This window comes from Staphylococcus sp. NWU MK-U1 (assembly GCF_033283505.1).
Lineage (GTDB): Bacteria > Bacillota > Bacilli > Staphylococcales > Staphylococcaceae > Staphylococcus > Staphylococcus haemolyticus.
This window is the reverse complement of record NZ_JAVSMG010000006.1, coordinates 1-57,671: the sequence shown is the minus strand read 5'-3', so window position 1 is coordinate 57,671 and position 57,671 is coordinate 1. Positions and strand designations below refer to the sequence as shown.

Annotated in this window: 53 protein-coding genes and 1 pseudogene (1 of these 54 running past the window's edge); 37 read left to right on the top strand and 17 right to left on the bottom strand. The window is 32.9% G+C overall.

The genetic code is table 11. From position 1 onward, the window contains the following. A protein-coding gene (locus SBL16_RS09305) for an osmoprotectant ABC transporter substrate-binding protein (protein ID WP_037535696.1) crosses the window boundary here: on the top strand, positions 1 to 549 show its 3' portion. The gene continues 399 nt to the left of window position 1, outside the view; 549 of the gene's 948 nt are visible here — the last part of the coding sequence; its start codon lies beyond the left edge, outside the window; it ends in the stop codon at positions 547 to 549. Next, positions 549 to 1,235: an ABC transporter permease gene (locus SBL16_RS09300; protein WP_037550177.1), complete on the top strand. Its 687-nt coding sequence runs from the start codon at positions 549 to 551 to the stop codon at positions 1,233 to 1,235. The genes SBL16_RS09305 and SBL16_RS09300 overlap by 1 nt, the downstream gene beginning before the upstream one ends. 59 nt (positions 1,236 to 1,294) lie before the next feature. Here the strand turns inward: SBL16_RS09300 and lrgB are convergent, their stop codons facing one another. Together lrgB and lrgA are read right to left on the bottom strand one after the other, a co-directional pair. After that, positions 1,295 to 1,996, bottom strand: coding sequence for an antiholin-like protein LrgB (lrgB, locus tag SBL16_RS09295; RefSeq protein WP_011274935.1), 702 nt, complete (start codon positions 1,994 to 1,996; stop codon positions 1,295 to 1,297). After that, on the bottom strand, positions 1,996 to 2,451 hold the full coding sequence (gene lrgA, locus SBL16_RS09290; RefSeq protein WP_107611530.1) for an antiholin-like murein hydrolase modulator LrgA: 456 nt from the start codon (positions 2,449 to 2,451) through the stop codon (positions 1,996 to 1,998). The genes lrgB and lrgA overlap by 1 nt, the downstream gene beginning before the upstream one ends. Before the next feature lie 42 nt (positions 2,452 to 2,493). Here lrgA and SBL16_RS09285 point away from each other — a divergent pair, with 42 nt between their 5' ends. Continuing rightward, on the top strand, positions 2,494 to 2,619 hold the full coding sequence (locus SBL16_RS09285; RefSeq protein WP_317953817.1) for a hypothetical protein: 126 nt from the start codon (positions 2,494 to 2,496) through the stop codon (positions 2,617 to 2,619). Positions 2,620 to 2,725: 106 nt separating this feature from the next. On the opposite strand, the gene SBL16_RS09280 is transcribed toward SBL16_RS09285, so the two are convergent. Further along, entirely contained in the window at positions 2,726 to 3,496 is a 771-nt protein-coding gene (locus SBL16_RS09280) for a response regulator transcription factor LytR (RefSeq protein WP_107611531.1), read from the bottom strand. Beyond that, a pseudogene (locus SBL16_RS09275) lies at positions 3,497 to 5,251 on the bottom strand (LytS/YhcK type 5TM receptor domain-containing protein). It abuts the gene before it with no gap. Positions 5,252 to 5,685: 434 nt separating this feature from the next. Between SBL16_RS09275 and SBL16_RS09270 the strand changes: the two are divergent. The 4 genes from SBL16_RS09270 to SBL16_RS09255 all read left to right on the top strand — a co-directional run bounded on the left by SBL16_RS09270 (position 5,686) and on the right by SBL16_RS09255 (position 9,864). Continuing rightward, complete coding sequence (locus SBL16_RS09270) at positions 5,686 to 7,080, top strand: MFS transporter (protein WP_107611532.1); 1,395 nt, start codon at positions 5,686 to 5,688, stop codon at positions 7,078 to 7,080. 186 nt (positions 7,081 to 7,266) lie between these two features. Then, complete coding sequence (locus tag SBL16_RS09265; RefSeq protein WP_317953814.1) at positions 7,267 to 8,199, top strand: 2-dehydropantoate 2-reductase; 933 nt, start codon at positions 7,267 to 7,269, stop codon at positions 8,197 to 8,199. 284 nt (positions 8,200 to 8,483) lie between these two features. Continuing rightward, the gene (locus tag SBL16_RS09260; RefSeq protein ID WP_107611534.1) at positions 8,484 to 8,957 is read left to right on the top strand and encodes a DUF1440 domain-containing protein; all 474 of its coding nucleotides are present in this window, start codon (positions 8,484 to 8,486) and stop codon (positions 8,955 to 8,957) included. A 55-nt stretch (positions 8,958 to 9,012) separates the two neighbouring features. After that, a complete protein-coding gene (locus SBL16_RS09255; RefSeq protein ID WP_107613780.1) occupies positions 9,013 to 9,864 on the top strand; it encodes an NAD-dependent epimerase/dehydratase family protein in 852 nt (283 codons plus the stop codon). Positions 9,865 to 10,127: 263 nt separating this feature from the next. Here SBL16_RS09255 and yidC read toward each other — a convergent pair whose 3' ends face one another. Further along, positions 10,128 to 10,961 carry a membrane protein insertase YidC gene (gene yidC, locus SBL16_RS09250; protein ID WP_037535712.1) on the bottom strand — a complete coding sequence of 278 codons (834 nt, stop codon included), beginning with the start codon at positions 10,959 to 10,961 and terminating at the stop codon, positions 10,128 to 10,130. Positions 10,962 to 11,059: 98 nt separating this feature from the next. Beyond that, positions 11,060 to 12,553 (bottom strand): serine hydrolase domain-containing protein, encoded by a 1,494-nt coding sequence (locus tag SBL16_RS09245; RefSeq protein ID WP_317953811.1) that lies wholly within the window; start codon positions 12,551 to 12,553, stop codon positions 11,060 to 11,062. A gap of 278 nt (positions 12,554 to 12,831) precedes the next feature. Between SBL16_RS09245 and SBL16_RS09240 the strand changes: the two genes are divergently transcribed. Further along, positions 12,832 to 14,658, top strand: a complete 1,827-nt coding sequence (locus SBL16_RS09240; RefSeq protein WP_317953810.1) for an APC family permease — start codon at positions 12,832 to 12,834, stop codon at positions 14,656 to 14,658. A 60-nt stretch (positions 14,659 to 14,718) separates the two neighbouring features. On the opposite strand, the gene SBL16_RS09235 is transcribed toward SBL16_RS09240, so the two are convergent. Both SBL16_RS09235 and SBL16_RS09230 read right to left on the bottom strand, forming a co-directional pair. Next, a complete protein-coding gene (locus SBL16_RS09235) occupies positions 14,719 to 16,926 on the bottom strand; it encodes a cation:proton antiporter (RefSeq protein ID WP_317953809.1) in 2,208 nt (735 codons plus the stop codon). Between the two features lie 339 nt (positions 16,927 to 17,265). Then, a complete protein-coding gene (locus SBL16_RS09230; RefSeq protein WP_317953808.1) occupies positions 17,266 to 18,666 on the bottom strand; it encodes an amino acid permease in 1,401 nt (466 codons plus the stop codon). Positions 18,667 to 18,979: 313 nt separating this feature from the next. On the opposite strand from SBL16_RS09230, the gene SBL16_RS09225 reads away from it, so the two are divergent. Continuing rightward, positions 18,980 to 19,798: a metallophosphoesterase gene (locus tag SBL16_RS09225; RefSeq protein ID WP_107611537.1), complete on the top strand. Its 819-nt coding sequence runs from the start codon at positions 18,980 to 18,982 to the stop codon at positions 19,796 to 19,798. Between the two features lie 57 nt (positions 19,799 to 19,855). Here SBL16_RS09225 and SBL16_RS09220 read toward each other — a convergent pair whose 3' ends face one another. Then, on the bottom strand, positions 19,856 to 20,479 hold the full coding sequence (locus tag SBL16_RS09220; protein WP_107611538.1) for a C39 family peptidase: 624 nt from the start codon (positions 20,477 to 20,479) through the stop codon (positions 19,856 to 19,858). Between the two features lie 140 nt (positions 20,480 to 20,619). Here SBL16_RS09220 and SBL16_RS09215 point away from each other — a divergent pair, with 140 nt between their 5' ends. Next, a complete protein-coding gene (locus SBL16_RS09215) occupies positions 20,620 to 21,102 on the top strand; it encodes a GyrI-like domain-containing protein (RefSeq protein WP_107611539.1) in 483 nt (160 codons plus the stop codon). A 111-nt stretch (positions 21,103 to 21,213) separates the two neighbouring features. Here SBL16_RS09215 and SBL16_RS09210 read toward each other — a convergent pair whose 3' ends face one another. The 5 genes from SBL16_RS09210 to SBL16_RS09190 form a co-directional block, all read right to left on the bottom strand. Then, a complete protein-coding gene (locus SBL16_RS09210; protein ID WP_233641583.1) occupies positions 21,214 to 21,969 on the bottom strand; it encodes a class I SAM-dependent methyltransferase in 756 nt (251 codons plus the stop codon). 20 nt (positions 21,970 to 21,989) lie between these two features. After that, entirely contained in the window at positions 21,990 to 22,658 is a 669-nt protein-coding gene (gene scdA, locus SBL16_RS09205) for an iron-sulfur cluster repair di-iron protein ScdA (protein WP_037535730.1), read from the bottom strand. A gap of 273 nt (positions 22,659 to 22,931) precedes the next feature. Then, positions 22,932 to 24,131 carry a multidrug effflux MFS transporter gene (locus SBL16_RS09200; protein ID WP_053018404.1) on the bottom strand — a complete coding sequence of 400 codons (1,200 nt, stop codon included), beginning with the start codon at positions 24,129 to 24,131 and terminating at the stop codon, positions 22,932 to 22,934. A 160-nt stretch (positions 24,132 to 24,291) separates the two neighbouring features. After that, positions 24,292 to 25,092 (bottom strand): hypothetical protein, encoded by an 801-nt coding sequence (locus SBL16_RS09195; RefSeq protein ID WP_053018403.1) that lies wholly within the window; start codon positions 25,090 to 25,092, stop codon positions 24,292 to 24,294. 17 nt (positions 25,093 to 25,109) lie between these two features. Next, on the bottom strand, positions 25,110 to 26,255 hold the full coding sequence (locus SBL16_RS09190; protein WP_317953807.1) for a glycerate kinase: 1,146 nt from the start codon (positions 26,253 to 26,255) through the stop codon (positions 25,110 to 25,112). 146 nt (positions 26,256 to 26,401) lie between these two features. Between SBL16_RS09190 and SBL16_RS09185 the strand changes: the two genes are divergently transcribed. The 3 genes from SBL16_RS09185 (at position 26,402) to SBL16_RS09175 (ending at position 29,368) form a co-directional block, all read left to right on the top strand. Continuing rightward, on the top strand, positions 26,402 to 27,874 hold the full coding sequence (locus SBL16_RS09185) for a hypothetical protein (protein ID WP_107611542.1): 1,473 nt from the start codon (positions 26,402 to 26,404) through the stop codon (positions 27,872 to 27,874). 30 nt (positions 27,875 to 27,904) lie between these two features. Next, positions 27,905 to 28,285 (top strand): GtrA family protein, encoded by a 381-nt coding sequence (locus tag SBL16_RS09180; protein WP_011274958.1) that lies wholly within the window; start codon positions 27,905 to 27,907, stop codon positions 28,283 to 28,285. Positions 28,286 to 28,501: 216 nt separating this feature from the next. After that, positions 28,502 to 29,368: a cation diffusion facilitator family transporter gene (locus tag SBL16_RS09175; protein WP_107612280.1), complete on the top strand. Its 867-nt coding sequence runs from the start codon at positions 28,502 to 28,504 to the stop codon at positions 29,366 to 29,368. 152 nt (positions 29,369 to 29,520) lie between these two features. Here the strand turns inward: SBL16_RS09175 and SBL16_RS09170 are convergent, their stop codons facing one another. Continuing rightward, the gene (locus SBL16_RS09170) at positions 29,521 to 30,099 is read right to left on the bottom strand and encodes a hypothetical protein (protein WP_107612279.1); all 579 of its coding nucleotides are present in this window, start codon (positions 30,097 to 30,099) and stop codon (positions 29,521 to 29,523) included. Between the two features lie 430 nt (positions 30,100 to 30,529). Here SBL16_RS09170 and SBL16_RS09165 point away from each other — a divergent pair, with 430 nt between their 5' ends. After that, positions 30,530 to 31,216 (top strand): 2,3-diphosphoglycerate-dependent phosphoglycerate mutase, encoded by a 687-nt coding sequence (locus SBL16_RS09165; RefSeq protein WP_011274961.1) that lies wholly within the window; start codon positions 30,530 to 30,532, stop codon positions 31,214 to 31,216. Between the two features lie 210 nt (positions 31,217 to 31,426). Here the strand turns inward: SBL16_RS09165 and SBL16_RS09160 are convergent, their stop codons facing one another. Beyond that, positions 31,427 to 31,540, bottom strand: coding sequence for a putative metal homeostasis protein (locus SBL16_RS09160; protein ID WP_107609856.1), 114 nt, complete (start codon positions 31,538 to 31,540; stop codon positions 31,427 to 31,429). Between the two features lie 167 nt (positions 31,541 to 31,707). Between SBL16_RS09160 and SBL16_RS09155 the strand changes: the two genes are divergently transcribed. The 4 genes from SBL16_RS09155 (at position 31,708) to SBL16_RS09140 (ending at position 35,639) form a co-directional block, all read left to right on the top strand. Then, positions 31,708 to 33,159 (top strand): MDR family MFS transporter, encoded by a 1,452-nt coding sequence (locus tag SBL16_RS09155; protein WP_119472313.1) that lies wholly within the window; start codon positions 31,708 to 31,710, stop codon positions 33,157 to 33,159. A gap of 251 nt (positions 33,160 to 33,410) precedes the next feature. Continuing rightward, positions 33,411 to 34,211, top strand: coding sequence for a transporter substrate-binding domain-containing protein (locus SBL16_RS09150; protein WP_011274964.1), 801 nt, complete (start codon positions 33,411 to 33,413; stop codon positions 34,209 to 34,211). Next, on the top strand, positions 34,192 to 34,911 hold the full coding sequence (locus SBL16_RS09145) for an amino acid ABC transporter permease (RefSeq protein WP_029376620.1): 720 nt from the start codon (positions 34,192 to 34,194) through the stop codon (positions 34,909 to 34,911). The genes SBL16_RS09150 and SBL16_RS09145 overlap by 20 nt, the downstream gene beginning before the upstream one ends. After that, complete coding sequence (locus SBL16_RS09140) at positions 34,908 to 35,639, top strand: amino acid ABC transporter ATP-binding protein (RefSeq protein ID WP_107612277.1); 732 nt, start codon at positions 34,908 to 34,910, stop codon at positions 35,637 to 35,639. The genes SBL16_RS09145 and SBL16_RS09140 overlap by 4 nt, the downstream gene beginning before the upstream one ends. A 64-nt stretch (positions 35,640 to 35,703) precedes the next feature. Here SBL16_RS09140 and SBL16_RS09135 read toward each other — a convergent pair whose 3' ends face one another. Further along, positions 35,704 to 36,948: an aminoacyltransferase gene (locus SBL16_RS09135; protein WP_107612276.1), complete on the bottom strand. Its 1,245-nt coding sequence runs from the start codon at positions 36,946 to 36,948 to the stop codon at positions 35,704 to 35,706. 254 nt (positions 36,949 to 37,202) lie between these two features. On the opposite strand from SBL16_RS09135, the gene SBL16_RS09130 reads away from it, so the two are divergent. The 19 genes from SBL16_RS09130 (at position 37,203) to SBL16_RS09040 (ending at position 57,584) form a co-directional block, all read left to right on the top strand. Next, positions 37,203 to 37,562 (top strand): DUF4467 domain-containing protein, encoded by a 360-nt coding sequence (locus SBL16_RS09130; protein ID WP_037535751.1) that lies wholly within the window; start codon positions 37,203 to 37,205, stop codon positions 37,560 to 37,562. Between the two features lie 23 nt (positions 37,563 to 37,585). Continuing rightward, positions 37,586 to 38,182, top strand: coding sequence for a DsbA family protein (locus SBL16_RS09125; RefSeq protein WP_107612275.1), 597 nt, complete (start codon positions 37,586 to 37,588; stop codon positions 38,180 to 38,182). A 290-nt stretch (positions 38,183 to 38,472) separates the two neighbouring features. Continuing rightward, positions 38,473 to 40,023 (top strand): zinc ABC transporter substrate-binding lipoprotein AdcA, encoded by a 1,551-nt coding sequence (gene adcA / locus SBL16_RS09120; protein ID WP_107612274.1) that lies wholly within the window; start codon positions 38,473 to 38,475, stop codon positions 40,021 to 40,023. Positions 40,024 to 40,160: 137 nt separating this feature from the next. Next, positions 40,161 to 40,676, top strand: coding sequence for a YceI family protein (locus SBL16_RS09115; protein ID WP_053016552.1), 516 nt, complete (start codon positions 40,161 to 40,163; stop codon positions 40,674 to 40,676). Between the two features lie 158 nt (positions 40,677 to 40,834). Further along, on the top strand, positions 40,835 to 41,314 hold the full coding sequence (locus SBL16_RS09110) for an SRPBCC family protein (protein WP_053016554.1): 480 nt from the start codon (positions 40,835 to 40,837) through the stop codon (positions 41,312 to 41,314). 59 nt (positions 41,315 to 41,373) lie between these two features. Then, positions 41,374 to 41,556 (top strand): hypothetical protein, encoded by a 183-nt coding sequence (locus tag SBL16_RS09105; protein WP_011274973.1) that lies wholly within the window; start codon positions 41,374 to 41,376, stop codon positions 41,554 to 41,556. 143 nt (positions 41,557 to 41,699) lie between these two features. Then, positions 41,700 to 42,521, top strand: a complete 822-nt coding sequence (locus SBL16_RS09100; protein ID WP_053018394.1) for a formate/nitrite transporter family protein — start codon at positions 41,700 to 41,702, stop codon at positions 42,519 to 42,521. A gap of 193 nt (positions 42,522 to 42,714) precedes the next feature. Continuing rightward, positions 42,715 to 43,431, top strand: coding sequence for a sirohydrochlorin chelatase (locus SBL16_RS09095; RefSeq protein ID WP_182477424.1), 717 nt, complete (start codon positions 42,715 to 42,717; stop codon positions 43,429 to 43,431). 235 nt (positions 43,432 to 43,666) lie between these two features. Further along, a complete protein-coding gene (gene nirB, locus SBL16_RS09090) occupies positions 43,667 to 46,078 on the top strand; it encodes a nitrite reductase large subunit NirB (RefSeq protein WP_107612272.1) in 2,412 nt (803 codons plus the stop codon). Positions 46,079 to 46,081: 3 nt separating this feature from the next. Beyond that, positions 46,082 to 46,396, top strand: a complete 315-nt coding sequence (gene nirD / locus SBL16_RS09085; protein ID WP_011274977.1) for a nitrite reductase small subunit NirD — start codon at positions 46,082 to 46,084, stop codon at positions 46,394 to 46,396. Beyond that, a complete protein-coding gene (cobA, locus tag SBL16_RS09080) occupies positions 46,387 to 47,331 on the top strand; it encodes a uroporphyrinogen-III C-methyltransferase (RefSeq protein ID WP_107612271.1) in 945 nt (314 codons plus the stop codon). The genes nirD and cobA overlap by 10 nt, the downstream gene beginning before the upstream one ends. Positions 47,332 to 47,537: 206 nt before the next feature. After that, complete coding sequence (locus SBL16_RS09075) at positions 47,538 to 51,221, top strand: nitrate reductase subunit alpha (RefSeq protein ID WP_142813484.1); 3,684 nt, start codon at positions 47,538 to 47,540, stop codon at positions 51,219 to 51,221. Then, a complete protein-coding gene (gene narH / locus SBL16_RS09070; protein ID WP_317953795.1) occupies positions 51,211 to 52,764 on the top strand; it encodes a nitrate reductase subunit beta in 1,554 nt (517 codons plus the stop codon). The genes SBL16_RS09075 and narH overlap by 11 nt, the downstream gene beginning before the upstream one ends. Beyond that, positions 52,757 to 53,332, top strand: a complete 576-nt coding sequence (narJ, locus tag SBL16_RS09065; RefSeq protein ID WP_011274981.1) for a nitrate reductase molybdenum cofactor assembly chaperone — start codon at positions 52,757 to 52,759, stop codon at positions 53,330 to 53,332. The genes narH and narJ overlap by 8 nt, the downstream gene beginning before the upstream one ends. Continuing rightward, positions 53,325 to 54,008 (top strand): respiratory nitrate reductase subunit gamma, encoded by a 684-nt coding sequence (gene narI / locus SBL16_RS09060; RefSeq protein ID WP_011274982.1) that lies wholly within the window; start codon positions 53,325 to 53,327, stop codon positions 54,006 to 54,008. The genes narJ and narI overlap by 8 nt, the downstream gene beginning before the upstream one ends. Before the next feature lie 20 nt (positions 54,009 to 54,028). Beyond that, positions 54,029 to 54,478: a nitrate respiration regulation accessory nitrate sensor NreA gene (gene nreA, locus SBL16_RS09055; RefSeq protein WP_107612268.1), complete on the top strand. Its 450-nt coding sequence runs from the start codon at positions 54,029 to 54,031 to the stop codon at positions 54,476 to 54,478. A gap of 9 nt (positions 54,479 to 54,487) precedes the next feature. Continuing rightward, positions 54,488 to 55,522 (top strand): nitrate respiration regulation sensor histidine kinase NreB, encoded by a 1,035-nt coding sequence (gene nreB / locus SBL16_RS09050; RefSeq protein WP_107612267.1) that lies wholly within the window; start codon positions 54,488 to 54,490, stop codon positions 55,520 to 55,522. A gap of 21 nt (positions 55,523 to 55,543) precedes the next feature. Beyond that, on the top strand, positions 55,544 to 56,197 hold the full coding sequence (gene nreC, locus SBL16_RS09045; protein WP_053016568.1) for a nitrate respiration regulation response regulator NreC: 654 nt from the start codon (positions 55,544 to 55,546) through the stop codon (positions 56,195 to 56,197). 229 nt (positions 56,198 to 56,426) lie between these two features. Then, complete coding sequence (locus tag SBL16_RS09040; RefSeq protein ID WP_317953787.1) at positions 56,427 to 57,584, top strand: nitrate/nitrite transporter; 1,158 nt, start codon at positions 56,427 to 56,429, stop codon at positions 57,582 to 57,584. Positions 57,585 to 57,671 lie beyond the last annotated feature (87 nt).

Genomic DNA, 57,671 nt, shown 5'->3' with positions numbered 1-57,671 from the left:
TTTGGGTTTGAAAATACGTATGCTTTCATGGTTACTAAAGAAGTAGCTGAGAAATATCATTTAGAAAAAGTTTCAGATTTAAAAAAATATAAAGATGAATTACGTTTAGGTATGGATACACAATGGATGAACCGTGCTGGTGATGGATATCCAGCTTTCCAAAAAGACTATGGGTTTAAATTTGCGAGTGCACGTCCAATGCAAATTGGTTTGGTGTATGATGCTTTAAAAAATAAAAAATTAGATGTTGCTGTTGGTTATTCAACAGATGGACGTATCGCTGCTTACGATTTGAAAATCTTAAAAGATGATCGTAAATTCTTCCCACCATATGATGGAAGTCCATTAGCCACTGAAAAACTAATCAAAGATCACCCTGAAATTGATAAAGCATTGAAAAAATTACAGGGACAAATTAGTACTAAAGAAATGCAGAAATTAAATTATGAAGCGGATGGAAAAGGTAAAGAACCTGCCGTTATTGCAGAAGAGTATTTGAAGAAACATAATTATTTTGAAGATGACAGTAAGAAAGGTGGTCAAAAATAATGAAAGGTAACTTGTTAAGCTCACTTTATGAATACTATACCTTGAACTTTGGCTATCTGATGGAACTCTTTTTCAAACATTTATTAATGTCTATTTATGGTGTGTTATTCGCTTGTATTATTGGCATTCCGATAGGGATATTAATTTCAAGATATACGAAGTTATCATGGCCTATTATTACTATCGCGAATATTATCCAGACAGTTCCAGCTATCGCGATGTTAGCAATACTTATGTTAGCGCTTGGGTTAGGGCCTAATACTGTAGTGTTTGCAGTATTCTTATATGCGTTACTTCCAATTATTAAGAATACGTATACTGGCATTACCGAAGTAGACTACAATATTAAAGATGCAGGCAAGGGTATGGGTATGACTAAGAATCAAGTCATGCGTATGATTGAATTGCCATTGTCATTATCAGTGATTATTGGTGGTATCCGTATTGCTCTAGTTGTAGCGATTGGTATCGTGGCAATTGGATCATTTATTGGAGCTTCTACACTAGGGGATATTATTATACGTGGTACAAACTCTACTGATGGTACGGTTTATATACTTGCTGGTGCCATTCCAATTGCGTTAATTGCGATTATTATAGATTTAGGATTACGCTTCTTAGAAAAGAAACTCGATCCAACAAGTAATAGTAAGAAACGAGACAATAAAGTTCAAAGCATCAATTAATGGTTGCAAACCGAAGAGAACCTGAGCACAACATTGTGTTCAGGTTCTTTTTAAAATGTTTAGAATAAAATTGAAGCTAATGGTGGAACAATGGCAACGATAATTACGCCAACGATAACAACGGCGATACTACCCATTGACTCTTCAGTTTCACCAAGTTCTTTGGCTGCAGCTACGCCAAGTGTGTGTCCACTTGTACCTAGTGCTAAACCACGAGCGATTGGATTTGAAATTTTAAACCACTTAACAATTTTAGTACCTAATGCAGAAATAACAACGGCATTTAGAATAACGGCTAATGACGTTAACTCTTTGACGCCGCCAATACCTTGTGATACTGGAAGGGCGATCGCAGTTGTAGCAGCTTGTGGTAGCATTGAAGCACCAATTTGATCGCCTAATTGGAATACAATAGCTACTAAGTAAATTAAGATAAGTGCGATTAACGTTCCAATAGCGATACCCCCAAAAATTTGTAGCCAATATTTTTTAAGTACATCACGTTTTTTATATAAAGGGATGGCGAAACTAATTGTTGCTGGCTCTAAGAAGAAGTTAATAATGTCTCCACCTATTTTGTAATTTTCATAACTAATACCTGTTACTTTTAAAAATACGATCCCCGCAACCATTGCTACGAAAAGTGGTGCTAGTAAGAAGAAACCGTTCGTTTTTTTATAGAAATATTGTGCAATGACAAATGGTATTAATGAGACTAATATACCAAAATACGGTGTTGTAATTCCTAAATGATCTACCATTAGTTACCCTCCCCAAGTTTAGTTTGTTTATTTTGCTCTTTAGATGGGAATAATTTTTTTGTTACGAATAATTGTGAAACAAATCCTACACAGATAAGTAGTAATAACGTTGAAATAATAATTAATAGCAATATTAAAATTGGATGTTGGCTTAATATTGGTAAAGAATTGATAACCGAAATTCCGGCCGGTACGAATAAGAAACTAATATTATTCGTTAATGCTGTGCCGACACCTTCAACTTGACCTAATTTGACAACACCAGTGCATAATAGGATGAATAGTAATACGAGTCCTATTACTGACGCTGGCATAGGAAATGGTATGAAACTTTCAATAATTTTAGATATAAATAGTACGATAGCAATCGTTAATGCTTGCTGAAAGAAATTATACGTTTTTGCTAACTTATGATTTCCTTGATGAGCATTACTTTGTGATTGTTCATTTGCCATATTTTAACGCTCCCTTTCTCTTTCCCTTACAGATAGAATATTATGGAAACGTTTACTATTGTGGATTTTGGCAGTGACTTACAAAAATTAGAACGTGAGTTGCAATATATTCAAGTTGAAAATCAAATAGACAAAATAATATCAAATGGTACGACGTTTTTTCTATAAATAAAAAGTATTTAACCTAAACTCGCATAACGAAAATGTTATTAGCAAGTGGTTAAATACTCATTAATGAAATTATTTAATATATATAAGTTAATTATTCGTTCGTTTATGCAAGGCCAATTTCATGTTTAAATGCTTTCATAAATGAACGACTGACTTGAAATTTGTCTCCAGAAGTCATGGTTACTTGATAAGTATAATTGAACCAATGTTCAACGCTATCGATATGCGTTTTATTAATAATAGTCGCACGATGGATTTTAATAAATGTGTTATTCGATAATTTCTTTTCATAATAATTAAGTGGTTCAGTTGTTTGGTATGTGCGATTGATAGTATTTATCGTTGTTATCCCATTGTTGACTGAAACTGCCGTGATGTCGTCTTTTTGGATCACATAGATACGTTCATTCATTTCAATTGGCAGTACGGTTTGGTCTCCATTATCATGACGTTTATCTCGTTGCATTGATAGAGAAGATGATTCACTTGTTGTATTATCTATCTCATTGCTATTAGATAGTTGATGCTTAACTTTATTTACTGCTTGCTCTATACGCTCAAGTTCAAAAGGCTTGAGTATATAATCAATTGCATCAAGTTCAAAGGCTTTAACTGCAAATGTATCGTGTGCAGTTGCAAAAATAATAAGTGGTGGCTGTTTCATTTTCTTTATCTTTTGTGCTAAATCTATACCACTTTCATCCATAAGATTGATATCTAAAAAGACTAAATCATATGTTTCTGATAAAAGTTTTTCTAACGTTTCTTCAATGTTTTCAGCCTCATCAATAACGTTAAATCCTGAGATCTCATTTAATAAGTAATGAAGCTCATTTCGAGCTAATGGTTCATCATCAACGATTAACGTCTTCACCTAAATATCCTCCTTTATTGTATGTGATGGTATATGACAACTTACCGTCGTTCCTAATTCTGTTGATTCAAAATGTAAAGCGGCCTTAGTGCCGTAAAGTCCAATTAACCGTCTGTTTAAATTTTCTAAGGCACTACCAGTTCCTGTCTCTGAATCAACACTCATTTGTCCGATCAATGGTAACTTATCATCATCAATTCCACTTCCATTATCACGAACGGTTAGTGTTAATTCTTCGTTGTCATGATGTGCAGTCACATCAATAATATTATCTTTACGACGATGTTTAAAGGCGTGTTTAATAGCATTCTCAACTAGGATTTGAATGACGAAAGGTGGGATGAGCACATGTTTACAAGATGAATCAATATGATATTCAATTGTGAATCGATCAGGGAAGCGTGCTTGTTCTAATGCTAAGTAGGCCTCAACTTGTTGCAACTCTTTCTCCAAAGTAATGGTGTTATTTCGAGCACCTTGCAGATTTGATCTAAAGAATTGGCTTAACTGTAATAATAACTTTCTCGCCTTTTCACTATCAATACGTACGAGGGCTGAAATGGTATTAATCGCATTAAAGAAGAAGTGCGGATTAACTTGTGCTTGTAATGATTTGATTTCAGCATCTTTTAAAAGTTTACTTTGCATTTCGGCCTGACCCAATTCTAATTGACTTGAGAAGATATCTGCTAAGCCACGAGCGAGTTGTTTCGTTGATGTCGTATTATCATATTCATTTGTAAAATAAAATTTTAATGTGCCAGCTACTTCTTGATTAATCATTAAAGGGATGACGATTGCAGATGTTAAAGTACAATTTGGATTGTTGCATCCGATTTCTTCTTTAGAGTGTGCTTCTTTTAATTGACCAGTTTTTATAACATCTTTTGATAAATCAGTAATGATCGCTTTTTTTGCAACATGATGGTCACTTGCAGCACCTACATGCGTTAAAATATCTGTTCTGTTTGTGATAGCAACTGCCGATACGTTCATCAATTTCAGAATGATTTCAGCAACGGAACGTGCAGACTGTTCAGTTAAACCTGATCTAAAATACGGCAACGTTTTATTCGCTATTTCGAAAACATCATGCGTTTGAATTGCACGGGTTTGCTCTTCTTGTTTTAATGTTGAAAGTATTATAGATAAGAAGATAGCTGTCCCAATACTGTTGATTAAAATCATAGGTATGGCAATGAATTGAACAAGCGACCATGCAGACGCTGTATCGTTGGCAAAGATGAGAATGCATGCCATTTGAATTGCTTCATTAAGTGCACCAATAATGGCACCCATTAAAACGGTTGGGTAAGTATAGCAACGCATTGTACGATAACCATAAAACCCTGATATGAGTGCGATGAAAATAGATGAAATGAGATAGGTGTATGCATTTGCACCGCCAATATAAAGGCGTGACAACCCTGATACAATGCCTACTATAATTGCGACGAAAGGTCCGCCAATTAAACCAGACATCCCTATTGTTAATACACGTGTATTTGCCATAGATGCATCGTCATTTAGGTGGTAATAAATGTTGCTAGATACAATATGTCCATTTTCAATTTCAATTCCAGTGAAATTTGAAGTTATAGCAAATAAAGCGAACAAAATTGTTAATTGTCATTGAGAACGCAATTTTTCGCGCTCTCCCATCATCGTTTTAAAGTGATTAATATTCATTAACATATAGGCGATAATAATGATTAACCCTACACGTTCAAGCAATAATATAAATAAATTAAACATAGTAAGCACCTATTCATTGTAGTTTCAGTTAAAATAAATATCCTTTCTACAATTATAATATGGATAATTTTAACTTAATAGTTTAAAATTAAAACTTATAATTTGTAGGTATCTAATTATTGATTTATTGCACTTTTGAGTATGTTGTTAAAAATATTTATTGAAAAAGTTAGAGTATTTTATTAAGTCATTTCTTCTTAATTATGATAAGGTTTTCAATGTAAACTAATTTCTTAAGTGAGTGTTGTATCAAACATAAGTTAACGTCAAATAATGTAAGTCATGATGCACATGTTAATAAATTATAGAAATAGGGAACTTATTAATTAAAGTCATAGACATAAAATGTATGACACTCATTATGGTTGCTTCATTATGACTTATATCAACTTGAGTAGATTAGTTTTAGGGTAATTTAGGAGGAATTTTTCGAGATGGAGTCTTCAAAACAATTTAGGGGAGATAATAAATTACTAATTGGTATTATAATCGGGGTACTTACGTTCTGGTTATTTGCACAATCATTAGTGAACGTTGTTCCAACGTTACAGTCTTCATTTAACACAGACATGGGTACGATTAATATTGCCATTAGTTTAACTGCATTGTTCTCTGGACTATTTATTGTAGGGGCAGGAGATATTGCAGACAAATTAGGTCGAGTAAAAATGACATATATCGGCTTAGCATTAAATATTATTGGATCATTATGTTTAATCATCGCACCTGTCGCATGGTTGTTATTAGTAGGTCGTGCGTTACAAGGTTTATCAGGTGCATTAATTATGCCGTCTACACTTGCAATAATAAATGAATATTACATAGGAAAAGAAAGACAACGCGCTGTCAGTTACTGGTCTATAGGTTCTTGGGGCGGTAGTGGTATTTGTTCATTATTTGGTGGTTTCATGGCCTCAACGATCGGATGGCAGTGGATTTTTATTGTTTCAATTGCACTCTCAATTTTAGTCTTTTTCTTAATTAAACACACACCCGAGACTAAAGTTGAACCGAATGAGAATGAAACTAAAACTAAATTTGACGTTACTGGTTTAATACTACTAGTTATTACGCTATTGAGTGTTAACGTGATGGTTACGCAAGCTGCAGATCGTGGACTGTTCTCACCAATGATTTTATCACTTGGTGCTGTATTCTTAGTTGCTGGTATCCTGTTTATTATTAGAGAATTAAAAGCAGAGAACCCGTTAGTTGATTTTCATATTTTCAAAAATAAGGGTTACAGCGGTGCGACATTATCAAACTTTATGTTAAATGGTGTTGCCGGTGGTACACTTATTGTTGTTAATACGTATTATCAAAGTCAATTAGGCTTTAGTTCACTACAAGCAGGTTTAATTTCAATTACGTACCTTGTAGCTGTGCTATTCATGATTCGTGTTGGTGAAAAATTATTACAAAAACTTGGTGCTAAAAAACCATTATTAGTAGGTAGTGGTTTTGCATTCTTAGGATTATTACTATTATCTTTAACATTCTTACCAAATGTTGCTTATATTATTTCAAGTATTATAGGTTACTTATTATTTGGTATCGGTTTAGGTACATATGCCACACCTTCTACTGATACAGCGGTTGCGGAAGCGCCTGACGACAAAGTAGGGGTAGCATCTGGATTGTATAAAATGGCATCATCTTTAGGTAATGCCTTTGGTGTTGCAATGTCTAGTACCATTTATGGTTTTGGCGCATCATTTATGAATTTACAACTAGGTGGCGCTGCTGGTGTATTATTCAATGCTGGAATTGCTTTAACCGCATTCATAGTTATCTTGATTTTAGTTCCTAAGAAATTAAGAACAAATTAATATAGTTAATAGTTTTTAAAAGAGTAGGATATCGAATTCAATTAGAGTTCGATATCTTTTTTAATAAATTAAAGAACAATTTATATTTAATTATCTTAAAATTGTGAATATTCCGTTTACAATATTGACTCTACAAATTTAAAGTAGTATTTTAAAAACATCATTAGAAAAAAGGGGTCGTAACTTATGAAAATAGCAATTGCGGGTTCTGGCGCGATAGGAAGCGGATTTGGTGCGATGTTATACCTTCAAGGGTATGATGTAACGTTAATTGATGGATGGGAGCCACAAGCGAAAGCAGTTAAACAAGAAGGTTTACATATAGACATCAATGGTGAAAATCATCATCTTAACATGACGATGTATCAACATAACGAGATTCCACAAGATGCTCAATTTGATGTTATCTTTTTATTCACTAAAGCGATGCAGTTACAAGATATGCTAGAACATATTAAAGCACACATTCATGACAATACAATTATGGTTTGTACTATGAATGGTTTGAAGCACGAACGTTTAATTCAACATTATGTTGATGAATCACGAATTGTGCGCGGTGTTACTACATGGACTGCAGGATTAGAATCTCCTGGACATACACATTTAATGGGGGCAGGTCCGGTTGAAATTGGTGCACTTGTACCTGAAGGTCAAGCTAATGTTGATGTCGTGTATGAACTGTTAGATCAATCTGGTCTTAATCCACATAAAAGTGAGCAATTGCAACAATCAATTTGGAAGAAAATTTGTGTGAATGGTACTGCTAATGCACTTTGTACGATTTTAGAATGTCGTTTATCAAATTTGAATGAGAGTGATTATGCGAAACAGCTTATTTATAAGATTACACAGGAAATTGTACAAGTAGCAACGGTGGATGGCGTACATTTAAATGGAGATGAAGTTTACAATTATCTCATCGATTTAAATGAAAAGGTAGGCCCACATTATCCATCAATGTATCAAGATTTGATTAACAATAATCGACTTACAGAAATTGATTATATTAATGGAGCAGTTGCTCAATTAGGTAAAGAACATCATATAGATGCTCCAGTTAACCAATTTGTAGCGAATATGGTACATGCGAAAGAACAACAACGACATGCAAAATAATGTCCACTTAGAAGGTGTGAAGGGCATGTTTTCAACTAACATGCTAATACTAAGTATGTTAGTTGTGACTTAAGATTGAAATATGAAATCGACTTAATATATAGAAGGCTTGGAGTGAGATGTTGAATTCAAATTGAATTCGGTCTCGCTCTATTTTGAGTCGAATAATTATATCTTTGTGACTAAAAATGATACGCTAAATCCTTAATTTAATATGAATGATTTTAAATTTTTCATAAAAGGGTAGAAGAAAGTTAAGTGAATTTGAAGGAGCTGTTATTAGAATGAATCGTTCAACGAAACGTGTCATCATTACGAGTATTGTAGGTGGATTGCTAAGTGGTGCGGTTAAGATTGGTTGGGAAGCTATCGTTCCGCCTAGAACACCTGAACGTGAGAAAGAAACCCCTCCAATGACATTATTGAATCAGGTGGGATTACCAGATTCAATCAAAAAAGCAACCTATCACTATAATGGTAATGATATTCCAATAACGGTTATGGGTATTCATTATGGCTTCTCTGTAGCAAATGCTTTTGCATATGGCTTATTAGCTGAAAAATTCCCAAAAATCACTGCCTTGAAAGGATCATTATTTGGCGTTGCTATTCATATTGCATTTCATGAATATCTATTGCCAAAGTTGAAATTGACACCTCAGGTTAAAGACTTACCTTATGAAGAACGACTTTCAGAGTTATTCGGTCATATCGTTTGGATGAATACTATTGATATGATTAGAGATTCAAGTAAGTAGGTTAGATTGAGATATTCATTTTCAGAAAAAGAGAAATAGAAAGGTGAGTACAATAATGACTAAAATATTTATTACAGGCGCAACAGGATTAATCGGAACACGATTAACACAACGTTTGATTGAAGAAGGACACGAGGTTGCCGGATTTACTACATCTGAGAAAGGTAAAGAGAAATTAGAAGGACTAAACGCTAAAGCGTATATTGGCGATATCTTAAAAGCGGATACTATTGATGCAGCAATTGGTGACTTTCGTCCTGAAATTATCATTAATCAAATTACAGATTTAAAAAATGTTGATATGGCAGCAAACACAAAAGTGCGTATAGAGGGCGGTAAAAACCTAACTGATGCGGCACTTAAATATGATGTTAAAAAAGTAGTAGCTCAAAGTATTGGTTTCATGTATGAACCAGGAGAAGGACTTGCTACTGAAGAAACACCATTAGATAATCATTCAGATGGTGACAGAAAAATTACGGTAGATGGCGTGGTTGGACTTGAAAAAGAAACCGCTCGTATGGACCAATATGTTGTGTTACGTTTCGGTTGGTTATATGGACCAGGTACTTGGTATGGTAAAGACGGTATGATTTATAATCAATTTAAAGATGGAGAAGTAACATTATCAGATGGTGTCACATCATTCATTCATTTAGATGATGCTGTTGAAGTATCTATTCAAGCGATGAACTTTGATACTGGTATTTATAATGTTGCAGATGATGAGCCAGTAAAAGGATCAGACTTTGCAGCATGGTATTCAAAAGAAGTTGGTGTGGATCCTAAAGTCACTATCCAACCCGCACAACCATTTGAACGTGGCATTACCAATGACAAGTTTAAAGAACAAGGTGGTACACTAATCTACAACACATGGAAAGATGGTATGCATCCTTTAAAATAAGATTGTAGAAAAGAAATAAAGAGGCTGGGATATTATTCCTAGAGAAATAGCTAGTAAATGAGTCTTAAAAACTTCATTTGCTAGCTTCTTTATTTATAATACTTCGAATTATTGGCTCACTTTCTTAGGAGTTAGTCTCAGCCTGTAGTCTTCAGCTTGTCCTGTTCCCTTAAGAGTCTCGCCAAAATACTTAGTATTTTTTATTCTTATCCAAGAATTTAATATCCCAGTCTCTTTTTAGTATGTTTTGCTCATTTTTTGAGTTAGTCATTGTGATTTGTAGACTTACTTCTACGCTGTTCTTCAATTTGTTGACGTAACTGATCTCCAGCAGCTTTGCCTACTTTTGCATAATGGCTATGTGCAAAATGCATTTGAATAATTAAAAACGTTGCACTTATCGCCCAGTATAAACTTAAGGCTGAAGCAGATTGTAATGATGCATAAATAATAAATAATGGAGATAATACCATCATGACATAGTATGTGCGTCTTTCTTCTTTTGGATAATGCATTGCATTGACCAAAGGTTGAATGAAGTAAAGTAAAGCTGCTATAAATGTCATGATTAAATCCGTATGCATTAAATTGAACCATAAAAAGTGAGGGTGCTCGATAATACCACCACTCGTTGGATATTTAATACAAGCGTATAAACCTAATAAAATAGGAATTTGGATTAATATTGGCAAAGTACCAACTAGGCTTTTGAATGGATTAATACCATAGTCGTTGTACTTTTTCATTAATAACTTATTAGCTGCAGTACGTTCTTCTTGTGTATCAGCATTCTTTAGTTTATCTTGTAGTTTCTCAATTTCCGGTTTAACTACCTGAGTTTTACCTCTCATAATGTGAATGTTTTTCACTTGGATAAACATTAGTGGCATTAGTACAAGACGTATGATAAGTACAATGACAATAATAGCTAATCCATAATTCTCATGGAATGTTCGACCTAAGAAGTGAAGTAACATATCCATTGGCTTAACAAATATAGTATAAAAGAACCCATGTTGATCTTCTTTATGAGAATAGTCACATCCACCCAATAATATGACAACACTCATTATGAATAAGGACCATTTTTTTCTCATTTATAATCTCCTATGTGCTTGAGGTCTTTAATAATCTTAGTCTTTAATATGTTTAGCTTAACATATTCGCATGATAAGCGTAGCGGTTAATCTCAATTTTATAACTTTGATTTATTTGTAACTGTAATAATTTTTAAAAGAGCCAAACCAAAAAGACTCGTTAATAAAGTGATGAAACCTAGTATAGTGACTTTAGCGGGTGCCGGTAACCAAGTCATAATAAATTGCCAATCAGAGCCATTTAGTAACAATGAAGGCAATAGATGTAGAAGGCCTAAAATTAAAATAAAGCCGATTGAAAGTATGAGTATTTGATATTTCGTGTTTTTATGTTGAACGCTTAATAGGATCGGTTGATGTCTGGTGATATGGCGATATAAGTAAATCAAAGTTATAGCAACCATGATCCAAATCACGATTGAACCTATAATAATCATAGTTTGATATTGGTTGATGTAGTATTGTACTGTATCAATATGCTGTCCTTGACTTAATTGCGTATTTAAATGTTTGGCAAGCGTTGGAACATGATTAGAATAAGCATTTGCGAGAACAACTATGCCATAGTCTTTCTTAGGATTCAAAATAATATAAGAAGAATAGTTCTCAAGCGTACCCGGATGATAGATAAGTGTTTCTTGATTATCTTTAGTGACAAACCAGCCTGTTGCATATTGAGAATCATCATCGTCATTTGTTTTAATTTTAGGTTTGTGTGTAGCTTCAACTAAAGATTTTAAATGTTTTGGGGGATGAAGTTGAAATTTTATCCAAGGTTCTAAGTCGTGTGTGCTAGCCATTAAATAGGCTGATGGGTTATCACCGATATTAAACTTTGGATTATCTGAGTATGCTTTATTATGTTGAATATCATACCCCTGAGCATCATCTCTGCCCTTTTTATTACTCTCTTTAGTAGAAATATGTTTCATATTTAAAGGTTTGAATATATGTTCACTCATATAAGATGAATAGGGAGAATGAGATACATTCTGAACAATTAAACCTAAAATATCGTAATTCATATTAGCATATTCGAACTGTTCTCCTGGTCGATGGTTCAGTGAACGACCATTAATACTGTTAACAATTCCATCTAGACTATCCGTCTTTTTTGTAATTTTATCATTGTTAGTGATATCTCCTGGAATACCACTAGTTTGAGTTATTAATTGATTAATAGTAATATCTACTTTTTTTCCTTTATATTTCATATGAAAGCTAGGTATGTATTTACTTATAGGGTCATTTAATTTGATTTTCCCTTCATTGACGAGTTGCATAATGGCATATCCCGTCATTGCTTTGGAATTAGAAGCAATTTCAAAGCGTGTATTGGAGGTTACTTTTTGTTTATTTTTAATGTTTGCATAGCCATAACCTTTATTTAGCAACATTTTATTATCTTTAATAATTAATACAGAGACGCCTGGAATGTGACCATCATTCATTTCGTTTTTAACTATGCTGTCCAAATAATTTTGAGAAGTAGGGCTCATCATTGAATAGTTGGGTTGCAATTTAATCATGATTGAACAAATAAATAAGATAATAACCAATAAGACTCCACTGAAAAGAAATGTCTTTTTCATTTTTAATCCTCTAATCATAAGATTTAAGTAGTGAACAATTTACACTGTTAACGACAATAGTATAGCAAGTTTTTTCATAAATTGCTCTTGTGTTTCTTTTGTGTTGCTATCTATTGATTTAAATTATTAATAATAGAAATTTTACAAATAAATATAACTGTAAAATGTAACTTTAATGGTAATAAATTACATTGAAATAGTGGGGGCATCTATACTTTTTATCAAAATGGGAGTATATTTTATCCATTGAATTTGAATATAAAGAGGTAAAGAGTATTATGTTCACTCAATTTAAAAGACTTTTAATTGGTAAACCTAAAAGAAATCGTGATTTGAAAAATGAAAAAATCAGTAATTTCAAGGCTTTAGCAATACTTTCTTCGGATGCATTGTCATCAGTAGCCTATGGTCCGGAGCAAATTTTGATTACACTCGCAGTCGTTGGTGCTATGGCGTCATGGTACACGTTACCAATTGCATGTGCAGTATTAGTACTGTTAGCAGCTTTAATCTTGTCATACCGCCAAGTCATTTATGCTTATCCTAAGGGTGGCGGGGCTTATATGGTTTCTAAGACTAACTTAGGAGAAAAATGGGGACTAGTAGCTGGTGGTTCATTACTTGTTGATTATATTTTAACTGTAGCGGTAAGTATCGCTTCTGGTGCAGATGCGTTTGTAGCTGCATTTCCGTCACTATATCATCACAAAGTATTGATTGCATGTTTACTAGTACTATTTATTTTAATAATGAATTTACGTGGATTGACAGAATCTGCTACAGTATTGTCTTATCCAGTGTATTTATTTATTATCGGGTTAATCATCATGATTATTGTGGGAGTATGGAAAGTTGCAACTGGCCAAGCTGAACCACATATGCACGCAACAGTGGGAACAGCTGTGCCTGGTGTTACGCTATTCCTACTATTAAAAGCATTCTCGTCTGGGGCATCATCTTTAACAGGCGTCGAAGCTATATCTAATGCGGTAACAAATTTCAAAGATCCTGGTCCGAAGAATGCTGTTAAAACATTAGTTACAATGGGTGGCATTCTTGCATTTCTATTAGTAGGCATTGTAGGTTTAGCCTATTGGTACGGAGTAATACCTGAGACTGAAACGACCGTATTGTCTCAATTAGCAATGAATATTCTAGGACACAATGCTGGTTATTATTTTGTTCAAGCCACAACAGTAATGATTTTAGTTTTAGCAGCAAATACAGGTTTTACCGCATTTCCAATGCTTGCCGCTAGCATGGCAAAAGATAAATATATGCCTCGTATGTTTAGTGTTCGAGGAGATCGCTTAGGTTATTCGAACTCTATCATTACTTTAGGTGTTGGGACTATCTTGCTTATTATCATTTTTGATGGTAAAACTGAGAACTTAATTCCACTCTATGCTGTAGGTGTATTTATTCCGTTCACATTAGCACAATATGGCATGGTACTTAAATGGATTAGAGGCAGAGAGAAAGGGTGGTCACGTAAATTGATTGCCAACGCGATAGGTGGAACAATTACATTTATCGTATTTATGATCTTCTTGATCACTAAGTTTAGCCATGTATGGCCTATATTGATATTTTTACCTTTGATTGTGATTGTATTCCTACGTATCAAAGGTCATTATAAAGATATTGCTAAACAGTTGAAATCGACAGCGATGGTGCAAGATATGCCAATCGTTGATAAAAATTTAGCGATTGTTCCTGTAAGTACGATTACATCAGCCATTGATAAATCAGTGTATTATGCTCAAATGATTGCTGATGATGTTATAGCAGTACATGTTTCCTTTGGTGATGAAGCGGATAAATGCTTTGCTGAAAAATGGCAACTTCATTATCCAGATGTGCGTTTAGTCATCTTACATTCTGAATATCGTAGTGTCATCAGACCAATTTCAAGATTTATTGATAAGATCAATAAAAAAGCGAATGATAAAAATTATGTCATTACAGTTGTTGTGCCTCAGTTTATTACAAAAAAATCTTGGCATAATTTCTTACACAATCAAACGAGTATTAGATTAAAAATGCACTTGTTCTATCAAAAGAATGTTATTTTAGCAACTGTACCATTTAAATTACACAAATAAACTTATAGAAAAGCCCATAGATAATGCAAGGTTACATTATCTATGGGCTTTAGTTGATTTTTAGTGAGCGTTGCTTACTTCATGTGCTAGAACGATTTCATTGTAATTGATGTTTTCTCGTAATTGGGTTGCAACTTCATTAGTTACTTTATTTCGTGAAATTAATTCATCTAAAATAGTACGTTGGATGTATAATGCTTCCAATTTTACATCTTGTTGTTGCTGTGTAGTAAGTTCATATACTTCTTTGTTTTGATTTCTTTGTTGCTTTCTATTCTTATTGTGACGAATCGTACGAGATAGGTTGTGATATTGGTTAATAATTAAACTCACTTCTAAGACATTTGAACTATTTTGTTCTTGACGCATTTTCATAATAATATTGTGATTAACAACACGCATTAATTGTTGCACTTTGTTAAAACTATTTGCAAATTCTTCTCTTTGTGTCTTTTTATCGTCTTTTACTTTTTGACGTTCAGCTTTATATTCTTCACGCTTAGCTTTAATGTCCATTTTATTTTGTTCTGATGTAGCATGATGTTCTTCTTTTAATAATGCACGGTTTTCTTTATGAATGCGATGTGCCTCTTTTCGTGATTCTTTACGAGCTTTAAATCGTAAGCCGATCAATTTAAAGAAACGACTTATTTTTCTTAGAATAGACATTTCACGATAAGATTGACTGAATTCCATAATATTGCGATAGTCTGTTAAATCCTTCTTAGTAATTCTTTCGTTTTCGATTAATCGCTCTAGTGTTCTTGTTTCTTCTTCTTCAGCTATTTCTTGAAGGCGACGTAATTCCTTCGTATTTTTATTGTCAGGTTCCATATTGATTAAGAATGATAACTCATTAAAATATTGATTTAATATTGGTCGATAATCCATACTTTTTTCTTCAGAGTTTTTCTTTTTAAAAGTATCAAGTACATGTTGAACCATGAATATTTTAGCTGATTGATAGGACATACCTTTAAATTCTGAGACCTTTTCAGATGGTGTGATAAATGGTAGAACAACTTGAGCGAGAATTAAGCTAGTTAATACCATAAATGAAGCGATGAATAATAGATCATTACGATATATAAACTCTTGGTTACCATCCATCATATATGGAAGTGTTAATGCCATTGATAAGGAAATGGTACCGTGTATCCCACACATCGTCATAATAAAGGCATAGTGATTACGCTTCGGTGGTCCAGCATCTTCTTCATCATCTAAATAGGATTGAACGTTGTTTGGATAATAAAAATCTTTAAATAATAAGTACACCCAAACAAACCTAAATACATAAATTGCTAGCGCAATTAATAGAGCGGTTGTAATTAAAAATACAATGTTTTGTGGTTCGTCATGAATAATTTCCATAACTACTTCGGGAACGATATATCCTAATACAACAAATACAAAGCCATTTAATGCATAACTTAGTGTATTCCATATTTGGTTATAGTTCATTTGTAATTCCGTTTGGGCACGAATTAAACGGTCGCGTTCTAAACCATGGATTAAACCAGCGACAACTACGGCAATAATTCCTGATGCGTGAAGCTCTTCGCCAATAAAATAAACGGCGAAAGGAGTAAGTAATTGAATGAATGTTAACGTATTACTATCTTTCATGCCTTTATTGGCAGTTAAATAAACTCTTAAAGTTACGACTAGTGCGCCAACAATGATACCAATTAACACACCTAAAATAGTTGAAATAATAAATTGGCCAATTGCATCAAACGCTGAAAAACTACCCGTTACAAGTGCAGTAACTGCAATTTTAAATGAAATGATACCTGCGGCGTCATTAAGTAACGATTCACCTTCAAGAATTGACATTGACCCTTTAGGTAATATCTTACCTTTAGTAATTGCGGAAACTGCGACTGCATCAGTAGGGCACAGAATTGCAGCAATTGCAAATGCGGCTGGCATTGGTAAATCAGCCCAAATCCAGTGAATAAAGAAACCTACACCAATAACGGTAGTAAATACAAGGGCCATTGCCATAAGAACAATCGGTTTACGATACTCAAGTAACTTTGTTCTAGAAATATGAGTGCTTTCCACAAATAGCAGAGGGGCGATAACAGCCATCATAAAGACTTCCGATTCAAATTCAAAGTGCATTGGAATAGGTAGCACAAATAAGCAGACACCCAATGCGATTTGAATAAAAGCAGTAGGAATTTTAGGGAACCTATTATAAATAATAGAACTAATAATAACTGCGAATATAAATAATAAAAATGCTTCTGATAGCTCCATGAATAACTCCTTTTTAAAATGAATATTAATAGTATACCATCTGACATGATAAGCTACCAAAAATGGCAACCTATTTAACAAAATATTTTATGATTATTATTTTATCTATTTACCATATTTAAGTGTCTATAAACGGATATATGAATTAAAGTGGTTATCAATTTAGAGTTGCTTGAGATGTTTAAAAGTGGAGTAGTTGAATAAAGTTTTATTATAGTGAGGACAGAGTTAAGATCATAAAAATATAAAAACTGAGAAAAGCTTGATTTAAGCATCTTCTCAGTTTTATTTGCTTTTATAAATTGAAAAATTTCGTTTATCAATTAATTAATGTGATGATTAATAATTAATTGAATTACGACCTTGACTACGAGTTCGTTCTGCTAAGTCTTCTGCATTAGACTTGTATTTTCTATAAAAGATGAACAAGAAGATAAACCAAATTGGTGAAATGAAAATGGCCGCTCTTGTATCTTCGCTAAAGAATAGTAGTACAAACACAAACGCGAAAAATGCGAGTACGACATAGGCTGTCTTAAGTCCACCAAAGAGTTTAAATTTATTCTTATGGTGTTCTTCTGGATTCTTTTTAACGAAAACAATATAAGAAATGATAATCATTGCCCACACTACTAAGAATAGGACAGTTGATAGTGTTGTAACATAAATAAATAATTTAATGGCATCAGGGAAAATAAAATTAAGCAATGCTGCTGCTAATAAGGTACCAGATGACACTAACATAGATAAGTATGGAACACTGCTACCATTTGTTTTGCTTAAAACTTTAGGTCCTAAACCTTGTTTAGCAAGTCCGAATAAAATACGACTATTAGAATAAATACCACTGTTTGTTGCTGATGCAGCCGCAGTTAATACTACAAAGTTTACTAGTCCGGCAGCGAATGGTAAGCCGATTAAACTAAACATTGTTACGAATGGACTACTATTTGAGTCTATTTTATTCCAAGGAATAACCGACATGATGACTAATAAACCACCGACGTAAAATAATAAGATACGTATAGGCACGTTATTAATTGCTTTAGGGATTACATTTCTAGGGTCTTTCGTCTCACCAGCAATTACACCGATAAGTTCAATACCAATAAATGAATAAACTGCAATTTGGAATGCCATTAAGAATCCAAATGGTCCATTAGGGAAGATACCACCGTGATTAGTTAAGTTACTAAACGATGCATGACCATAAGATGTTTTAAATGAGAAGAATATCATGACAAGTCCCACGATAATCATCGCAATAATAGTAACAATCTTGATAATTGAGAACCAAAATTCCAATTCACCGAATAATCTTGCACCTAACATGTTAAAAGAGATTAACATTAATACTATGAACAAGACGGTGATCCAATGTGGAACTTGTGGGAACCAAAAACTAAAATATTGTCCCATTGCTGTTAAATCTGACATACTTGAAGCAATCCAAGCGAGCCAATATGTCCACCCAATGACAAATCCGGCAAAGGGACCTATGTATTCGTTCGCAATATCTACAAATGAATTAAAGCGTGTATTACTTAATAACAATTCTCCAAGTGCTCGCATGAATGCAAACATGACCATACCAATAATCATGTATGTTAGTAAAAGGGAAGGTCCTGTTAAAGCAATTGTTTGTCCTGAACCTAGGAATAATCCTGTACCAATTGCGCCCCCAATCGCAATTAATTGAATATGCCTGTTGTTTAGTTCTCTTTCCAACTGTCTAGCCATATACTTCCTCCTTAGAAAGCAATGATGCGATTTTTAATTTTTTTAGTTGTAAACGCTTTCTTTTTTATGTAAAAATTTTTTCTTTTAACAAAGTATAGCGTTTGTTCAATAGCTGTTAAATTTTAGATAAAAAGCGATTTTGATATTAATTGTTCACAAATTATGTAACTTTGCTAAAAGGTAATTTTATTATACTCTTTATTGTATAAAATATAAACAAATTTCTGAAAATTTAATAAACAGATTTATTTATTATTAATAATAACTATGACATAATGATTTCAATTCAAAACAAGTAAGAGGGAAGACATTAATGAAGATAGGTGCAATTTCAGATTTACATATCGATCGACATCCTAAACTAGAGCCACAAGCATATCTTGATGCTCTCGCCCATAATGTGGAACAAAGAAGTGTTGATTTATTATTAATTGCAGGAGATATGTCTAATCATTTTCAGCAAGGTTATCAATTTATTCAAGACTTAAAAGAAAAATGCAGTATACCAATCTTATTCGTACCTGGTAATCATGACTATTGGGCTTCAGAGGCATCACTCAGTTCAAAGCAAATTTATGAATTTTATGCTAGCAAGCCAGAATGTTTAATCGGAAAACCTTATATTATTAATAATAATTGGGCAATTGTTGGACATACAGCTTGGTATGATTATAGCTATGCGGATAGCAAATTTGATTTGGATCGAATTAAAAGAGGGAAATATTATGGTGCCACATGGCAAGATAAAGTGAAAATTGATTGGGATATTGATGATAGAGTGTTATCTAAAGAGGCAGCTAAACAAATACAAGAAGACTTAGAACAAGTGAAAGATAAACATGTTATTTTAATGACACACATTGTTACGCACCCTCAATTTATAGTACCTATGCCGCATCGCATTTTTGATTTCTTTAATGCTTATATTGGTACTAAGGACTTTGATGAGTTTTATTCAACCTATTCCATTCGTTATAGCATTATGGGGCATGTGCATTTTCGCAAAGTGATTAATGAAAATGGCATCACATATATTTGTCCCTGCTTAGGGTATCAACGACAATGGAGAACGAGTGATATTAATCAAGAAATCAATAACGCTTTAGTAACATTTGATATTAGTGATGAATAAAATAATGTGAGATTGGGAAGTATTTTAAATTATCGCAATCTCACTTAACAGTTACAATTAATCATTGGTGTTTACTTTAAGATAAATACATGTACGACCAGGAGCGTTAAAGCTACGTTCTAATTTCGACTTTGCAATTTTAATAATTTGAAAGCGATTAGGAACTATAGCAGGAAAGATAACAAATTTAAAAAAATGACTCCATAAGGGATCTATATAATAGTAATATTTATCATCATAACCAATTAATAGCGTAACATGAATGTTAGAAACGAGTTCTTTCTCATTATCATCAAATGTAAAGTGTTTTCGGAATGGTTTACGTCCTAAACTCGTGTGGTACATGATGACCGGTTGGCCTGAATCGATTACAGTCTCTAACGATGTTAGGTCAGTACCTGTGCCATCAACAATACGTGAATCAATTGTTTGTAAATATGGAACATAAGCATCTGGAAAGATGGTTTGATGATGACCCAATTTGACAAGTAAGTGATGACCCACATAACCTTTATAGGGATTATTAGGATGTTTGGGCCAATGTTTCATAATTTCAGTTGCTTTAATATTATGACCGTTATATTGAAGTAACATTGCTGCTGAAACACCTTCACAGCCCATGACCATTGGAATTGGAAATAATTGGCTAATTGGTTTGATTGATAATATCGTTCTTTTCATCCTTATTCTCCTTAAAGACGCTTTTATGATTTACATCACTTAATTTGAGTAAATTTATTATATACCTTAGTGGTCATCTCGTATATTAAAATGGATTTTGACTTTATTGATATAGAATAAATGAAAAAGGGGATATTTGAATGGCAATACAATATAAATTGGAACAGTTAAATCATGTTCAACTCATCGGTGTCTTAAGAAAGTATGAGAGTGGCGATGAGATGCAAAAAGATATACCGTCATTTTGGCAAAAAGTAAATAATGATGGGGTTGTAGATGATTTAATAGAACTTAGCAATCAAACATTATCAGGATTGTTAGGCGTCATTTTACAGAAAGAAGATAATCATTTCGAATATTTCATTGGTGTACCTTGTGATAATTCGAATAATAATAATTCGCACTTTAATACACTCGAATTATCAGCTCATAAGTATGTCGTTATAGATGCGAAAGGAAAAGTTCCCGAAGCGATTAAATCGATAATGCCTAAAATCTATCAAGAGTTCTTACCTCAAGCTAAATTTAAGACGATTAGAGCACCTATGTTTGAACATTATTTACCAGGAAATACCCAAAGTAGTGATTACATTACGGAAATTTGGAGTCCTATAGAAGATTAGACAAGAAATTGAGATAAAATAGGTACTACAAAATTAAAAAATACAGTAATTAAAAGAACTGAGGAGGCGCTCTTTTTAAGCACTTCTCAGTTCTTGTTATACTTTCACAATTTATTTTCTAACTGCATGAACGATATAATTCATATTCTTTTTATGCTTACGCATTGTTTTAAACATTTTGATAAACATTTTGCGATTAGTTGGTTTTAGAGCGTTTTTTATAATTTTTAACGTACCAAGGAGACCTTCATCTTGAATCATACCTATTGGAGTCATTAAAGATAGTGGACCTACTTTAGACTCAATATTTGAAAAACCAGCTTCTTGATAGAGTTGATACCAATCTTCAGGCGATAAAGGTGTGACTTTCATATTGATGGCGTTACTTAATTCATCAATGACCGTTGATGCCTCTTGTCTATTAATAATTGCAATATCATGTGTAAGTATAATGCCATTCGGTTTTAATACTCGATAATATTCATTTAGCACTTTTTCCTTAATCTGATAAGGCAACATTGTTAGCATCGCTTCATTTAAAATAATATCAAAACTCTGATCTTCAAAAGGTAATTTCATAGCATTGGCTTGCGTTAAATGAATAAGATTATCTAAATTGCGTTTCGAAACATTTTGTTTACCTTTTTCTAAAGCGGTTTTATTTAAGTCTACGCCCTCAATGTGGCAATTATATTTTTGAGCTAATTCAATAGACGTTGTACACATATTACAAGCTACTTCTAAAACACGTTTATCACTGGAGAAGTGTCCTTTATTTATAAGCCAATTTGTTGCTAACACACCACCTGGACGTAAACGTTTCTTTCCTAATTGTGCTAAAAATGTATGGCCGGCTATTTTAGTCACCATAGTCAACACTTCCTGTTCTAACTAAATTTGTTAAAGAGTACGTGATTTTCTAAATGTACATGTTCATGCGTTTCACGTTCTAAATTCTCTAGACGATGATATACTAATCTCCAAGTTTGGCAAGCTTCACTAGGAGGTTGATATTGGTTAGTTAATTCACGCATATCTTCAAGTAATTGTCCTGTTTGAGTGTGGTCGTCAACTAAGCTTTGAATGATATCAGATGAATGATCTACTTGTTCACCACGAGAAAGTTTAATTAACGCTGGGAAATCATGTTCATCTTCTTGAGCCATATGCTCAAGCATACCATCTCGATATTGACGATATAAATCTTGTAACTGAATTAGAAATGGATGGTTTGGTCCATGAACTTTAGCCACTTTTGTAACATAAGGGGATAGATTCTTAAATTCTTCTCGCATTGTTTCGTGATAGCGAGATTGTATATATTGAATTAATGACGGCGCATCTAGATATTTCACATTAATGTTTCCTTGATCATGGTTTGGAAGTTCATTAATCTCATCTATTAAAGTTTCTGCATCAACTTTTTTATTTTTAACTGCCTCATTTATAGATATATTACCACCGCAACAAAAGTCGATGCCATATTTTCTAAATATATCAGCACTTAGTGGGATATCAGTAACAATTTCTGCAACGATAGATTCATTTGTAATCATTAAAACTCCTCCTTTATTTACTCTCATTATAACCGTTAATAATGATTATCAATTAGAAAAAATATAGCTGTCACCTATTTGTTGGAAAGTTATTAAAATATTGTGAACGAGTAACTTGGATTTTAAATTAGTGGACTCATTTTTAAATGAAATGCAAAAAACTGAGAAAAGCTCGATATGAGCATCTTCTCAGTTTAGTCGACTACTGCATGATTTTATGTAGCATTTTAATCCTTTATCTTAATCTTCTAGTTATATTGAATAAAAGATTTATTATGCTGGTTTACGATGATTTCTAAAATAAATCACTTGTAGTGTTATTAAAATGACTGCTGTTATCATAATAACGAAAATATATGGGGTTGCGTCATATTGTCCTTTGAGTCCTACAATAGGAGAGATAATACCACCAAGTATAAATTGGAATAGTCCTAATAAACTAGACGCATTACCACTACCACCAGTACGTTCTTCCATTGCCATTGAAAAACCAAGTGGCCCAATAGACGTAACAGGACATACATTTAAGAAAAATGCGATAAGTAAAATCCATAAGGGACCATGAACTGCAAGTGTAATCACAATTAAAATGACACCTACAACTTGAATTAAGGTTAAATAAATCATAAGTTTGAAACGATTAATATAAGCTACAAGAAGTGCAACGATCTGACTCACGATAATTAAACCGACACCATTAACAGCGACCATGATACTGAATTGTTGAGGTGTCATATTATAAATTTTTTGCGTGATAAATGGAGAAGCGGATGAAAAGCTAAATAACATTACATACGTTAACCCCTGTAGCAACATTGGAATAATGAATCGTGGTTTTTTCATTAGACTACCGAAATCTAATAAAATGTCTTTAAAGTTAAGTGATTTGTGTTCCGATTTATGTGTCTTAGGCATCATTGTAGCGACGCCTAATAGTACTAATAGACTTATAAATGTTAGGATGATGAATACAATTCTCCATGATCCAAGTGTTAATGATAGTCCACCGAGTAATGGCATGATGATAGTAACAATACCATTCACGACCATTAGTGATGCTAGAAATTTTGCTAATAAATCGCCCTCGTATCTATCTCCAGCGAAAGCTTTGGCTATAACGATAATACCACCGGCTGTAAACCCTTGGATAAAACGAATACATAAAAATAAAATTAGGTTAGTAGCGAATACGCCACTAAGTGTAGCTAAGAAAAATATACATAATATGATAAGACCCATTCTTTTACGACCATATGCATCAGATAATGGGCCAAATAGGAATTGGCCAAGTGCTAAACCTATCATTGCAAATGATAATGTAAGTTGTATTTCAGATGTTGATGACCTAAATTGATGTTGTGCTTCAGGTAATGCGGGTAAATACATATCAATAATCATAGGTCCAAATGCAGTCATTACACCTAATACTATTAGAAGCAATAGGGGTAATTTTGTATGAGTTGAAGGTTGCATAATGTTTCTCCTTAAAAAGTTTGCAAACTACATTATAAAGGTTTTTTGTATATTTGTAATTTACAAAAATAAAAAAGTGACACAGAATTCATCGTGTCGCCTAATATAGGTTGATTGCCGTTCGAAAAGTTTTGAATATATGCTTTCTCAAACAGGCCAATTATTGTGAATTTGTATCACTTGAATTTCCAAGGATACTATTTAATTTCTCTTTAATTTCATCAAATTTTGTATTTACATCGTTGAGTAAATCATTAACTTTACTTTGGCTTTCGTTATTTTGTTGAGCATTATTAGCTTCTTTTAATTTATTGACTTGCTCTTGATAAAATTTAGTTAATTTAGAATCTTCACCAGTTTGTTCGCTATTTTTTAAGTTATTAACATCCTCTTGAATTTGTTTAATTCTTGAGTCAGTATCGACTTTATCCTTAATGTCATTTTTAGCATCTTCTACTTGTTGTTTGATATTATCACTTTGGTTTTGAACTTCATTTTTATAATCTTTAGAAACATTGTTGTCATTAGAAGCATTATTCGTTTGTTGGTTATCACTACTATTGTTATTAAGTATTGCTCTTGTGGCAAATACCGCTACGATAATCAACAATATTGCAATAATAGCAATTAGCCATTTTTTAGATTTCTTATTTTTTTCGTTCTCTTCTTCTAACTGTTGCTCGCGTCTAAAGTCACGATCGTTATAGTATCTATTACCATCTTCATCATATTCATCATTACGTCGGCGATAATCCTCACGATAATCATAATCATCTTGATATCGATGGTCATCATTACGATATCTCGGATCATCATCTCGATAACGTGAATTGTTACGATTGTATGCTTCTTGACTTTCGCGTCGCTCATGACGCGCACGTTCCTCTGCGCTTTGTCGGTTACGCTTGCGATATTGTTCATCATATTTGTAAGAATCTTTATATTTGTCTGTTCGTTTCATGATAGTCACCTCATATTTTAAATAGTTAGTTTTAATAGTCTTGCAATATTTTCAGCAGTATGTGTCATGTTTTGTTTAGCGTTATTTAATAATGATGGCAATGATTCTGGTTGCTCAATTAAACTAAATGCACTGTCAATGCCATGCTTATAAACATCTTGGTATCCTTCGCCAAGACTACCACAAATAGCTATAACAGGAACGTGATGTTCTTTTGCTGCTTTAGCTACTCCGATAGGTGTTTTACCAAAGACCGTTTGAGCATCCATCTTTCCTTCACCAGTTATAACAAGATCAGCATCCTGCACTCTTCTCGAAAAGTCAGTTTCTTTTAATACAATATCAATACCGTTAGAAAGTGACGCATTGAAGAATGCGAGGATACCTGCACCTAATCCACCGGCAGCACCAGCACCTGGAATATCTTTAACACTTATATTTAGTTCTCGTTCTATCATATCATGATAGGTTGTAAGTGCGGAATCCAACTTTGGTATCATCTTAACGTCAGCACCTTTTTGAGGACCATAGATTTCAGTTGCGCCATTAGCACCTAATAACGGGTTTGTCACATCACAAGCAACTTCAAATGTGACGTGCTTAAGTCTTTGATCTAAGTTTGAGATGTCAATTTTTGCTAGCTCAGATAAGTAGCCGCCACCGAGTTTTAAAGGTTGATTTTTAGAATCAAGAAATTGAGCGCCTAATGCACATAACATGCCACTACCGCCATCATTGGTAGCACTTCCTCCAATGCTTAAAATGATCTTAGTAACATGATGATCAAGCGCATCTAATATTATTTCTCCAACACCGTAAGTAGATGTAATAAGTGGATTACGTTCTTCATCTGTCAATAAATCTAGTCCTGATGATGCAGCCATTTCAATGATAGCTACTTGATTATCTTGGGAACGTGCATATGAAGCTTCAATGTTTCTATGCAATGGGTCATGAACTGGAATGGTGTACGTCTTTGCATTATGCGCTTCCTTTAAAGCATCTGTTGTACCTTCACCACCATCTGCCATTGGAATAATGTCATAGTGAATATCTTCATGAAATATTTTCTTGAAACCATCTTGTATTGCTAAACCAGCTTCTTTAGCTGACATGCTCTCTTTAAATGAATCAGTGGCAATGACTATTTTTCTAAGATTCATCTTAATAGACCTCCAATAGTTTATATATTTAAAATTAGTATAAAATAATGTTTGAATGTATAATTAATAAAAAAAGAATATAATATAATTAGTTGAGCCAAAACGAGTGCTAATTTAATTAACCTTATGACATAAAGGAGTTCGACATGCATAGACTTAAACATCATGAATTTTACATCTGGATGATTGGATTGATCCTATATTATGGCTATTTAGGCTACATTATCCCTTTACATAGTACAGATTGGTTTTGGGGTAGTGGCCACGGTATGCAAGTGGTCAGTAATGCTTTTAATAATTTTAATGGCAGATACATTAGCAATTTATTAGAATTTGCAAGTGTCCATTCTATATTACTTCGTACATTATCATTTGCGTTTATATCAATCTTTATCGTGGTACTTTTATTAAGATTATTGAATCAGTTTGGTGACACAAATTATTTAATATTAAGCACTGTTTTATTATTTATTATACCCAATTCCTTGTTTGCACAAAGCTATGGTAATTTTGAATTTTTTTATACATATGTTTTTGGCACATGTTTTTCTTTATATATCTTAAGTTTTATAATAAAAATATTACTTAATAAAGATGAATATAGTCGTATAGAAGTTTTTATATTTTGGCTAATATGTATATTGGGACAGTGGTTTGCTGAGCCTTTAGCTTTTTATAATGCCAGTATATTACTTGTAGGAATGATTTATTATGCCATACGCAATCATAAGCTTTACTATAGTCTAGTGCTTGGTTGGTTGCTTTCATTATGTGGTGCGATGGTGATGCTATTAAATGATAAATATATTTATATCTTTTCAAGTGTTGAGGCATTAAGAGGACACTTAGACATGCTTGGGTTAAACCATAAGTTCGAAATATCACTTCTAAAAGATATTCCAAGATCTCTCTTTTTTAATAATATTATTATTTTATCCTTAATAGTGATTATTCTAATGATATTGCTATTAAAAAGTAGCGCGTTCTTAACTTTACCTACAATAAAGCGAATCATTTTACAAATAGGTATTTGTATTTTGCCTATATATAAAATTTTTATATATGAACCTTTTAATTTGAAACAATTGTCAGAGACATTTACGTTTGAAGTCATTAATACTCTATTGTGTCTTATAATGATGATTAGCATTGCAATTTCATGTAAGTTAGTCATTCAATTACCATATAAACGATTGTTGGTTTTTATGTCACTTGTTTCTATTCCTATTAGCGTGTTACCGGTTATTTTAATTACTGAAGTTTCAGTTCGACAATTTTATTTAGCATATTTACTTTTTATAATTGTACTTATTAGTTTAATTTCAGAATTAGGCATTTTGACGTTGAACCATTATAATCTTTTAAAAAGTTGTATACTTATCTTTGCGATTATAAATATAATTATTTTCACTGATGTACATATGCGTAGTGAACAACGACTAGAAGATGTACAATCGCAAATTGATAGCAATAAGCGTCACATCACATTATCACATTTACCTTATGAAACTTATCTATTTGAAATTACACCATCAGATGAAGCGGATTTAACTAACTTCAAAGAGTTTCATCATATTTCAGAGAAATATTCGTTTAAAATATTGCCGTTTGAAAATTAAAAAGAAAAATGACGACAAAGGAGAAAGACGATGAAATTAAATCAAACCCACTTTGAGATTATAAAATTTATAATTGTGGGGGGGATTAATACCCTTAATTATTATATTGTGTATTTATTATTATTAAAATTATTTCACGTGAATTATATGATTAGTCATATTGCTGGTTTCTTAGTAAGTTTTGTTATTTCTTACTATTTAAATTGTTATTTCGTTTATAAAGTAAGACCAACGCTTAAGAAATTTTTAAGTTTTCCATTAACTCAAGTAATAAATATGGGTATGCAAACATTATTATTATATGTCTTTGTTAAGTGGTTTCAATTTCCATCTGAAATCGCACCATTTGCAGGTTTAATTATTACTATTCCAATTACATTTATTGTTTCAAAGTGGATTTTAAAGGATTAAATGACGTGCAACTTTAGACGATTTATTTTTATAATACGAAACTTCAAATGACTTTAAAGAGTGACAATTTTATAGCTTTAGCTAAAGTAAAATTTAGGTTTTGCTAAAAATTTAATTAGATTAATTATATGGATTTTATAGAAATCAAAAAACGTTGTCATTCATATTTTGATAGTACATACTATTGATATTAAAGCATTTAAGGTGGTTAACAAAATGTCTCAAAGTGAAAATCTTAAATTGGCACAAAGAGGGGCTTATTTAAGTTTAGTAGTATACATTATTTTATCTGTTTCTAAATATATTACTGGATTTGTTTTTGATTCAGCGGCTGTTAGAGCAGATGCTTTGAATAATATGACAGATATTATTGTATCTATAGCTGTTATTGTTGGATTGAAAATTTCAATAAAACCAGCAGATAAAAATCATCCTTATGGTCATTTGAAATCTGAAAATATTTCTACGTTGTTGGTTTCATTTATTATCATGTTCGTGGGTATTCAAGTTGTGATTGAAAATTCACCTAGAATATTTACAAATGAGCACAATACACCAAATGTAGTCACAATATTTGTAAGTTTAATAAGTGGGTTAATTATGATAGGTGTGTTTGCAATAAATCAGAGATTAGCTCAGAAAACGAAGAGTAGTTCGTTAAAGTCCGCTGCAAAAGATAACTTATCAGATGGATTAGTTAGTATGGGTACGGCAATTGGTCTAGTATTTACTCAATTTGGTTTACCTATTGTCGATGTTATTTTAGCAACGATTCTAGGATTTTTAATTATTTATACCGGGTTTGGTATTTTTAGAGAGTCAATTTTCGCACTTAGCGATGGATTCAATGAACAGGATCTTGAAGAATATCGTAATGTTGTATTGGAAGTGGATGACGTCAAAGATGTGAACAATCTTAAGGGACGCTACCATGGAAGTAGCATATTTTTAGATGTTACGATTGTTGTTGATGCACATTTGTCTCTTCAACAAGCACATGATATTTGTGATCGAGTGGAGAATCACTTACATAGTAAAGGTATATCATCAGTATATGTACATCCAGAACCGGATACTATGTAAAAGTAAGATGAATAGATTCTGAACAAAAGCATTGTTAATTTTAATGATTTTTTCTGAAAATAATGATTACGAATAAAGAAGCCAGTAAATGATGTTAATTTCATTTACTGGCTTTTCAAGTTATTTAAAAATAATCTAAGTTCTGTTAAATTTTACCACCAACCGTTAGATTCACGGAAACTAATTGCAGCTTCAATTGAACCATAACGTTCTTTAGCATACGAAATCATGCCTTTTGTTTGCGTTTCGACAGAGCCATAACCCCAAGATTGATTTGTCTGTCCTAAACCATGATATTGTCCATTAGACGCATTAGGGTCTCCACCTGATTCAGGTAAGACAATTTTCTCCCATAATTGTTCTGTTCCACCAGCTGCGATAAATTGTTTGTATACTGAAGATGTACTTTCACTAGATGAGCTTTCATTAGATGAATTGTCATCACTTGAAGTGTTACTAGATGAACTATTATCGGCTGTAGATTCGGTATTACTAGATGATGTATTAGTAGTAACATTAGTTGTATTAGCTTGTATAGTTGCAGCTGATGCTACATTAGTATGTTGACTCTGATGAGATGGTTGATTGTGTTGTAATTGTGTATGTTGATTATATTGACAAGATTGATTTTGTTGACCATGTGTCATTTCACTCGCATGTGCTTGACCTGATTCTAATCCTACGGCACCTAAAGATACCATTGTCATTAATGCAAAAATTGATTTCTTCATAATAAATAATCTCCTTTAGAAATTGGTTTTTTGTAAGTAATCTAAAATTGCAATTAAATTAAGTAAAGTCATAATTACTTATCTTTTAATATCCTTTTAGATTATGCATCCCAATATGTCTTGCTGTTGATTACGGTAGATTCACTATAACACCTCATTTAATGACATAGGTTACTACAATATCAAAAGATAGTATCAAAAATGAACTGAAGGTAACGAACATGACAAACTAACGTCATTTATGCCAAAAATGGCGTGAATTTAAGATATTATGAAATTTAACGAAATAGTTTTATAATAAATGTAATAGAAAAAGAGTAGATTACTTGTTGCAAAGCATAGGGAAGTAAATTTAGAGTTAGTGATTGGTTTTAAGGCATTTTAAACAAAATCATTCAATTAAAACTAACGTATAGGAAGGTGTTTTGATATGCCAAAATTAATATTATGTCGTCACGGTCAAAGTGAATGGAATGCTAAAAATTTATTTACAGGATGGGAAGATGTTCAACTATCTGAACAAGGACGAAATGAAGCAATTACTTCTGGACGTAAACTAAAAGAAAATGGCATTGAAATTGATGTGGCGTTTACTTCATTGTTAACAAGAGCATTAGAGACAACTCAATTTTTATTAGCTGAATCAGATCAAGAGTGGATTCCAGTGCATAAAAGTTGGCGTTTAAATGAGCGTCATTATGGTAAATTACAAGGTCTTAATAAAGATGAAGCGCGAAAAGAATTTGGTGAAGAACAAGTGCATCAATGGCGACGTTCATATGACGTTAAGCCACCAGCACAAACTGAAGAACAACGCGAATCATATTTAAAAGATCGTCGTTATAGACATTTAGATCATCGTATGATGCCTTATTCTGAAAGTTTAAAAACAACGTTAGAACGTGTGGTACCTATATGGACAGATAAGATTTCTCAACATCTATTAGATGGAGAAACAGTTCTAGTAGCTGCACACGGTAATTCAATCCGCGCATTAATTAAATATTTAGATAATGTATCTGATGAAGATATCATTGGCTATGAAATTAAAACTGGTGCACCACTTATTTATGAATTAGATGACAATTTAAATGTAATTGATCATTATTATTTATAATTATTAAATTAAAGGAGTGGGAGTGGGACAGAAATTAAAATAAATTCGCTGTCCCATCCCGGCAAGGATGACTAGGTTTGAAAAAGGCTTGATTTAAGCGAATTTTCAAATCAATCAACTACTGTCATTATGGTAAAAGAAGGCTGAGACATTTTATATAGTCCCAGCCTTCTTCTTTTTAGGAGTTATTTATGGAAGAAATAGATAACATTAAGCTGATTTACGATTACGTTTGTATTGTTTAATTATTTTTAATGCACGTTTGCGAGTTTTGATATTAGGACTATTCAAATTTCGACGTGCTGTTTGTAAATCTTGTTTCATATTTGATTCCTCCTTTTTAAAAAGCATAAAGGAAAGTAAGTTAAAAGTAAATAGTAATTATTACGATTTACAAAATAATACAAACAATTTATATGAAATTTAAAAATATATATGTATAATAGGCAAATGTATCTATTGAAAGCTTAGGTAGATAGGAGGGGAATAATATGTCACATAGACAAAAATTAGCAATGATATTTACGATGTTGTTAGGTGGCTTTTTCGGGTTGTTAAATGAAACGCTACTCACTACAGCATTGCCGAGAATAATGAAAGATTTCAACATTGAGTATTCACAAGTACAATGGCTAACAACTGCATTCTTACTAACTAATGGTGTAGTCATTCCATTATCTGCATTTATTATTCAGCGATACTCAACAAGACAAGTATTCCTAACTGGAATTCTGATATTCTTTATCGGGACGATGTTAGGCGGTTTTAGTCCAAACTTCACAATTCTTTTAATCGCACGTATTATACAAGCATTAGGCTCAGGTATTATGATGCCACTCATGATGACAACAATTCTAGATGTCTTTAAACCACATGAACGTGGTAAATATATGGGAATGTTTGGATTGGTCATAGGTCTGGCACCAGCAATTGGACCTACATTATCTGGTTATTTAGTTGAATATTTTGATTGGAGATCACTTTTCCATGTCGTAGCACCGATTTCAGCAATAACATTTCTTATAGCTTTAAAAATTATTAAAAATGTTGGAACAACAGTTAAAACTCCTATTGACCTCATTTCTATAATATTATCTATATTAGGATTTGGTGGATTATTATATGGTGTTAGTTCTATTTCAAGTGATGGATGGGATGATCCACTAGTATTAATAACGATAATTGGCGGCATACTATTAGTCGGAATATTTATTTGGCGTCAAGAGAGACTTGAAACGCCATTACTAAGTTTCAAAGTGTTTAAGAATAAAGAGTTTGCAGTTGGTTTAGCGATTATGGCTGCAACAATGATTTTGATGATTGGTTCAGAAACAGTATTACCTATGTTTGTACAAAATCTATTAGGAAGAACGCCTATCGATTCAGGACTCATCTTACTACCTGGCGCAATTGTTATGGCTATCATGTCGGTTATTTCAGGTTGGTTATACGAAACATTTGGTGCTAAAGTGTTAGCAATAATTGGTATGTCTATTGTTCTTATAACGACTTCTTACTTTGTAGTCATGGACGAACATACATCTACGATAATGTTAGCAACTGTTTATGCTATTCGTATGATTGGAATTGCAATGGGCTTGATGCCAATAATGACGCATACAATGAATCAGCTAACACCAGAACTTAATGCTCATGGCTCATCCATGACAAATACCATTCAGCAAATTGCTGGTTCAATTGGAACAGCAGGTTTAATTACAATATTAAGTACAGCAAGTAAGAATTTCCAACCGACGATGAGTGATTATCAAGGTATGGATAAAAAAGAAATGGCAGGACAAATACAAATTGATGCTATGCTTCATGGTTATCATTCAGGATTTTTATTTGCCGTTATAATTACAGTCATCAGTTTATTACTTACATTTTTAATTAAAAGTAAGAAAAAGGTTAAGGCTGAAGCTAAATTACAAAATAATTAAATGAACTTTATATAGTTAAAATAAGAGATCAAGACGAACGTTGAAAATGTTTAAGCATTTTCCAAAGAAGGGATACCATAGAGGGCTCCTTCTAACAAAAACGTTCTATGTCTAGGTCTCTTTTTTATTTTATTAATATCCAAACATTCTGAACACTTAAGCAAATGTAAAATAATGTTGACTATTCCTACCCATGAGATTAGAGTTAATTTATTCTGACTAATCTAATAGGAATATGGAGGACAAGGTAGATGAAAAGACTTTTATTTGTTGCTTTAGCACTTATCTTTGTGTTGGCTGCTTGTGGTAATGGAGGATCTTCTGATAAAAATAGTGATTCTAAATCAAGTAGTAGTAACAGCGATAGTAAAACACTGAAAGTGGGTACTGAAGGTACATATGCACCATTCACGTTCCACAATAAACAAGACAAATTAACTGGTTACGATATTGACGTAATCAAAGCAGTTGCAAAAGAAAAAGGTTATAAACTTAAATTTAATGAAACATCATGGGATTCAATGTTTGCTGGTTTAGATGCGAAACGTTTTGACGTTATTGCTAACCAAGTTGGTGTAAACAAAGATAGAGAGAAAAAATATAAATTCTCTACACCTTACACTTATTCAAGCGCAGTTTTAGTAGTACGTGAAAATGAAAAGAACATTAAATCATTTAATGACGTTAAAGGTAAAAAAATGGCTCAAACATTCACGTCTAACTATGGTCAATTAGCTAAAGATAAAGGTGCAGATATTACTAAAGTTGATGGCTTTAACCAAGCGATGGACTTATTATTATCTAATCGTGTTGATGGTACATTCAACGATAGCTTATCTTACTTAGATTATAAAAAACAAAAACCAAACGCTAAAATTAAAGCAATCAAAGGAAATGCAGAACAAAGTAAATCAGCATTCACATTTAACAAAGATGTTGATGATAAAGTTGTATCTGATTTCAATGATGGACTTAAAACATTAAAAGAAAATGGTAAATTAGCAGAAATTGGTAAGAAATGGTTCGGTGAAAATGTTTCTGAGCCTAAATAGTCAACAACAACATGCATTAGATGCGGCAGGGCAAGCATTTGGACCAATGTTGGAAGGTTTATTAAAATATTCTATTCCAATAACAATAGTTACATTTATCTTAGGTTTGATTATTGCTTTATTTACAGCGTTAATGCGTATTTCAACGAGTAAAGTTTTAAAAGGTATCGCAAGAGTATACGTTTCAATTATTCGTGGTACACCGATGATTGTACAGTTATTCATAATCTTTTATGGTATTCCTGAATTAGGACGCCTAGTAACTGGTAATGCTGATGAACAATGGACATTATCATCAGTTATTTCAGCTATCATCGGTTTATCACTTAATGTTGGTGCGTATGCTTCAGAAATTATCCGTGGTGGTATTATTTCTATACCTAAAGGTCAAACAGAAGCGGCTTATTCTATAGGAATGAACTATAGACAAACGATTCAAAGAATTATTTTACCTCAAGCGATTCGTGTTTCAATACCAGCTTTAGGAAATACATTCTTAAGTTTAATTAAAGATACATCATTACTTGGCTTTATCTTAGTTGCAGAAATGTTCCGTAAAGCTCAAGAGGTAGCGTCTACAACATATGAATATTTCACAATTTATATTCTTGTAGCAGTTATGTATTGGGTAATTTGCTTCATTATCTCAGTTATCCAAAGCTTCTATGAATCATATATTGAAAGAGGGTATAACTCATGATTGAACTAAGTGGTATCCATAAATCATTCAATGATAAAGAAGTCATTAAAGGCATTGATTTAAACGTAGAAAAAGGGGAAGTCGTAACACTTATCGGACGATCTGGTTCAGGTAAAACGACATTACTACGTATGATTAATGCTTTAGAAATTCCGACTGCAGGTAATGTAAGTGTTAATGGTGAAAGTTACACCGCAAATAATAAAAAGTCTCAAATAAGCGTACGCAAGCAATCGGGTATGGTATTTCAAAGTTATAATCTATTTCCACATAAATCTGCATTGGAAAATGTAATGGAAGGATTAGTAACTGTTAAGAAAATGAGTAAAGCAGATGCGAAAGAAAGAGCAATGGGGTTACTTGAAAAAGTTGGGTTAACAAGTGTTAAAGATCAACGACCACATGCACTTTCGGGTGGTCAACAACAACGTGTAGCAATAGCTAGAGCACTAGCTATGAATCCGCAAGTTATGTTGTTTGATGAACCTACATCTGCATTAGATCCAGAATTAGTTAATGATGTATTAAGAGTAATTAAAGAATTAGCTGATGAAGGTATGACAATGGTGATTGTAACGCATGAAATGCGATTTGCACGCCAAGTCTCAAATAAAATCGTCTTTATACATGAAGGACGTATCGGTGAACAAGGTACACCAGACGAAGTATTCGAACATCCTAAGACAGAAGAATTACGTCGTTTCTTAAATGTAATTAATGAAGATTAATAATGAAAAACACTTTTCTAAAGTTCATAAAGTTGAACTTAGAAAAGTGTTTTTTGCATTATAGTTATTTACGTTCTAATAGTTGTTTAACTTTGTATGCAAGTGGGTGTATCGGTTTAATGAAATCTCCAATGTATTCGTAAACATTAGCATTGAAGCCTTTTTTAAATTGTTGCACACCATAATCTTCAGCATCTTCACTAAAGTCACCTGTAATACCGTAGAAATTATAACGATCTACATTATGTTCTTTTGCGAATTTAATCATGTCCCATTGTAAACGATATGCGCCCATATACGCATTATATTTAGGATTTGAACCACTGGATAAATAATAAACTTCGTGTTCATTATATAAGTATAAAGCCGCAGCTAGATTAAGTGTTTCGCCTTCTTCTGCAATTTTATCTTTCGTTTCAATTAATTTGCGTTCATTACTATCAACTTGTTGTTGTATTTGTGTGCGTTTATTTTTATTTTTCTTAGAGTTAGGGTTTTCCTCTAATACAGCCTCGACTTCGGCTAATTGTTCTGTCAATGAATCGTGTTTTTGTTGAAGAGTAGATAAGTAATCCTTTAAATCAATATAAGCAAGTTTAAGCATTGCATGGTCTTTATACGTTTTTTGCATTTCATAAAAGTATGGTTTATCTCTAAATTTGAAACCATGTTTTTCTTCGGCCATTTGGAATAATTCAAAGAACGTATCCGTTTCATCCATAGGTAGCGTTCTTACTTTTACGCCCATTTCATACGTTTTTTTAATGTTACGACGTGTTTGATAGTCCATTTCTTTTAATAATTGATCTTCTGACTTGTCTTTTAAATCTAAGACAGATAACCAACGTATTTGACTCATTGTGCTATAACCTGCTGTCCATCCTTGATGTTTGTAACCTAAATCTTCCAACGTTTTGATGACTGCTCGGTTATCGTAACTTTCTAAAATTTCTCCATCAGCATTACGTAGGTTCTCCAAAATATAAGGATCGACTAATACATATAAGCAATTATATTTTTTTAAATAACTTGTTAGTGATTTAAAGAAAAAGTGAACCAATTCAATATTACTGTAGTCCATGACAGGTCCACGATGTGTATAAAAGTATTTGAATACTTTTAAAGCACGTGCCTCAGTCATTAAAGTTGCAGCGATGACATTGTCGCTGTCATCTTTGACACCTACAACATGCACATCATCTTTTAATTCATTTCTGTTTTCAAAGTGAATTCGGGATTGTGTGTAATGAGAGAAATGACTGGATGTAAATTTCTCAAATTCCTCCGGTGATAAAGTTACGAATTTCATATTCATCTACTCCTCTGCGTTTTTAAGAATTATCATTTATTTTAACAAATAACTACAACTATTACACAAGATAAGTTATTAAATCACATCGTACTTTAGTTGTAGGTTAAAATATATATTTAATTTATAATAATAAATATTTTTAGAAAACTAAATTTTTATGAACTAGCGCATATTTTAAAACCATTGTATGATAGTATTTGCAAAAGAAGTATAATGATAGATAAAGAGAACTGGGCAATAGGAGTGAATATATGAAACGTATATTAGTTATGTTAAGTGTCGGTATATTATTGCTAGCAGCGTGTGGTAACGATAAATATGTCGATAAAATAGATAAAGCTGTTAAAATGCAAGATCAAAAGCAAGAACAAATGGCTAAGAATGATACAGGAGATATGGTTAAACACTTTGATAAAAAAGATGCGAATATTTATGTATATGAAGATGGTAAGTATGTTGTCTTAGCGTATAAGCCTTTAAGTAATAATGAAGAAGTTCATTACTACACTTATCAATTTGATGGTAAAAAAGCGAAACGCATTGATAACTTTGATACAAAACAATATATCGAATCACATGATGCTGATTATAAGGAAGAAAATATGAATTAATATGTTATTACAAAGGAGCATCTATGAAAAAGACAATTTTGATAATAAGTATGATGATGGTTTTAATAATCATCATGAGTGCTTGTTCTAATAACAACAAGGAAAAGCAGCCACCTAAAACTAAAAATGGCAAAATTTTAATCGTCGAGTATGGAGACTTTAAATGTCCATACTGTAAAAAAGTGGAAAAGAATGTAATGCCAACAATTAAAAAAGACTATATTGATACGAATAAAGTAGAGTATCAATTTATTAATGCTGGTTTTCTTGGTAAAGATTCTATCGTCGGCTCTAGAGCCGGAAACGCAGTGCAAAAAGTTGCACCTAATGAATACTTAACTTTTCAACGTAACGTATTCGCGAATCAAAAAGACGAGGATAAAAAGTGGTTAACAGAACAATTTCTTGATAAAGAAATTGATAAGTTAGATATTACGACGCAACAAAAAACTGACATTAAAAAGCAGTATAAGACTAAGAACAGTGAAGCTTGGAAAAAAGCAGAAGAACAAAAAGAACTAACAGAAGATAATAATATTGATACTGTTCCAACAGTTTTTATAAATGGAAAAAGAGTGAAAGATCCTTATAAAGTCGAAGAATGGAAGAAATACTTATAGTCACGATGTCATAGTGAATAACGCTGACATTCATTTTGTGTTATATTGTAACCACTAAAGAGAAGTGAAATAAATTTAATAAAGTTGATTCAAAGAAGAATTGTAGTGTACTTCACTATGATTCTTCTTTTTTTAAATTTAGAAAGGTAGTAACTTAATTAATGATAGATATTTTTAATAAAAGATGGTTTTTATTAAATTGAAATAAAAAACATTAAAAAACTATTGTAATTTTATACAAATAAAGTTATACTTTTAAATCGTAATTATTACTATTTAGGAGGTATAAAATGAAACGCTTTTTAAGTCTTACTGTTTTAATAACTATTATTGCATTTATATTAGTCGCTTGTGGAAAGGAAGATCGTTCTAATAAAGATTCTAAAGGTGATAACAAAATGAATGTGTCTACAACTGTATATCCTTTGCAATCCTTTATAGAGGAAATAGGTGGTAATCATGTCAATGTATCGTCTATTTATCCTGCTGGTACAGACCTACATGATTATGAACCAACTCAGAAAGACATGCTAAAGGTTAATCAATCTGATTTATTTGTATATACAGGTGATGATTTAGATCCAGTCGCTAAGAAAGTTGCAGCCACAATTAAAAATGATAAAAAGAAAGTTTCATTACAAGATAAACTAGATCAATCAACACTACTAACAGATCAACACGAACACGGTGATGAAGAACACGAGGATTCACATGGACACGAACACCATCATCATGGCGGATATGATCCACACGTATGGTTAGATCCTGAGAAAAATAAAATCTTTGCTAAAGAAATTAAAAATCAGTTAGTAGCTAAAGATCCAAAGCATAAAAATGAATATGAGAAAAATTTTAAAAAATTAGAGAAATCGTTAGATGACATTGACAATAAATTAAAAGACATTACTAAAGATAAACAAGGTAATGCTGTATTTATTTCACATGAATCTTTAGGTTATCTCGCTGATCGCTATGGTTTTGTTCAAAAGGGAATTCAAAATATGAACGCTGAAGACCCTTCTCAAAAAGCACTTACACAATTAGTTAAAGAGATTAATGATAAAAATGTTAAATACATATTATATGAAGATAATGTTGCCAATAAAGTGACTGAGACAATCAGAAAAGAAACCAACGCCAAGCCATTAAAATTCTATAATATGGAGTCACTAAATAAAGAACTATCTAAAGACACATCAATGAATTATCAAACTTTAATGAACAAAAATATTGAAGCTTTAGATAAAGCATTGGATTCCAATATTAAAGTACAAGATGACAAAGCTGAACATAAGCATGACAAAGCAATTTCAGATGGTTATTTTAAAGATGAGCAAGTTAAAGATCGTGCGCTATCAGATTATGAAGGTGAATGGCAATCAGTTTATCCCTATTTAAAAAATGGTGATTTAGATGATGTTATGAAACATAAATCCGAAGAAGATAGCACTATGACAGCAAAAGAGTATAAAAAATACTATGAGAAAGGTTACAAAACTGACGTTTCTAACATAAATATTAAAGGTGATAACATTACTTTTGAAAAAAATGGGAAGAAGGTTACTGGAACGTATGAATATGTTGGTAAAAAAATCCTAGATTATAAGAAAGGTAATCGTGGAGTTAGATTTATTTTTAAATTGAAGCACTCTGACAAGCAAACATTACCGAAGTACGTTCAGTTTAGTGATCATAATATCGCACCTAAGAAAGCAGAACACTTCCACATTTTTATGGGTAACAACAATGAAACATTACTTAAAGAAATGGATCATTGGCCTACGTATTATCCTGCCTCATTAGATAAGGACGATATTAAAGAAGAAATGTTAGCACATTAATAAATTTAAAATTTGAGTCTTTTTACTTGTATTTTCACTTAAGTTGTTTTATTATACTAAGTATAATAATTATACAAACTATAGTACTGATTTTCAGCTACGTAGTTTCATAATTTAAATAATGGAGGTATGTACACATGGCTAATTTAAATTTAGATCCAGCACATTCAGGAGTTAACTTTTCTATTCAACACTTAGTTGTATCAAATGTTAAAGGACGTTTTAACGAATTTGACGCTAACATTTCAGGTGATTTCAATGATTTAAGTTCATTACAAGGTACTTTTACTGTTAAAGCAAATTCAATTGATACTAAAGTAGCAGATCGTGATAATCATCTTAAAAGCGCAGATTTCTTAGACGCTGAAAACTACCCAGAAATTAAATTTGAAATTACTAAAGTAGATGATAAATCAGTTACTGGTAACTTAACTATGAAAGATCAAACACATGAAGAAACTTTTGATTTAGATTATAAAGGTACTAGTTTAAATCCATTAAACGGTAAAAACACTGCTGGTTTAGTAATTACTGGAAGCCTTAACCGTGAAAAATATGGCATTACGTTTAACCAACAACTTGAAACTGGTGGTTTCTTATTAGGAAAAGACTTAAATGTTGAATTTGATTTAGAATTTCCACTTGAAGACTAATCACTAGTTATACTACTTACTAAAAATACTCATATGGCTCCCTACAAAGTAGACATTAATGAATGTAAACTTTGAAGGGAGCTTTTATATTTTTGTAATTAAAAAAAATAACTGGTAAATTCATAGAGAGCTTTTAACAAATAGATAGGGGGATTTAAATGTCAATTCAACTAAAAGATAATAAAATTATATTTAATAGAACGTTTGAGGCGCCAATAAATGAAGTTTTCGAGGCATACACTACGGAGACGTTATTCGAACAATGGTTTCATCCTCAAGGCGGTAAAACAAAAGTTTATCGTTTTAACCCAGTAGCCGGTGGTGATGCCTTCTTTGCGATAGAAATGCCGGAACAAACAAGTTACACATTGACTGAATATAAAAAGGTGGATAAACCTAATCATATTGAATACTTAGATTTCTTTGCTACATCTCAAGGTGAGAAAGATACATCATTACCTGGGATGCAAATTTTGATTGATTTCACTTCAGAATCAGCGCAACGCACGCTTGTAACGTCAACTTCTATCTTTCCAACAAAAGATGCGGCGCAACAAGCACTTGATATGGGTGTAGAAGCGGGAATGAATTCTACATTGGACCAACTTGATTCATTATTGAAACAAAAAAAGTCATAAGTATGTCAAAAAATTCAACTATATTTAAGTTATAATGTAGTTGAAATGAGGTTGATGATATGAAAGAAAGATATTTAAAAGTACTTGCTTTATTTTCAGTTAGTACATTAATACCTACAGTACTACTCAATTCAAAGGCAATTGATAATAGTGCAATTAAATATGTTTTAAGAACAGCGCTAGGCTATGGCATTTTTGCAACAGGTTTACGCTATTTATCAAGACTTAAAGCACATAAATAGTGAATTACTAAGTGAGGTAAAATCGTGTCTACATGATACGATTTTACCTCACTTTTTTTACCTAAAAAAATTTAAGCTATTCATGTTTTCTTAAAAAATATATAATTGAAACATAACTTGAAAGGATGTAGGGGGGCATACATATGTTGAAGAACAATAAAACGGTTGAGGACACCCATGCAACGCGTGATATTGTAGAAGCTGCTGTTGGGCAGGTACAGACGAAAGAAATTATGGCTACAAAAACGCCTGGTAGATATGCATTGAAAGCAATCATGTCAGGGTTTTTATTAGCAATCGTAACGGTATTTATGTTGGCAATTAAAACACAATTTGCAGGCACTAATGAAGGTTTAGTTAATTTGCTAGGTGCGATTGCATTTAGTTTAGCTTTAGTATTAATTGTGTTGACGAACTCAGAATTACTAACTAGTAATTTCATGTATTTAACAGTCGGCTGGTATTATAGAGCCATTACTATTAATAAGATGTTGTTCATTTTCTTATTCTGTTTTATAGGGAATATTATTGGTGGATTCATATTATTCTTCTTAATGAAAGGGACGCATATTATGACGCCAGAAATGATTGCCAGCTTAAGTAAGACAGTACATATGAAAACGGTAGAATCAACTTGGTTAAATATTTTAGTTAAAGCAATCTTCTGTAATTTCTTTATTAATATAGGTATATATGTGTCTATGTTATTTAAAGAAGGACTGGCAAGAGCATTCTTTATTGCTGCAGGTGTTGTTGTGTTTGTATTCATGGGTTATGAACACGTTGTCTTCAATGCTGGTTTGTACGCAGGTATGGTGTTCTATAATTTAGATGCACTATCATGGTTAGGTGTTATTAAAAATATTGTGTTTGCTTTAATTGGTAACTATATCGGTGGAGGTATATTTATTGGTTTAGTATATGCGTATTTAAATGGTTCACGTGATAGTATGAAGGCTAAGTAATCAATAATAGGGTTGTGTTATCACTAAGTTAAATGAGTAGATAGCAGAACCTTTTTTTAATGAATTAATTCAACCACATTATTGAAAAAGTTGACTAAATTATGATTAAAACATATTATTTTAATCAACATTAAAGCATTTTATGACCAAATTTTTAAAAGCACTAAAGTCTTATATAAAGGGGATGAAGCGATTGGTTGCGAATATATTAGTGGCACACGGCATGAGAAAAGGTGATCAAAATAAAGCGTTGGGGGAATTCTTAGATTGTTTATTAAGTGATGAAACGTATGAATATGAATTAGCGTTTATTGAAAGTGAAGAAAAGAGTATTGAAAACACGATTGGTCGTTTAATAAAGCAAGGTGAAACTCAATTTAAAGTTGTACCTCTTTTGATCTTTTCGGCAATGCATTATATCGTTGATGTTCCTGAAATTTTATCAAAAATCAAAAAAGATCATCCTGAAATAAGTTACGAAATTAGTGAACCGCTTGGTACGCATGACTATATGGTAGATTTAGTTGAAAAACGTATTCAAGATGTTGAAATTTCTACCTCCTCTAATTATGCGATTGTATTAATCGCACATGGTAGTTTCTCATATACGAAAGCACATGATGAGTTAAAGGAATTTAGTGAAAAAATGAATCAACCTGTACCTATCTATTGTCGTACGCTATATGGTGACATCACTTTTAGAAATGACTTGGATCAACTTTCGAATGAGTATGATGAACTTATTGTAGTGCCAATGTTTTTATATGATGGGCGACTAGTAAACAAAGTAAAACGACTCATTTCAGAAATGGATATACAGGGTACGCTACACATTACACCGTCTATTAATTTCGATAACATATTAAAGGGAATTATTAGTGAACGTTTAAAGCAATTAACATTTAATTAGGATTTATAAGCTGAGGCACAATGTTGTCTCAGTTTTTTATTGTATTTGGACAAATTATTGAACGTATTAGGGAATTCCCTGATTTTTAATTTATTTGTGAAAATCATCACATTTGAAGTGGAATCTGTTATAGAATAGCAGTGAAGAAACAAATGTTGAATATCAAACATTTAAAAAAAACAAAAATTGCAAATGGAAAATAAGTAAATTTTAAGTGATAAAAGGGGCATATTTTATGACTAAACAAAAATTAGTGATGATTGGAAACGGCATGGCGGGATTAAGAACGATAGAAGAAATTCTAGAGCGTTCAGATTCACAATTTGACATTACAATTATTGGGAAAGAACCTTATCCAAACTATAACAGAATAATGTTATCAAATATATTACAGAAGAAAATGACTGTAGAAGAAACAATAATGAATCCATATGAATGGTATGAAGAGAACAACATTCAGCTCATCGTCAACGACCCAGTAGAGACGGTTGATCGTTCAGCACAAACAGTAACAACATCAAAAGGTGTTGAAGTTAATTATGACATTTGTATATTTGCAACAGGATCTAGTGCTTTCGTATTACCGATACCTGGATCAGATTTACCAAGTGTTATAGGTTGGAGAACAATCGAAGATACTGAACGCATGATTGAAATCGCTAAAACGAAAAAGAAAGCTGTCGTTATTGGTGGCGGATTATTAGGACTTGAATGTGCACGTGGTTTAATGGATCAAGGTATGGAAGTAACTGTATTACACTTAGCAGAATGGCTTATGGAAATGCAGTTAGACCGTAAAGCTGGCGGCATGCTTAAAGCGGATTTAGAACGTCAAGGTATGAATATCGAGTTACAAGCGAACTCTAAAGAAATTATAGGTAAAGATGATGTAGAAGCGATTAAATTGGCTGATGGAAGAATAATCGAAACTGATTTAGTGGTCATGGCAGTCGGTATCCGTCCATTTACTCAAGTAGCACGTGATTCAGGTCTGGAAGTAAATAGAGGTATTGTTGTTAATGATTATTTACAAACATCAGACCCTAATATTTATGCTGTTGGCGAATGTTCAGAGCATGACGGCAAAGTATATGGCTTAGTCGCACCGCTCTATGAACAAGGTAAAGTGTTAGCTGACTACCTAACTGGAAAAGAAACAGAAGGGTACAAAGGTTCTACAACTTTCACTTCATTAAAAGTGTCTGGCTGTGATTTATATAGTGCGGGGCAAATTGTTGAAAATGAGAATGTCCATGGTATTGAAATTTTCAACAGTGTCGATAATATTTATAAAAAAGTCTATTTGAGTGATGGTCAAGTTGTCGGAGCAGTATTATATGGTGATACAGATGATGGCTCAAGATTCTATAATATGATGAAAAAACATGAATCACTAGAAGACTATACATTAGTATCATTATTGTACAAAGGTGGAGAAGAAGCGGTAACTTCTATCGCTGATATGCCAGACGATGAAACTATTTGTGGCTGTAACGGTGTAGATAAAGGTACGATTGTTAATGCGATTACGACTAAAGGATTAACATCAGTGGAAGAAGTAACGAAAGCAACTAAAGCGGGTAATTCATGTGGTAAATGTAAAGGGCAAATTGGCGAGTTATTACAATGCACATTAGGTGATGACTTTGTAGCAGCGAAACCTACCGGAATTTGTGCTTGTACTGATTTAACACGTGATCAAATTGTTACGCAAATAAGAGCTAAAGGTCTAAAAACATCTAAAGAAGTACGTCACGTACTAGACTTTAAAGATAAAAATGGTTGTCCAAAATGTCGTCCAGCAATAAACTACTATTTAAATATGGTATACCCACATGGCCATCAAGATGAAAAAGAATCACGCTTCGCAAACGAACGTTATCATGCAAATATTCAAAATGATGGTACATTCTCTGTTATTCCACAAATGCGTGGAGGCGTAACAGATGCTGACCAATTAATAAGATTAGGTGAAGTTGCAAAAAAATACAACGTTCCATTAGTTAAAGTAACAGGCTCTCAACGTGTAGGTTTATATGGATTGAAGAAAGAAGAATTACCTAAAGTATGGGAAGATTTAGGTATGCGTTCAGCTTCAGCATATGGTAAGAAAACACGTTCAGTTAAAAGTTGTGTAGGTAAAGAATTCTGTCGATTCGGTACTCAATACACTACACGCTTAGGTATTCGTTTAGAAAAAACATTCGAATACATTGACACACCACATAAATTTAAAATGGGTGTATCTGGTTGTCCACGTAGTTGCGTTGAATCAGGAGTTAAAGATTTCGGTGTTATCTCAGTAGAAAACGGTTATCAAATTTACATCGGTGGTAACGGAGGTACAGATGTTACAGTTGGTAAATTATTAACTACCGTTGAAACTGAAGATGAAGTTATTCAATTATGTGGTGCGTTAATGCAGTATTATCGTGAAACTGGCATATATGCAGAAAGAACTGCACCATGGTTAAATCGTTTAGGCTTTGAAAATGTTAAAGAAGTATTACTGGATCCTGAACGTCAAAAAGAGTTATTCGATAGAATTATGGATGCTAAAAAAGCGATTGATGGACATGGCGAACCTTGGGAAGCAATCGTTGAAGATAAAGAAGCTCGAAAAATCTTTGAAGTTGAGAGGGTGTAACATATGAAATCTATGGAAAAAGTTAAAGTAACGACATTAGAAGAATTAACACCATTGATTGGAAAAAAAGTGATTGTTGATGGTAAAGAAATTGGCATTTTCTTAACTGAAAGTGGAGACATTCATGCGATTAATAACATTTGTCCTCACAAACAAGGACCATTATCAGAAGGAACAGTAAGTGGCGACTACGTTTATTGCCCTTTACATGATCAAAAGGTTGATTTGAGAAGTGGCGAGGTACAAGAACCTGATACTGGATGTGTTGAAACATATCAAGTTGAAGTCATCGATGGAGACGTTTATGTATGTCTGTAGATGAAAAATCAAAGGTTTACTTGATAGGTGCTGGACCTGGTAATCCTAATCTATTAACGAAAAAAGCAGAACGATGTATTAAGAAAGCTGAAGTTATTCTATATGATCGTTTAGTAAACCCACTCATACTTCAATATGCACCCGCTGATGCGGAATTCATTGATGTAGGTAAAAAGCCTTACGCTAAACATATACAACAAGACGAAATTAATTTAAAAATCGTTGAAGCGGCTAAAAAGTATCAAACAGTCATTCGTCTCAAAGGTGGCGATCCAGCAATATTCGGTCGTGTTACTGAAGAAGTCAATACTTTAAAAGACTATGGTATCGAATATGAAATTGTTCCTGGTGTAACTTCGGCAAGTGCAGCTGTTGCAACAATGGATTTAGGATTAACAATGAGATCAGTAGCGCCTAGTGTGACCTTCTCAACAGGCCATTTCAAAGATTCAATCAATCAAGAAACAGATATACGTAATTTGATTAATGGTGGGACATTAGCCATCTATATGGGGATAAAGCGATTGGGCCGTATCATTGATCAAATCACAGCTTATACTTCAGAGGACTATTCGATAGCAATTGTGTTTAATGCTACGTGTCATAACCAACGCGTCATCGTTGGTAAATTAAGCACCATTGAGCATCAATTACAACAACATGAACTTGAAGGTGAACCAGGAATTTGTATTTTAGGCGCTATTGTTGACCATATTGATAATGATAAAGTGTTGAAACAAGAGCATGAAAGAAATTTAGATGATTCATTGTATGTTATAAAAGGTTCGAAAGAAGATGCTTTATTAAAAGCTGAAGAATTATCTGAAACAGGATATCGTTGTTTAGTGCACGTTGATGAAAGTTACCATCCATCACAACAACAATTATATACACAAATAATCAATAACAATAAAATTAAATATATTAATTTATAAGTCATCCTTGCAGGAGTGGTATAACGAATTCTTAGAACGTTATGTACCACTACCTGCTTTTTTGTTTTTTAGGGATTCCCCCATGCGAATTAGGACATTCCCTAATACCTAATGAATGTGAAAAATTGTACAATCATTATAAATTCAAAAGTAAAACGGCAAATCGGAATAAGTTAATACCTTTAACGGTAGGAGGATTCATATAGATGGGAAAATTTGGATTAAACTTTTTCAAACCAACTGAGACATTTAATGGTAACTGGTCAGTTCTTGAGAGCAAAAGTAGAGAATGGGAAAAAATGTACCGTGAAAGATGGAGTCACGATAAAGTAGTTAGAACAACACATGGTGTTAACTGTACAGGGTCATGTTCATGGAAAGTATTTGTTAAAAACGGCGTAATCACTTGGGAAAATCAACAAATCGATTATCCAAGTTGTGGGCCTGATATGCCAGAATTTGAACCTCGTGGATGTCCACGTGGTGCGTCATTCTCTTGGTATGAATATAGTCCACTGTGTGTGAAATATCCATACATTAGAGGTAAATTATTAGATTTATGGAATACTGCTTTAGAAGAAAATAATGGAAATCGTATAGCAGCGTGGGCATCTATTGTTGAAGACGAAGAGAAAGCAAAAGCATATAAACAAGCACGTGGTAAAGGTGGACATGTTCGAGCTAACTGGAAAGATGTAACAGATATTATTGCTGCACAAATTCTTTATACAATTAAAAAGGATGGTCCAGATAGAATCGCAGGATTCACACCAATTCCTGCCATGTCAATGATAAGTTATGCTGCAGGGGCAAGATTTATCAACTTACTCGGTGGAGAAATGTTAAGTTTTTATGATTGGTATGCTGATTTACCGCCTGCGTCACCACAAATTTGGGGTGAACAAACTGACGTACCTGAATCAAGTGATTGGTACAATGCTTCATATATTATTATGTGGGGTTCAAACGTACCACTTACACGAACACCTGATGCTCATTTTATGACTGAAGTGAGATATAAAGGGACTAAAGTTGTTTCAGTAGCACCTGACTATGCAGAAAATGTTAAATTCGCGGATAACTGGTTAGCGCCTAATCCTGGTACTGATGCAGCAGTAGCACAAGCAATGACACATGTTATTTTACAAGAATACTATCAAGATAAGCCTAGTGAAATGTTCATTAACTATTCAAAACAATATTCAGATATGCCTTTCGTGATTATGTTAGACGAAGATGACAATGGCTATAAAGCAGGACGATTCTTACGTGCAAGTGATTTAGGTATGGAAAGTGAAAATAGCGAATGGAAACCAGTCATTCACGATATGAATAGTAATCAGTTTGTAGTACCTAATGGCACAATGGGTCAACGCTGGGAAGAAGGCAAGAAGTGGAACTTAAAATTAGAAAATGAAGATGGTTCTAAGATTGATCCAGCGATGTCAATGGCAGACGACACATACGAACTAAAAACAATTCAATTCCCTTACTTTGATAGTCAAGGTGACGGTATTTTTGAAAGACCAATAGCAACTAGAAAAGTAACATTAGCTGATGGAAAAGAAGTGTATGTAGCGACAGTATATGACTTAATGACAAGTCAATATGGCATTAAACGATTTAATCATGAATTAGAAGCAACTTCATACGACGATGCTGAATCAAAATATACACCTGCATGGCAACAACGAGTAACTGGTATTAAACCAGAATTAGTAACACAAGTAGCTAGAGAATTTGCGCAAAATGCAATCGATACAAAAGGACGCTCAATGATAATCATGGGTGCTGGTATTAACCACTGGTTCAATTCAGATACGATTTATCGAGCGATTTTAAATCTTGTTCTTTTATGTGGCTGTCAAGGTGTTAACGGTGGTGGATGGGCACACTACGTTGGACAAGAAAAATGTCGCCCAATTGAAGGTTGGAATACAGTAGCCTTTGCGAAAGACTGGCAAGGACCACCACGTCTGCAAAATGGTACAAGTTGGTTCTATTTTGCGACTGATCAATGGAAATATGAGGAATCTAATGTTGATAAATTAAAATCTCCATTAGCTAATAATATTAAACATCAACACCCAGCTGACTATAACGTCACAGCTGCTAGATTAGGTTGGTTGCCGTCATACCCTCAATTCAATAAGAATAGTTTGTTATTCGGAGAAGAGGCAAAAGATGCCGGCGATGACTCTAATGAAGCGATATTAAATAGAGCAATCGAATCAGTTAAAAATAGAGAAACTCAATTTGCGATAGAAGATCCAGATTTAAGAAAGAACCATCCGAAAACATTATTCGTATGGCGTTCAAATTTAATTTCAAGTTCTGCCAAAGGACAAGAGTACTTTATGAAACATTTATTAGGTACACGTTCAGGACTAATGGCTGAACCTAACGAAGAAGACAAACCAGAAGAAATTCAATGGCGTGAAGATACAGAAGGTAAATTAGACTTACTAGTGTCACTAGATTTCAGAATGACTGCGACACCATTGTACTCAGATATCGTATTACCAGCTGCAACATGGTATGAAAAACACGATTTGTCATCAACAGATATGCATCCATTCATTCATCCATTTAATCCAGCGATTGATCCATTATGGGAATCACGTTCAGACTGGGATATTTATAAAACATTAAGTAAAGCTGTTTCAGAAATGGCGAAAGATTACTTGCCAGGAACATTTAAAGATGTTGTAACGACACCACTTGGCCATGATTCTAAACAGGAATTAGGCTCAGAATACGGTATTGTTAAAGATTGGTCTAAAGGAGAAGTTGAAGCCATTCCAGGTAAAACAATGCCAAACTTCGCAGTCGTAGATAGAGATTACACTAAAATTTACGATAAATATGTGACTTTAGGTCCATTACTTGAAAAAGGAAAAGTTGGTGCACATGGCGTAAGCTTCAGCGTGAAAGATGAATATGAAGAACTTAAAAGTATGATAGGTACTTGGAATGATGAGGACCCTGAATCAGTCAGAAATAATCGTCCACGTATCGATACTGCTAGAAAAGTAGCAGATGCAATCTTAAATATATCATCAGCTACTAACGGCAAATTATCACAAAAATCATACGAAGATTTAGAAAATCAAACAGGAATGGAATTAAAAGACATTTCAAAAGAACGTGCATCTGAAAAGATTTCATTTTTAAACATTACATCACAACCACGCGAAGTTATACCAACAGCTGTGTTCCCTGGTTCAAACAAAAATGGACGTAGATATTCTCCATTTACAACTAATATAGAACGACTCGTACCATTTAGAACATTAACAGGTAGACAAAGTTATTACATCGATCATGAAATATTCCAACAATTTGGCGAAAGTTTACCAGTATACAAACCAACATTACCACCAATGGTATTTGGTACTAGAGATAAACAAGTTAAAGGTGGACAGGATGCATTAGTATTACGTTATTTAACACCTCATGGTAAATGGAATATACACTCAACATATCAAGATAATGAACGTATGTTGACATTATTTAGAGGTGGTCCAGTCGTTTGGTTATCTAATGAGGATGCTGAAGAGCACGGCATTAATGATAACGATTGGTTAGAAGTTTATAACAGAAATGGTGTGGTAACTGCAAGAGCAGTCACATCACACCGTATGCCAAGAGGAACAATGTTTATGTATCATGCACAAGATAAACACATTGAAACACCAGGATCAGAAATTACAGATACTCGTGGCGGTTCACACAATGCACCAACAAGAATTCATTTGAAACCTACACAGCTTGTAGGTGGTTACGCACAAATTAGTTATCACTTTAACTATTATGGACCAATAGGAAATCAACGTGACGTATATGTAGCAGTGAGAAAGATGAAGGAGGTAAATTGGCTTGAAGATTAAAGCGCAAATTGCAATGGTGTTAAATTTAGATAAATGCATAGGTTGCCACACTTGCAGCGTAACATGTAAGAACACTTGGACTAACCGTCCAGGTGCAAAATACATGTGGTTCAACAACGTAGAAACTAAACCAGGTGTAGGATATCCGAAACGATGGGAAGACCAAGAACATTATAAAGGTGGATGGGTCTTAAATAAAAAAGGAAAATTAGAACTTAAATCTGGTAGTCGTTGGACAAAAATGGCGTTAGGTAAAATCTTTTACAACCCAGATATGCCTCTTATTAAAGATTATTATGAACCATGGACATACAATTACGAACATTTAACTACTGCTAAAGAAGGTAAGCATTCTCCTGTTGCTAAAGCGCACTCACTTATCTCAGGTGAGAAACTTAATCTTGAGTGGGGGCCTAACTGGGAAGATGACTTAGCCGGTGCACATATTACTGGTCCAGAAGATCCAAATATTCAAAAAATTGAAGAAGACATTAAATTCCAATTTGATGAAACATTTATGATGTATTTACCTCGTCTTTGTGAACATTGTTTAAATCCTAGTTGTGTAGCTTCATGTCCATCTGGCGCAATGTATAAACGTGATGAAGATGGTATTGTTTTAGTTGACCAAGATGCATGTCGTGGTTGGCGCTACTGTATGACTGGTTGCCCTTATAAAAAAGTTTACTTCAACTGGAAAACAAACAAAGCTGAGAAATGTACATTCTGTTTCCCAAGAATTGAAGCTGGATTACCAACTGTTTGTTCTGAAACATGTACAGGTAGAATGAGATATTTAGGTGTATTATTATATGATGCCGATAGAGTTCATGAAGCAGCTTCAGCTGAAAATGAAAAAGATTTATATGAAAAACAATTAGATATTTTCTTAAATCCATTTGATGAAGAAGTGATTGAACAAGCTGAAAAAGATGGCATTAGCTATGAATGGATTGAAGCAGCTCAAAATTCACCAGTGTATAAACTGGCAATTGAATATAAATTAGCATTTCCTTTACATCCAGAATTTAGAACAATGCCTATGGTTTGGTACTGCCCACCATTAAGTCTTATTATGAGTTATTTTGAAGGTAAAAATGCAGGACAAAACCCAGATATGATTTTCCCAGCTATTGAAGAAATGCGTTTACCAATAGAATACTTAGCTAATTTATTTACTGCCGGAGATGTCCAACCTGTTAAAGAATCTTTACAAAAAATGGCTATGATGAGAAGTTACATGCGCTCACAAGTTACTGGTAAAGAGTTTGATACTTCTAAATTAGAAAGACTTGGATTATCAGAAATTCAAACTAAAGATATGTATCGTTTATTAGGTTTAGCAAAATATGAAGATCGCTTTGTTGTACCAACATCTCATAAAGAAACATATTTAGATACGTACCATGCGCAAGGTAGCCAAGGGTATGGTGGCGAATACTTCGGAGACAATTGTGAAGGCTGTGGTGTTCCAGTAGGTTCAGGAAAAACAGGACAAGAAATTTATAATGAGAATTTCTATGGAGGGATTTTCCGTGATTAATTTACAACAATTTCATTATTATCAAGAAAGTTTTGGTTATATCGCTCAGCAGCTTAATTTCCCAGAGAAATTAACGTTTCATCCAAAAACATTTGAAGAAACGATTGAACCCTCTCATCCTGGTTATGATGATTTAGTAAAATACAGAGAGATTATGCATCAATTCACATTGTCAGAAATTAAAGCAATATATACAGATACCTTTGATTTTAATAAGAAATCACCGCTTTATATGACTTACAACAAATTTGATACTCAAAAAGAAAGAGGCCAAATGTTGGCTAAACTTAAAGTGTTATATGAAATGTTTGGGTTGAAAATGGTAGATAACGAGTTATCAGATTATCTACCATTGATGCTCCAATTCTTACACGTAGCATCATGGCAAAATGATCCACGAGCAGAAGGTAATATTGAACTAGTTATTATGATTATTGAAGACGGTACGTATGAAATGGCAAATCATTTAGCTCAAGATAACAATCCTTATGCTTATGTGATACGTGCTTTAAGAAATACATTAAAAGCTTGTCTAGAAATTCCAAATGAGGTGACATCTCATGCTTAATCAATTTTTATGGATTATATTTCCATATTTATGTGTAGCCATTTTCATTGTTGGACACATCGCTCGTTATAAATATGATCAATTCTCATGGACTGCTAAATCGAGTGAATTTTTAGAGAAAAAACAATTAAAATGGGGTAGCTTATTATTCCATTTGGGCATCATCCCGGTGTTTTTTGGTCACGTCGTAGGTCTCGCTATACCAGCTAAATGGATTGATGGATTAGGTGTAAGCGAGGAAATGTATCATTTTGGTGCTGTATACATCGGTAGTATCTTTGGTATAATGACGTTTATTGGTATGTTACTATTAACAGCACGACGAATTACTATTAAAAATGTTAGAAAGCTAAGTTCAGCTTCTGATATATTTGTAAATTTCTTATTAATATTAATTATTTTCATGGGTTGTTATTCAACATTAGTTACGAATGCAATGGTAAGTGATTTTGATTATCGTCAAACGATATCTATATGGTTTAGACACTTATTTACATTTTCACCAGATGCGAGTCTGATGACGAGTGTTCCTTTATCTTTTAAAATTCACATCTTACTTGGGTTTACAATTTTAGCTTGTTGGCCATTCACTCGCTTAGTTCATGTTTGGAGTGTACCGCTATCGTATACTAATCGTAGATATATTGTTTATCGTAAACATAAAACACGTTCATGAGTATGAGAGGAGATTCAAATGTGATTACGAATCCAGTATTTGAAGAACAGGATTTCCAACAACAATTGAATAATCTAAGGGTCAGTGAAGGGTATGATTTCGCAGGGGTTGCACTTTACGAGCATCATATGACTTCAGCACCGATTAAATGGCATTATGTCTCAGGTAACCTGAATGATCGCTATAAAATGATTATCTTGCGTAAAGGGCGAGGTTTAGCCGGTATGGTTATGAAGACTGGAAAACGCATGATCATTGCCGACGTAGTAGCAAGTTTAACACCAGAAGACAAGATTAAATATCCAATCTTAATTGCCGAAAATCTAACTGCAATGGTATCTATCCCATTGTGTTACAATAATCAGGTGTATGGTGTGTTACTCTTAGGTCAGAGAGATGGCAAGCCTCTTCCTGATTATGAAACTTTGGATATTAGTGGCAAACTTTGGACATTTTCAGAAGAAATGTAGGTGTTTAAAATGTTGGATGTTGATAATCTTGATTTAGAGAACTTACTAAAAAAATATTACGAAAAGACGAGTGAAAAAATCGTATTTGTAAATAATGATGGTAAAGTTATCGCGATGAATGACGCAGCACAAGAGATTATTTCAAAGGATAACAACTATAGTGCGATGACCAATGCGATATGTAATCGTTGTGAAGGTTACTCTAACGAATTTGCATTACAAAGTTGCATTAACTGTTATCTTGATACGACAAAGCCTAATGATATGAACTTCAAAGTATTCATGAAGACGGTAGATAATAAAATTCAACCATTTACTGCTTCGTATCAATGTATTGATGATGAGGCACAAATCTACGCTTTTACATTACAAGATATATCTCCACAAATAGAGCGACAAGAAAAGATGTATCAACGTCAGATGTTACGTAAAACTATAGCTGCACAAGAAAATGAAAGAAAACGTATATCTAGAGAATTACATGACAGTGTTGTTCAAGAGATGTTAAATGTAGATGTTGAATTGAGATTATTGAAATATCAACAAGATATGGCTCAACTCATAGAGAAATCTGAACATATCGAAATGTTAATGTCTAATTTAATCAATGATATTCGCAATCTATCAGTAGAATTAAGACCTTCATCACTTGATGATTTAGGATTAGAAGCGGCTTTTAAATCCTATTTCAAACAATTAGAGCATAATTATGGATTAAATGTTGTCTATCAATCAAATATTCAAAATATACGTTTCGATAGTGAAATTGAAACGGTTGTTTATCGCGTTGTTCAAGAAGCGATATTTAATGCATTAAAGTATGCAGGTGTTTATGAAGTGGAAGTGACGATTCAACAAACGGAAGCAGGCCTTATCGCTGAAATTATTGATCGAGGTAAAGGCTTTGATCCTAATTTAAAACCTCAAGGCACGGGATTAGGACTATATGGTATGAATGAAAGAGCAGAACTTGTTAAAGGTACAGTGAATATTGAAACACATATTGGTAAAGGTACAATTATTACATTAGATGTGCCAGTCTAAAATATGTTAGGGGAATATAAAGTGAAAATTGTAATTGCAGACGATCATGCAGTCGTTAGAACAGGATTTTCAATGATATTAAACTTTCAAGAGGATATGGAAGTGGTTGCAACTGCTGCTGATGGGGGAGAAGCTTATCAAAAGGTGATGGAGCATAAGCCAGACGTCTTAATTATGGATTTAAGTATGCCGCCTGGTGAATCAGGCTTAATTGCAACTAGTAAAATATCAGAGAGTTTTCCAGAAACTAAAATATTAATACTTACGATGTATGATGATGAAGAATATCTATTCCACGTTCTTCGTAATGGTGCTAAAGGATATATATTAAAGAATGCACCTGATGAACAATTATTACTAGCAGTGCGAACAGTTTATAAGGGCGAAACATATGTAGATATGAAATTAACAACGTCATTAGTGAATGAATTTGTAAATCATAAACATTCAGATGAAGTATCTACTAACGATCCATTTAAAATATTGTCTAAGCGCGAACTAGAAATATTACCTTTAATTGCAAAGGGGTATGGCAATAAAGATATTGCTGAAAAGTTATTCGTGTCGGTCAAAACGGTCGAAGCGCATAAAACACATATAATGACTAAACTCGATTTAAAATCTAAACCTGAGTTAGTTGAATATGCATTAAAAAAGAAATTATTAGATTTTTAAATGATGAAAATGATACTGAGACAATTCAGCAATGTCTCAGTTTTTTTGTGCATTTAAAAATGAAAATATAGGGGGATTCCCAGTCAGTATAAGGGAATGTCCTTATGTTCATTTTTTCACAATTACACTAAAATTTAATTGTAATCAGTAATGTGATTGTATTATAAATTTTTGACCTCTTTTATATAACAATTACTGATATAGAAAATTAAATGATGAAGGTGAAAAAATGTATAAGACAAAAGGTGGCTTTCAACTTACATTACAAACGTTAATTCTTGTAGTAGGTTTCATGGCATGGAGTATTATTTCTCCGTTAATGCCATATATCTCTCAAGATATTAAAGTTAATCCTAGGCAGTTGTCAATTATACTGGCAATTCCAGTAATATTAGGTTCAATCTTACGTGTACCATTTGGTTACTTAACGAATGTTATTGGTGCGAAATGGGTATTCTTTTGTAGTTTTGTCGTATTATTATTTCCTATCTTCTTTTTAGGACAAGCGCAAACGCCAGGAATGTTAATGTTATCAGGATTCTTTTTAGGTGTTGGAGGTGCGATATTCTCTGTAGGTGTTACATCGGTACCTAAATATTTTTCAAAAGATAAAGTAGGGCTTGCGAATGGAATTTACGGTATGGGTAACATTGGTACGGCAGTATCATCATTCTTAGCACCACCAATTGCAGGTATTATAGGTTGGCAAACAACAGTAAGAAGTTACTTAATTATTATTGCTATTTTTGCAATTTTAATGTTTATTTTTGGCGATAAAAATGAACCGAAAGTGAAAGTTCCTTTAGCATCTCAGTTTAAAAAATTATCATCGAATTATAAGCTATATTACTTAAGTCTTTGGTATTTTATTACGTTTGGTGCATTTGTTGCATTTGGATTATTCTTACCTAACTACTTAGTAAATAACTTTGGAATTGATAAAGTTGATGCAGGTATTCGTTCAGGTGTATTCATTGCTTTAGCAACTTTCTTAAGACCTATTGGCGGTATACTTGGAGATAAATTTAATGCTGTGAAAGTACTAATGATCGATTTTATTATGATGATTATAGGTGCTGTTATTTTAGGAATTTCAAGTCATATTGCTTTATTTACTATCGGTTGTTTAACTATCAGTATCTGTGCTGGTTTAGGTAATGGTTTAATATTTAAACTTGTACCTTCTTACTTCGCAAAAGAATCTGGTGCAGCTAATGGTATTGTTTCTATGATGGGTGGTTTAGGAGGATTCTTCCCACCTTTAGTAATTACTTATGTAACAGGTCTAACAGGTTCAAGTCATTTAGCATTTATTCTTTTAGCAATATTTGGTATCTTAGCATTTATTACTATGGGACACTTATATAAAAAAGAATATGCAAAATAATTTTATACATTAAAAAGAGCCTGGGACATAAATAATATGATGATGCTATTTTGCAAATTCGCAGTAGCTGACTGAACTGAAAATGCG

What these genes read in the sequence shown, in the direction of transcription:
- SBL16_RS09300 (WP_037550177.1), top strand. Translation starts at nt 549, where the DNA reads ATGAAAGGTAACTTGTTAAGCTCACTTTATGAATACTATACCTTGAAC.
- SBL16_RS09230 (WP_317953808.1), bottom strand. Translation starts at nt 18,666, where the DNA reads ATGGCTAGACAGTTGGAAAGAGAACTAAACAACAGGCATATTCAATTA.
- SBL16_RS09270 (WP_107611532.1), top strand. Translation starts at nt 5,686, where the DNA reads ATGGAGTCTTCAAAACAATTTAGGGGAGATAATAAATTACTAATTGGT.
- adcA (WP_107612274.1), top strand. Translation starts at nt 38,473, where the DNA reads ATGAAACGCTTTTTAAGTCTTACTGTTTTAATAACTATTATTGCATTT.
- scdA (WP_037535730.1), bottom strand. Translation starts at nt 22,658, where the DNA reads ATGATTACAAATGAATCTATCGTTGCAGAAATTGTTACTGATATCCCA.
- SBL16_RS09110 (WP_053016554.1), top strand. Translation starts at nt 40,835, where the DNA reads ATGTCAATTCAACTAAAAGATAATAAAATTATATTTAATAGAACGTTT.
- SBL16_RS09040 (WP_317953787.1), top strand. Translation starts at nt 56,427, where the DNA reads ATGTATAAGACAAAAGGTGGCTTTCAACTTACATTACAAACGTTAATT.
- lrgB (WP_011274935.1), bottom strand. Translation starts at nt 1,996, where the DNA reads ATGGTAGATCATTTAGGAATTACAACACCGTATTTTGGTATATTAGTC.
- cobA (WP_107612271.1), top strand. Translation starts at nt 46,387, where the DNA reads ATGTCTGTAGATGAAAAATCAAAGGTTTACTTGATAGGTGCTGGACCT.
- SBL16_RS09285 (WP_317953817.1), top strand. Translation starts at nt 2,494, where the DNA reads ATGGAAACGTTTACTATTGTGGATTTTGGCAGTGACTTACAAAAATTA.
- SBL16_RS09200 (WP_053018404.1), bottom strand. Translation starts at nt 24,131, where the DNA reads ATGCAACCTTCAACTCATACAAAATTACCCCTATTGCTTCTAATAGTA.
- SBL16_RS09225 (WP_107611537.1), top strand. Translation starts at nt 18,980, where the DNA reads ATGAAGATAGGTGCAATTTCAGATTTACATATCGATCGACATCCTAAA.
- SBL16_RS09185 (WP_107611542.1), top strand. Translation starts at nt 26,402, where the DNA reads ATGCATAGACTTAAACATCATGAATTTTACATCTGGATGATTGGATTG.
- SBL16_RS09195 (WP_053018403.1), bottom strand. Translation starts at nt 25,092, where the DNA reads ATGAAACGAACAGACAAATATAAAGATTCTTACAAATATGATGAACAA.
- SBL16_RS09180 (WP_011274958.1), top strand. Translation starts at nt 27,905, where the DNA reads ATGAAATTAAATCAAACCCACTTTGAGATTATAAAATTTATAATTGTG.
- SBL16_RS09165 (WP_011274961.1), top strand. Translation starts at nt 30,530, where the DNA reads ATGCCAAAATTAATATTATGTCGTCACGGTCAAAGTGAATGGAATGCT.
- SBL16_RS09220 (WP_107611538.1), bottom strand. Translation starts at nt 20,479, where the DNA reads ATGAAAAGAACGATATTATCAATCAAACCAATTAGCCAATTATTTCCA.
- SBL16_RS09125 (WP_107612275.1), top strand. Translation starts at nt 37,586, where the DNA reads ATGAAAAAGACAATTTTGATAATAAGTATGATGATGGTTTTAATAATC.
- SBL16_RS09075 (WP_142813484.1), top strand. Translation starts at nt 47,538, where the DNA reads ATGGGAAAATTTGGATTAAACTTTTTCAAACCAACTGAGACATTTAAT.
- lrgA (WP_107611530.1), bottom strand. Translation starts at nt 2,451, where the DNA reads ATGGCAAATGAACAATCACAAAGTAATGCTCATCAAGGAAATCATAAG.
- nirD (WP_011274977.1), top strand. Translation starts at nt 46,082, where the DNA reads ATGAAATCTATGGAAAAAGTTAAAGTAACGACATTAGAAGAATTAACA.
- SBL16_RS09215 (WP_107611539.1), top strand. Translation starts at nt 20,620, where the DNA reads ATGGCAATACAATATAAATTGGAACAGTTAAATCATGTTCAACTCATC.
- SBL16_RS09245 (WP_317953811.1), bottom strand. Translation starts at nt 12,553, where the DNA reads ATGAAAAAGACATTTCTTTTCAGTGGAGTCTTATTGGTTATTATCTTA.
- SBL16_RS09145 (WP_029376620.1), top strand. Translation starts at nt 34,192, where the DNA reads ATGTTTCTGAGCCTAAATAGTCAACAACAACATGCATTAGATGCGGCA.
- SBL16_RS09260 (WP_107611534.1), top strand. Translation starts at nt 8,484, where the DNA reads ATGAATCGTTCAACGAAACGTGTCATCATTACGAGTATTGTAGGTGGA.
- SBL16_RS09150 (WP_011274964.1), top strand. Translation starts at nt 33,411, where the DNA reads ATGAAAAGACTTTTATTTGTTGCTTTAGCACTTATCTTTGTGTTGGCT.
- SBL16_RS09115 (WP_053016552.1), top strand. Translation starts at nt 40,161, where the DNA reads ATGGCTAATTTAAATTTAGATCCAGCACATTCAGGAGTTAACTTTTCT.
- SBL16_RS09235 (WP_317953809.1), bottom strand. Translation starts at nt 16,926, where the DNA reads ATGGAGCTATCAGAAGCATTTTTATTATTTATATTCGCAGTTATTATT.
- nirB (WP_107612272.1), top strand. Translation starts at nt 43,667, where the DNA reads ATGACTAAACAAAAATTAGTGATGATTGGAAACGGCATGGCGGGATTA.
- SBL16_RS09130 (WP_037535751.1), top strand. Translation starts at nt 37,203, where the DNA reads ATGAAACGTATATTAGTTATGTTAAGTGTCGGTATATTATTGCTAGCA.
- yidC (WP_037535712.1), bottom strand. Translation starts at nt 10,961, where the DNA reads ATGAGAAAAAAATGGTCCTTATTCATAATGAGTGTTGTCATATTATTG.
- SBL16_RS09170 (WP_107612279.1), bottom strand. Translation starts at nt 30,099, where the DNA reads ATGAAGAAATCAATTTTTGCATTAATGACAATGGTATCTTTAGGTGCC.
- SBL16_RS09100 (WP_053018394.1), top strand. Translation starts at nt 41,700, where the DNA reads ATGTTGAAGAACAATAAAACGGTTGAGGACACCCATGCAACGCGTGAT.
- SBL16_RS09240 (WP_317953810.1), top strand. Translation starts at nt 12,832, where the DNA reads ATGTTCACTCAATTTAAAAGACTTTTAATTGGTAAACCTAAAAGAAAT.
- narI (WP_011274982.1), top strand. Translation starts at nt 53,325, where the DNA reads ATGCTTAATCAATTTTTATGGATTATATTTCCATATTTATGTGTAGCC.
- SBL16_RS09105 (WP_011274973.1), top strand. Translation starts at nt 41,374, where the DNA reads ATGAAAGAAAGATATTTAAAAGTACTTGCTTTATTTTCAGTTAGTACA.
- SBL16_RS09265 (WP_317953814.1), top strand. Translation starts at nt 7,267, where the DNA reads ATGAAAATAGCAATTGCGGGTTCTGGCGCGATAGGAAGCGGATTTGGT.
- SBL16_RS09140 (WP_107612277.1), top strand. Translation starts at nt 34,908, where the DNA reads ATGATTGAACTAAGTGGTATCCATAAATCATTCAATGATAAAGAAGTC.
- nreB (WP_107612267.1), top strand. Translation starts at nt 54,488, where the DNA reads ATGTTGGATGTTGATAATCTTGATTTAGAGAACTTACTAAAAAAATAT.
- SBL16_RS09255 (WP_107613780.1), top strand. Translation starts at nt 9,013, where the DNA reads ATGACTAAAATATTTATTACAGGCGCAACAGGATTAATCGGAACACGA.
- SBL16_RS09135 (WP_107612276.1), bottom strand. Translation starts at nt 36,948, where the DNA reads ATGAAATTCGTAACTTTATCACCGGAGGAATTTGAGAAATTTACATCC.
- SBL16_RS09190 (WP_317953807.1), bottom strand. Translation starts at nt 26,255, where the DNA reads ATGAATCTTAGAAAAATAGTCATTGCCACTGATTCATTTAAAGAGAGC.
- SBL16_RS09175 (WP_107612280.1), top strand. Translation starts at nt 28,502, where the DNA reads ATGTCTCAAAGTGAAAATCTTAAATTGGCACAAAGAGGGGCTTATTTA.
- SBL16_RS09160 (WP_107609856.1), bottom strand. Translation starts at nt 31,540, where the DNA reads ATGAAACAAGATTTACAAACAGCACGTCGAAATTTGAATAGTCCTAAT.
- SBL16_RS09155 (WP_119472313.1), top strand. Translation starts at nt 31,708, where the DNA reads ATGTCACATAGACAAAAATTAGCAATGATATTTACGATGTTGTTAGGT.